This window comes from Pseudomonas sp. LBUM1678 (assembly GCF_059695575.1).
Genome location: NZ_CP166775.1, coordinates 2,463,426 through 2,521,096, shown reverse-complemented (window position 1 = coordinate 2,521,096; position 57,671 = coordinate 2,463,426). Strand labels below are relative to the sequence as shown.

At 55.0% G+C, this 57,671-nt stretch carries 47 protein-coding genes and 3 pseudogenes (2 of these 50 cut by a window edge); 22 read left to right on the top strand and 28 right to left on the bottom strand.

What is annotated here, in order from left to right; all coding sequences use genetic code 11:
• Window positions 1-2,931, top strand: partial view of an RHS repeat-associated core domain-containing protein gene (locus tag ACA070_RS11525; RefSeq protein WP_497451212.1) — the 3' portion only. It extends 1,728 nt beyond the left edge of the window; the window shows 2,931 of its 4,659 coding nt (coding positions 1,729-4,659); its start codon lies off the left edge, out of view; it ends in the stop codon at window positions 2,929-2,931.
• Entirely contained in the window at window positions 2,932-3,237 is a 306-nt protein-coding gene (locus tag ACA070_RS11520; RefSeq protein WP_497451211.1) for a hypothetical protein, read from the top strand.
• A 567-nt stretch (window positions 3,238-3,804) separates the two neighbouring features.
• On the opposite strand, the gene ACA070_RS11515 is transcribed toward ACA070_RS11520, so the two are convergent.
• The 9 genes from ACA070_RS11515 to ACA070_RS11475 all read right to left on the bottom strand — a co-directional run bounded on the left by ACA070_RS11515 (window position 3,805) and on the right by ACA070_RS11475 (window position 12,946).
• Window positions 3,805-4,455, bottom strand: coding sequence for a hypothetical protein (locus ACA070_RS11515; RefSeq protein ID WP_497451210.1), 651 nt, complete (start codon window positions 4,453-4,455; stop codon window positions 3,805-3,807).
• Between the two features lie 92 nt (window positions 4,456-4,547).
• Complete coding sequence (locus ACA070_RS11510) at window positions 4,548-5,378, bottom strand: VanW family protein (protein ID WP_497451209.1); 831 nt, start codon at window positions 5,376-5,378, stop codon at window positions 4,548-4,550.
• A 351-nt stretch (window positions 5,379-5,729) separates the two neighbouring features.
• Window positions 5,730-6,314: a hypothetical protein gene (locus tag ACA070_RS11505; protein ID WP_497451208.1), complete on the bottom strand. Its 585-nt coding sequence runs from the start codon at window positions 6,312-6,314 to the stop codon at window positions 5,730-5,732.
• 88 nt (window positions 6,315-6,402) lie between these two features.
• A complete protein-coding gene (locus tag ACA070_RS11500; protein WP_497451207.1) occupies window positions 6,403-6,576 on the bottom strand; it encodes a hypothetical protein in 174 nt (57 codons plus the stop codon).
• A gap of 11 nt (window positions 6,577-6,587) precedes the next feature.
• Window positions 6,588-6,830 (bottom strand): hypothetical protein, encoded by a 243-nt coding sequence (locus ACA070_RS11495; RefSeq protein WP_438661202.1) that lies wholly within the window; start codon window positions 6,828-6,830, stop codon window positions 6,588-6,590.
• Window positions 6,831-6,892: 62 nt separating this feature from the next.
• Window positions 6,893-7,948 carry a lipocalin-like domain-containing protein gene (locus tag ACA070_RS11490; RefSeq protein WP_497451206.1) on the bottom strand — a complete coding sequence of 352 codons (1,056 nt, stop codon included), beginning with the start codon at window positions 7,946-7,948 and terminating at the stop codon, window positions 6,893-6,895.
• On the bottom strand, window positions 7,938-10,409 hold the full coding sequence (locus tag ACA070_RS11485) for an ABC transporter permease (protein ID WP_497451205.1): 2,472 nt from the start codon (window positions 10,407-10,409) through the stop codon (window positions 7,938-7,940). Before ACA070_RS11485 ends, ACA070_RS11490 begins: the two co-directional genes overlap by 11 nt.
• A 1-nt stretch (window position 10,410) precedes the next feature.
• A complete protein-coding gene (locus ACA070_RS11480) occupies window positions 10,411-11,079 on the bottom strand; it encodes an ABC transporter ATP-binding protein (protein ID WP_497451204.1) in 669 nt (222 codons plus the stop codon).
• 169 nt (window positions 11,080-11,248) lie between these two features.
• A complete protein-coding gene (locus tag ACA070_RS11475; protein WP_497451203.1) occupies window positions 11,249-12,946 on the bottom strand; it encodes a sulfatase-like hydrolase/transferase in 1,698 nt (565 codons plus the stop codon).
• A gap of 388 nt (window positions 12,947-13,334) precedes the next feature.
• On the opposite strand from ACA070_RS11475, the gene ACA070_RS11470 reads away from it, so the two are divergent.
• The 17 genes from ACA070_RS11470 to ACA070_RS11390 all read left to right on the top strand — a co-directional run bounded on the left by ACA070_RS11470 (window position 13,335) and on the right by ACA070_RS11390 (window position 32,134).
• The gene (locus tag ACA070_RS11470; RefSeq protein WP_497451202.1) at window positions 13,335-14,687 is read left to right on the top strand and encodes a UDP-glucose dehydrogenase family protein; all 1,353 of its coding nucleotides are present in this window, start codon (window positions 13,335-13,337) and stop codon (window positions 14,685-14,687) included.
• Entirely contained in the window at window positions 14,684-15,742 is a 1,059-nt protein-coding gene (locus tag ACA070_RS11465; RefSeq protein ID WP_497451201.1) for an NAD-dependent epimerase, read from the top strand. The genes ACA070_RS11470 and ACA070_RS11465 overlap by 4 nt, the downstream gene beginning before the upstream one ends.
• Complete coding sequence (locus ACA070_RS11460) at window positions 15,739-16,485, top strand: sugar transferase (RefSeq protein ID WP_497451200.1); 747 nt, start codon at window positions 15,739-15,741, stop codon at window positions 16,483-16,485. Before ACA070_RS11465 ends, ACA070_RS11460 begins: the two co-directional genes overlap by 4 nt.
• Window positions 16,486-17,133 (top strand): CpsD/CapB family tyrosine-protein kinase, encoded by a 648-nt coding sequence (locus ACA070_RS11455; protein ID WP_497451199.1) that lies wholly within the window; start codon window positions 16,486-16,488, stop codon window positions 17,131-17,133. It begins immediately after the preceding gene.
• Between the two features lie 22 nt (window positions 17,134-17,155).
• A complete protein-coding gene (locus ACA070_RS11450) occupies window positions 17,156-18,181 on the top strand; it encodes a polysaccharide biosynthesis/export family protein (protein ID WP_497451198.1) in 1,026 nt (341 codons plus the stop codon).
• A gap of 17 nt (window positions 18,182-18,198) precedes the next feature.
• The gene (locus ACA070_RS11445) at window positions 18,199-19,791 is read left to right on the top strand and encodes a GumC family protein (RefSeq protein ID WP_497451197.1); all 1,593 of its coding nucleotides are present in this window, start codon (window positions 18,199-18,201) and stop codon (window positions 19,789-19,791) included.
• A complete protein-coding gene (locus ACA070_RS11440; protein WP_497451196.1) occupies window positions 19,788-20,876 on the top strand; it encodes a glycosyltransferase family 4 protein in 1,089 nt (362 codons plus the stop codon). The genes ACA070_RS11445 and ACA070_RS11440 overlap by 4 nt, the downstream gene beginning before the upstream one ends.
• Window positions 20,873-22,240 (top strand): O-antigen ligase family protein, encoded by a 1,368-nt coding sequence (locus ACA070_RS11435; RefSeq protein ID WP_497451195.1) that lies wholly within the window; start codon window positions 20,873-20,875, stop codon window positions 22,238-22,240. Before ACA070_RS11440 ends, ACA070_RS11435 begins: the two co-directional genes overlap by 4 nt.
• Window positions 22,237-23,205 (top strand): glycosyltransferase family 2 protein, encoded by a 969-nt coding sequence (locus ACA070_RS11430; protein ID WP_497451194.1) that lies wholly within the window; start codon window positions 22,237-22,239, stop codon window positions 23,203-23,205. Before ACA070_RS11435 ends, ACA070_RS11430 begins: the two co-directional genes overlap by 4 nt.
• Window positions 23,198-24,334, top strand: a complete 1,137-nt coding sequence (locus ACA070_RS11425; protein ID WP_497451193.1) for a glycosyltransferase — start codon at window positions 23,198-23,200, stop codon at window positions 24,332-24,334. Before ACA070_RS11430 ends, ACA070_RS11425 begins: the two co-directional genes overlap by 8 nt.
• 12 nt (window positions 24,335-24,346) lie before the next feature.
• Window positions 24,347-25,348, top strand: coding sequence for a polysaccharide deacetylase family protein (locus ACA070_RS11420; RefSeq protein WP_497451192.1), 1,002 nt, complete (start codon window positions 24,347-24,349; stop codon window positions 25,346-25,348).
• Window positions 25,345-26,649 carry a lipopolysaccharide biosynthesis protein gene (locus tag ACA070_RS11415; RefSeq protein WP_497451191.1) on the top strand — a complete coding sequence of 435 codons (1,305 nt, stop codon included), beginning with the start codon at window positions 25,345-25,347 and terminating at the stop codon, window positions 26,647-26,649. Before ACA070_RS11420 ends, ACA070_RS11415 begins: the two co-directional genes overlap by 4 nt.
• The gene (locus ACA070_RS11410; protein ID WP_497451190.1) at window positions 26,646-28,565 is read left to right on the top strand and encodes a hypothetical protein; all 1,920 of its coding nucleotides are present in this window, start codon (window positions 26,646-26,648) and stop codon (window positions 28,563-28,565) included. The genes ACA070_RS11415 and ACA070_RS11410 overlap by 4 nt, the downstream gene beginning before the upstream one ends.
• Before the next feature lie 86 nt (window positions 28,566-28,651).
• A complete protein-coding gene (locus tag ACA070_RS11405) occupies window positions 28,652-29,341 on the top strand; it encodes an N-acetyltransferase (protein WP_497451189.1) in 690 nt (229 codons plus the stop codon).
• Window positions 29,342-29,345: 4 nt separating this feature from the next.
• Entirely contained in the window at window positions 29,346-30,563 is a 1,218-nt protein-coding gene (locus ACA070_RS11400; protein WP_497451188.1) for a GNAT family N-acetyltransferase, read from the top strand.
• Window positions 30,535-31,326: a ChbG/HpnK family deacetylase gene (locus ACA070_RS11395; RefSeq protein WP_497451187.1), complete on the top strand. Its 792-nt coding sequence runs from the start codon at window positions 30,535-30,537 to the stop codon at window positions 31,324-31,326. The genes ACA070_RS11400 and ACA070_RS11395 overlap by 29 nt, the downstream gene beginning before the upstream one ends.
• 115 nt (window positions 31,327-31,441) lie before the next feature.
• Window positions 31,442-32,134 (top strand): GNAT family N-acetyltransferase, encoded by a 693-nt coding sequence (locus tag ACA070_RS11390; RefSeq protein WP_497451186.1) that lies wholly within the window; start codon window positions 31,442-31,444, stop codon window positions 32,132-32,134.
• A gap of 695 nt (window positions 32,135-32,829) precedes the next feature.
• On the opposite strand, the pseudogene ACA070_RS11385 reads toward ACA070_RS11390, so the two are convergent.
• The 7 genes and pseudogenes from ACA070_RS11385 to ACA070_RS11355 all read right to left on the bottom strand — a co-directional run.
• Window positions 32,830-33,075, bottom strand: a pseudogene (locus tag ACA070_RS11385) (SAM-dependent methyltransferase); the annotation flags it as partial.
• Between the two features lie 50 nt (window positions 33,076-33,125).
• Window positions 33,126-34,508 (bottom strand): tyrosine-type recombinase/integrase, encoded by a 1,383-nt coding sequence (locus ACA070_RS11380; protein ID WP_497451185.1) that lies wholly within the window; start codon window positions 34,506-34,508, stop codon window positions 33,126-33,128.
• Between the two features lie 107 nt (window positions 34,509-34,615).
• Window positions 34,616-35,221 carry a hypothetical protein gene (locus ACA070_RS11375; RefSeq protein WP_497451184.1) on the bottom strand — a complete coding sequence of 202 codons (606 nt, stop codon included), beginning with the start codon at window positions 35,219-35,221 and terminating at the stop codon, window positions 34,616-34,618.
• The gene (locus tag ACA070_RS11370) at window positions 35,218-37,422 is read right to left on the bottom strand and encodes a hypothetical protein (protein ID WP_497451183.1); all 2,205 of its coding nucleotides are present in this window, start codon (window positions 37,420-37,422) and stop codon (window positions 35,218-35,220) included. The genes ACA070_RS11375 and ACA070_RS11370 overlap by 4 nt, the downstream gene beginning before the upstream one ends.
• Entirely contained in the window at window positions 37,422-39,527 is a 2,106-nt protein-coding gene (locus ACA070_RS11365; RefSeq protein WP_497451182.1) for a hypothetical protein, read from the bottom strand. The genes ACA070_RS11370 and ACA070_RS11365 overlap by 1 nt, the downstream gene beginning before the upstream one ends.
• Window positions 39,528-40,365: 838 nt before the next feature.
• Window positions 40,366-41,751 carry a DEAD/DEAH box helicase gene (locus ACA070_RS11360; protein ID WP_497451181.1) on the bottom strand — a complete coding sequence of 462 codons (1,386 nt, stop codon included), beginning with the start codon at window positions 41,749-41,751 and terminating at the stop codon, window positions 40,366-40,368.
• Entirely contained in the window at window positions 41,748-42,329 is a 582-nt protein-coding gene (locus ACA070_RS11355; RefSeq protein WP_497451180.1) for a VspR family transcription factor, read from the bottom strand. Before ACA070_RS11355 ends, ACA070_RS11360 begins: the two co-directional genes overlap by 4 nt.
• Before the next feature lie 111 nt (window positions 42,330-42,440).
• On the opposite strand from ACA070_RS11355, the gene ACA070_RS11350 reads away from it, so the two are divergent.
• Window positions 42,441-42,695 carry a helix-turn-helix domain-containing protein gene (locus ACA070_RS11350; protein ID WP_497451179.1) on the top strand — a complete coding sequence of 85 codons (255 nt, stop codon included), beginning with the start codon at window positions 42,441-42,443 and terminating at the stop codon, window positions 42,693-42,695.
• 272 nt (window positions 42,696-42,967) lie between these two features.
• On the opposite strand, the pseudogene ACA070_RS11345 reads toward ACA070_RS11350, so the two are convergent.
• Window positions 42,968-43,109 (bottom strand): annotated as a pseudogene (locus ACA070_RS11345) (LysR family transcriptional regulator); the annotation flags it as partial.
• Window positions 43,110-43,645: 536 nt separating this feature from the next.
• Between ACA070_RS11345 and ACA070_RS11340 the strand changes: the two are divergent.
• Both ACA070_RS11340 and ACA070_RS11335 read left to right on the top strand, forming a co-directional pair.
• A complete protein-coding gene (locus ACA070_RS11340; RefSeq protein WP_497451178.1) occupies window positions 43,646-44,152 on the top strand; it encodes an SDR family NAD(P)-dependent oxidoreductase in 507 nt (168 codons plus the stop codon).
• A 368-nt stretch (window positions 44,153-44,520) separates the two neighbouring features.
• Window positions 44,521-44,848, top strand: a pseudogene (locus tag ACA070_RS11335) (IS66 family transposase).
• Here ACA070_RS11335 and ACA070_RS11330 read toward each other — a convergent pair.
• The 11 genes from ACA070_RS11330 to pobA all read right to left on the bottom strand — a co-directional run.
• A complete protein-coding gene (locus ACA070_RS11330; RefSeq protein WP_497451177.1) occupies window positions 44,770-46,395 on the bottom strand; it encodes a methyl-accepting chemotaxis protein in 1,626 nt (541 codons plus the stop codon). The pseudogene ACA070_RS11335 and the gene ACA070_RS11330 overlap by 79 nt on opposite strands.
• Before the next feature lie 463 nt (window positions 46,396-46,858).
• Entirely contained in the window at window positions 46,859-47,674 is an 816-nt protein-coding gene (locus ACA070_RS11325) for a LysR substrate-binding domain-containing protein (protein ID WP_497451176.1), read from the bottom strand.
• Window positions 47,671-48,939, bottom strand: a complete 1,269-nt coding sequence (locus ACA070_RS11320; protein ID WP_497451175.1) for a malic enzyme-like NAD(P)-binding protein — start codon at window positions 48,937-48,939, stop codon at window positions 47,671-47,673. The genes ACA070_RS11325 and ACA070_RS11320 overlap by 4 nt, the downstream gene beginning before the upstream one ends.
• 332 nt (window positions 48,940-49,271) lie before the next feature.
• Complete coding sequence (gene fdhA, locus ACA070_RS11315; protein WP_497451174.1) at window positions 49,272-50,471, bottom strand: formaldehyde dehydrogenase, glutathione-independent; 1,200 nt, start codon at window positions 50,469-50,471, stop codon at window positions 49,272-49,274.
• Window positions 50,472-50,649: 178 nt separating this feature from the next.
• Window positions 50,650-52,035, bottom strand: a complete 1,386-nt coding sequence (locus tag ACA070_RS11310; protein ID WP_497451173.1) for an MFS transporter — start codon at window positions 52,033-52,035, stop codon at window positions 50,650-50,652.
• Window positions 52,036-52,065: 30 nt separating this feature from the next.
• Window positions 52,066-53,082, bottom strand: coding sequence for a Gfo/Idh/MocA family oxidoreductase (locus ACA070_RS11305; RefSeq protein WP_497451172.1), 1,017 nt, complete (start codon window positions 53,080-53,082; stop codon window positions 52,066-52,068).
• On the bottom strand, window positions 53,075-53,914 hold the full coding sequence (locus ACA070_RS11300; protein ID WP_497451171.1) for a class III extradiol dioxygenase subunit beta: 840 nt from the start codon (window positions 53,912-53,914) through the stop codon (window positions 53,075-53,077). The genes ACA070_RS11305 and ACA070_RS11300 overlap by 8 nt, the downstream gene beginning before the upstream one ends.
• Window positions 53,907-54,308, bottom strand: a complete 402-nt coding sequence (gene ligA / locus ACA070_RS11295; protein WP_497451170.1) for a protocatechuate 4,5-dioxygenase subunit alpha — start codon at window positions 54,306-54,308, stop codon at window positions 53,907-53,909. Before ligA ends, ACA070_RS11300 begins: the two co-directional genes overlap by 8 nt.
• A gap of 51 nt (window positions 54,309-54,359) precedes the next feature.
• Complete coding sequence (locus ACA070_RS11290; protein WP_497451169.1) at window positions 54,360-55,265, bottom strand: amidohydrolase family protein; 906 nt, start codon at window positions 55,263-55,265, stop codon at window positions 54,360-54,362.
• A gap of 32 nt (window positions 55,266-55,297) precedes the next feature.
• A complete protein-coding gene (locus ACA070_RS11285; protein ID WP_497451939.1) occupies window positions 55,298-56,440 on the bottom strand; it encodes a 4-oxalomesaconate tautomerase in 1,143 nt (380 codons plus the stop codon).
• Between the two features lie 302 nt (window positions 56,441-56,742).
• A protein-coding gene (gene pobA, locus ACA070_RS11280) for a 4-hydroxybenzoate 3-monooxygenase (RefSeq protein WP_497451168.1) crosses the window boundary here: on the bottom strand, window positions 56,743-57,671 show its 3' portion. 238 nt of this gene lie beyond the right edge of the window; 929 of the gene's 1,167 nt are visible here — the last part of the coding sequence; its start codon lies beyond the right edge, outside the window; the stop codon is at window positions 56,743-56,745.

Here is a 57,671-nt window from a genome sequence, read left to right as displayed (position 1 = left end):
CAGTTTATTCCGGCAGACAATCTGGAAGACGCCTGGAATACCGTACAGACGCTGGTCACGTACAGCTATGACGCACAGCATCGCCTGATCGAAGCGAAGAACGCTGCCGGTGAAGCCGAGCACTATCGCTACGACGATCAACACGTGATTCTTGAACGACAGCTGGCGGGTGGCGCCAGTTTCTTCTGGGAATGGGAAAACGAAGGCAAGCTGGCTCGTTGCATCCATCACTGGGCGAGTTTCTCGCAGATGGAAGCGCATTACGCCTGGGACGATAAAGGTAGCGTGACCGTTACCAACGCCGATGGCAGCGAAGAGGTCTACACCCACGACGATAAAGCGCGATTGATCAGCAAGGTCGATCCCGACGGCGCTGAACACCTCAAGGCCTATGACGAAAAGGGCCAATTGATTGCAGAAAAAGATCCACTGGGCGCCGTGACCGAATACCGGTACGACGAAGACGGCCTGATGACGGCTGTCATTCCCCCAGAAGATGAACCCGTTACTTACGAATACAGCAATGGATTCGTCAGCGATGTTCATCACGGCAAAGCCACGTGGAAGTATCAACGCAACAACCAGGGCGACATCACTCAACAGATCGACCCGGATGGCAACGCCACCCTTTACAACTACGATCGCCAAGGCCGTCTGCTGGAAATCCGCCACCCTGATGGCAGCCGCCATCAACTGGGTTGGAACAACCTCGGTCAACTGCTGGAAGAAAGCCTACCCGACGGCGGGCAACGTAAATACCGCTACGACGCCTTGGGCCGGCAGATCACCCGTCAGGAAGAAACCGGCGCGATCACCCACTACCAATGGGACGCCGCCAACCGCCTTGCACAAATCACACTGCCCGGTGGTGCAACTCGCGCATTCACCTACAACGCTTACGGCAAAGTCACCGCCGAACGCGATGAACTCGGCCGCATCACCCGCTACGAATACGCCGATGGCCTGCATCTGGTCAGCCGCCGCCTCAATCCGGATGGCAGCCAGTTGCGCTACCGCTACGACAACTCGCGCCTGTTGCTGACCGAGATCGAAAACGAACGTGGCGAGCAATACCACCTCGACTATTTCCCTAACGGCCTGATCCAGCAGGAAACTGGTTTCGACGGACGTCGCACCGCCTACGAGTACGACCTGAACGGCCAGTTGCTGAAGAAAACCGAATTCGGTGATGACGGCAGCGAACTGACCACAGAGTACCAACGCGATGCCGCTGGCCGCTTGCTGGTAAAAACCCTGGCCGATGGCGAAGAAATTCACTACAGCTACGACGCCTTTGGGCGACTCGTAAACGTCGATGACGGTCACTGGCCGCTCGCCTACGAATATGACCTGCAAGATCGCCTGATCACCGAACACCAAGGTTGGGGCACGCTCCGTTACGAGTACGACAAGCTCGGTCAACTCAGCCACTGCCGCCTGCCTGACGGCAGCAAACTCGACTACCGCCACCAATCCGGCGGCCGACTGAACAGCATCGACCTCAACGGCTCGCGCCTGACCACGCACCAATTCAGCGCCGGTCGCGAACTGCAGCGCCAACAAGGCTTGTTGCTTAGCCAATACCAGTACGACGAACAAGGCCGGTTGCAGGCGCATACCGTCAGCCAGCAGGAACGCAACCTGTTCCGCCGTCGATATGCCTACGACGCCAATGGCAACCTTGCCGGCATTGATGACAGCCGCAAAGGCAATCGCAGTTTCCATTACGATCCGCTCGACCGACTGATCAACGTCCGTGGCAGCACGCCGGAAAGCTTCGCCCACGATCCGGCCGGCAACTTGCTGGGCCAAGGCGACCAAGTCAGTGCGAACCTGGCCAACGTCAAAGGCAACCGCCTGCTGATGCAGGGCGACCGCCACTACGACTACGACGCCTACGGCAACCTGACCCGCGAACGTCGCGGCACCGGGCAAAAACTTGTCACCGAATACCGATACGACTGCCAGCACCGCTTGATCGGCGCCAGCCTGCCAGGTGGCAGCGTCGCAACCTACAAGTACGACGCCTTCGGCCGACGCATCGAAAAAACCGTCAACGGCAGCACCACCGAATTCCTATGGCAAGGCGAACGCCTGATCGCGGAAAGTGCCGACGACCGTTATCGCACTTACCTCTATGAGCCTGGCAGCTTCCGGCCGCTGGCGATGCTCGACGGTGAAGGCCCGCTGAAGGCCACTCCGTATTACTACCAACTCGACCACCTTGGCACTCCGCAGGAACTCACCGATTACAGCGGCGAGATCATGTGGTCGGCCAAGTACCGCGCTTACGGCAACCTCGCCGCCCTCGACGTAGCTGAAATCGACAACCCGCTGCGCTTTCAGGGACAGTACTTCGATGCGGAGACAGGCTTACATTACAACCGGCATCGCTACTACAATCCGGGGACCGGGCGGTTTCTGACGCCAGATCCGATCAAGCTTGCGGGTGGGTTGAACAGCTACCAGTACGTGCCTAACCCTACGGGGTGGGTGGATCCGTTGGGGTTGAATCGCAATTGTCCGGGGGCAGCGAATAGCAATTCTGATAACGTTGAAGACCCGACTAGCAAGGCCAAGGTTAATGAAGGAACCCCAGGAACACCTGATGTTCAATGGACGAATCATGGCAACAAGCACGTAGCCCCCAAGGCACCCTGGCCAAACGTAGTTAAATCAACGGCAAATGGAGGTGCCGCAAAATATTTGCCCGGAACGGATATCGAAGCACTAGAACGTCATGCATTCAAAAATGGCCAAGATGTCAATAATGGAAAGCCATGGAAAGTCATTGATATGGGCAAGACCATAGGCGCCAACGATGGCAAGGAAACACAATTTATGAGGGTCGAGTTAAGTGCAAACACTATCCACGGCCACCCTATTTCCGAAGATGCATTTAAAAAGCTCACAAAAGCGAAGAAAAACTAAATGGACACAAAAAAAATAATTGAACTCGGCGGAACAATCACACTTGATGATATTTCCCACCTAAATCAACTTGTTGGCACATCCGGAATTATTGATGATTTAAAGGAGGACCTATTTCAGGCGGTTTTTTCTAAAGATCAAATCATTGATATCGGCTGGTATCCGGAATTCTGTGAAAATGGAACATTTAGAGTTTCTTTGATTAAAGCCTGCGACTGGGAGCACCCTATTTTCAGCGATAAAGCAAAAAACTGGGAAGAACTTTACAGCGCGATATCCCACGCATTGGAGAAACTTGAAATCTGAAACCAATCGAGAGTTAATCAACGGGGACAGAAAAAGGGGACGGATTTATTTTTCTGATAAAAATAAATCCGCCCCTTTTTTCTAAACAATATGAATTCCACACTAAAATATAATTTACAGCCAATCCGGGTACCTAGCGGGTGGACAATTACAATAAATAATTTATTTGAAGTAGAGCTCACTAAAGACACTACAGAATGGTTCAGCAGTTCAGTTCTTCTCGGAGGAGTTAGAAAAAGCACTGGTAATTGCTTTGATGCCAGAGTTGAACCCGAGGGGGATCCAGACGGGGAATTTGTTATTGATTTTCTTACAATTAAATATGATAACAAAGGTTTACCAGTAAAAAATTCTGAGGTTTTTTTAGGCGATTTCAAAACAAAGAACAAATCGGAATTTATTGACAAGATCGAATCCTACATGCTCGAGACTTAACACCACAAAAATCATATCTCCAATAGCACAAATGAGACGAGAACAATTTCAAAAAGAAGACGAATTTATTTTCTCTGATGAAAATAAATCCGTCCCGTTTTGGTGTTCAATTCGGCGCCTCTTTGCTCCGAATCATCTTGGTTTCGGATATTCAAACGTAGATGTCGCTGCAGCTGGCTTGGGAGCAGGTTGAATTCTCACTGTTTTTTCAATGAATTCCTGTGGATTCATTACCATACTTTTTCCATTTAACTTGGCGACGACCATGGAGCCTGACCAACCTCCTCCTCGTGTTCGTTTTTCCAACAGGCGTTGCATGTACTCCAGGAGCGCTTTAGGTTTCACGTAACCTAGTTGTGCATCATCCTCAATCTTGAATGCTTTTGCGTCAGCAGGGCCGTACTGTCGACTGATCAACACAAACAGTCCGTTCGCCTTTAGCTGAGCACCGAAAACGAACCAGTGCCCAAGACTGCCAGCACATGGCCGGTTATCCATAGCCTCAAGCCAGGCCCCATGAAAGGTCTGGTTATCGGGCACTTGATCTTTTGGGTAGTACTTGACCACTTCATGCTTGATATCACCGTCCTCACGTTTGAACTCAATAAGGCGAGCCTGCCCATCGTTATCTTCGCTCATTAGGTCACCGAAGAATTTCTCCGCATCACCCGCCAAAGGAGCTGCTAGAGAATCCAAAGGCAAAATATGGCGAACAAAAGCATATTCGACAGTTTTCTCCCACCAAAGCATCGCCGGCACTGTAGATTCGTTTCCTTGGGACATATTTACCTCGCGGTTACATTAAAAACAATGAACACCTTAGCGAAAAAGCCATCATAAGGCCATTAACTGAAATTGAAAGTTAGCCACCGTTATCATCGGTAAACCTGCTGGAAGGAAAGCAGGCTCTCATCTACCGGGTATTTCACCATCACCCGATTCCTATAAAGCCGTTCATCCTCCAACACCTCACTCCCCTGCCCCTTGCTCCTCACCTCCCGCCAAATCTCATTCTCCCGAAACACCCGCCCGCCCTCGCGCAAAAACCGATGCCCAACCTGATAAACGTGATACCGAACCTCCCTCACCCGATCACACAACAACTCCCCTTCCAACTGCTGCTCCCCAACCTTCAACTTCAACTGAAAATGCCGATCCGTCGGGTTATGCAGCACCAAATCAATATAGTTATAAAAAATCGCCGCCCCGGAGCCGAACGGCAACACTCGACCTTCATCAGGAAACGGATCGAAGCTGTGGTTCGACCGCTCGACCACCACCAGCGGTGAGTGAATGGCCATCCAGTGAATGAGGTTGCTCAATTGGCAGATGCCGCCGCCGATGCCGCTGCGTGCTTCACCAAATGACAGCTCCATGCCTTCGACGTAACCGCGTTTGCGGGTCGGTCGGCCCACCAGTCGGCAGAAGGAAAAGTACTCGCCGGGCGCGATGACTATGCCGTTTATCGATGACACGGCCAGTTTGAGGTTGATGACTTTGTTATGTTGCAGCGCAAGGTCGGAGTTGCCGAGCTTTCGGATTAGCTTGGAGGTGTGTTTGAGGTAGCGAAAGGGCAAGCGGGATTCGGGGTTGATGGAAACGGCGTATTGCCGACTGGAGAAGCGCCAGGCTATTTGTCGAAACAGTCTTTTTTGCCACACGCGCAGCCAGTAGAGAGCCGGGTGATAGAGGGAGAGTGGTTTCATCCGTGTCAGAACGGCGGCGGCCGTTTTCATCCTTGATGTGAAAAGTGCCGCGCATCTTAACGTATTGCTGCAGGTGCGTATCGAACTCGGGAGGTGTTCGCCCAGTGTAATGGCCTCGGCAATCCCTGCACTGGTAAAGAGCCCTGCCACTGGGCGAACGGGAAGTATTTTAATTGAAGTCGGTAAAGTTGTCCGTATACATAATCATGAAATTTATCGATACAACATTAATTAAATGTCATTTTAAATATGATTTGTACGACAACAAAAAACTCACCGGTTAGACCATTAAAACTGATTGTTCTTATACAAAAAAGTTGTACAAGAACAATCAATATATAGAGTTAATACTCAGCTTTTGTGTTTACTGGTCACTGTCAGTATGTCGGTGTAGGTCACTACGACACTCTGTCCAACTTTCAGCTCTTTCAGTTTTGCTTGAACTTCGGGCCGTACGACGTCGATGGTTTTGGACTGGCCGGCTGGGTTTTCGAAGGTCACCTGGTTTTTCTTCAGGTCGATTTTGGTGATTTTCAGCTGAACCTGTACTTGGCGGTAGGCTTCGCCGCCCGGGTTGTCGCTGCCGGGGGCGGCACGGACTTCGCCGGTGCGCTCGACAGTGCCTGGCAGGCCTTTGTCGATATCAGTGTCGAGGTACGCGGCGACGGCGCTGGTGACCTTCACGTCGACTTGATCGCCGACTTTCAGGTTGGCGAGGTTTTTCGCCTTGTCGGTCAGTTGCACATGAACCTGGCGACCTTCCGGCCCTTCAAGGACGACCTGGTGATTCGCCGCATCGACCGAGACAACTTTGGTCGTGACCTGATCCGCTTCCACAACGGCAGACAGCGGAATGTCCGCAGCCATGGCGCCAAGGCTGGTGGCAGACAGCAAGGTAGCGAGGGTGATGGCTTTAGTCAGTGCGTGGAGTTTCATAAGCAATACTTTCCCTGTGATTTTGGTGGCAGCAGACGGCTCTGGCCCGTGGGTCAGCGCCGACTGTGCAAATCAGCATAGACACAGTTCAGGGAGTTTTTGCAGTTTCTTGCGCGGTGGATTCGCCGCTTTTCGTGCCCTTGCCGCTGTCTTTGCGCCGGGTCGGGTCGGTGGGGCGCAGGGCGTCGTTGTCGCGCTCGACTTCGCCGGGTGGTCGCGGTTCGTCGGGGTGTTCAGCGGTGTCGGGGGATTGGGATTTCATGATTATTCTCCTCAGGCTTCGGGATCATCGACTTCCTGGGCGACGTTCACCGCGGGCGAGTCTTTGTGGGATTGCTCGGCCTTGGCCTTTAAGGCCTGCCATTGCTCCAGATCGATGGCGCCCTGCCCCAGCAAGTCGTCGGCCACCCGCAGCAGTTCGCTGTAATGGGCGTCGGGGGATTGCTGCCAGTAGGCCTTGTCTTCGAACAAACGCTGCCACGCGGCAAGGTCAGGCGGTTTGAGATCGTCGCTCATGGCGGGCTCCTGTGAACGGGCTTCATAACGTAGGAGGACGTCGTTTAGTCGAGAGTTCCGACTTAATACCCGGTCATTTCGAGGTAGCCCGTGCCGCCGTTGAATTGCACCGGGCCTTCCCAGTAAGGAATGCGCAGATCCATCCAGGCATTGGGGTTGAGCGCGGTGATGGTGATGTCGAGGTGTTTGGCGGGGATTTTGATCGACCAGCGCACCGGCATGTCACGACCGGCGACATTGGCGGTGTCCTGCGGTGTGAGGCTGATGTCGTCGGCGTGCAGCAATTGCGTCTGACCTTGGGCGTCGATCCAGGTGCCTGTAAGGTAAGGCGCGCCGTCCTTTTGCCGCATGCGGTAAAGCATGACCTGTTCGCCGCTGTCCAGGTGCAGCGAAAACCAGTCCCAGCCTGTTTGATTGACGGTCAGTGGCTGGCTGCTCCACTCGCGGTCGAGCCAGGCCGGACCGTTCACCTGATACGTTTTGCCATCGATTTCCAGCGCACCACTGGCCTGGAAAAAAGGTTGGCTGTAGTAATACGACGCCTGCCCTTGTTCGGATTTCTGACTGAAACCCTTGTCACCCTGAAGCACCAGCGGACGTGTGGACGTCAGCCGCAATTGGTAGCTGAAGCCCTTGTCCCGAGCGCTGAGTTGAAGATCCGCCAAGGCATCGGTTCCCTGACTGCTGAAGCGCCAATCGTCGATCCAGGCATTGAACGGTGCGAGATTCACACCCGCCTGACCAACGCCGCCACGGGCGTAGCGTTCGGCCGCGTGATGGGCCGTTGCCGATGTCACGGCCGCGTGCCCCAGCCAAATGGTCTGATTGCCCCAACCCGACTGCTCTGAAACAGCCTTCAACGCACTGCGAAACAGCGTCCATTGCACGCCAAACTCGCGGCCCTGATCGTCCTTGAGATTGGCTGTAACGTACCACCATTCGATGCGAAAACCGTCATGCGGCCCATGATCGGCCGGGAAGCTGAAGACCCGACCGGGCACCACCGGGGTAAACGCGGAGGCCTCACCGCCGAGCCCGGCGAAGCCTTTATCGTCAGGCGCCGAGTTGTCGCAGCCGCTCAACAACGCCAATAGCAACATCGCGACCTTAATCCTCATGCGCAAACGTCCTCAGCAGGTCCGCCGGTTGCGTGCGATACAGCGAATACAGCGGCCACGCCGACGCCAGCAAGGTTGCGAGCAACGCCAGCCCCATCAACTGCAACAGCTGCAGCGGAAACACCCGCAACGGCAATCGCCAGCCAAACGCCTGCACGTTGATCACCGTGTCCAGGCACCACGCCAAGGCGATTCCCAACGGCAACGCCAGCACCAGCGTCAGCACCGCCAGCAGCCAGGTCTGCCCCAGGTTGAGCAGCATCAATTGCCGCCGCGTCACGCCCAGCGCCCACAGCGGGGCGAGTTGCCCGAGACGGCTCTGGCTCTGGGTCAGCAGGCTGATGAACAGCGCCACACCGGCAACGGCCAGGGTCAGGCTGTTAAGCGCGGCGGTGGCGGCGAAGGTGCGTTCGAACACTTGCGTGGACCACCCCTTGAGCCGCGCCTGATCGACGATTCGGCTGTCGTCCAAGTTGAAGCGTGCTTGCAGCGTTTTGAGGAATGCCGGAATCAACGCCGGCTCGATGCGCAGGTTGAAACGATTGGGCGTGAGCTGCGGCCACCCGCGCAGCAGATGGTTGGCGTTGACCAGAAGGTGACCCTTGGGGTTGCCGTAGTCGGCGTAGATCCCGACGATCCGTGGCGACCACGGGCCGCCCGGCGTGGGGAGCGTCAAGTGATCGCCGAGCCGCACGTTCAAGCGCCGGGCCAGTTGTTCGCTGAGCATCAGGGCATCGTCCTTGGCCAAGCGGTCCCAGGGACTGTCGCCCAAGGCTTCCAGCAGCGGCCAATGCTGGCGATAGGTCGGGTGATCGATCACGCCGAAGACATCCGCCGGCCAGCCCTGCAACTGGATCGACACTTGCCAGTTGGGCAGCACGGCGGTCAACGAAGGCTGCTGTTTCAGCCAAGTGTGCAGTTCTCGGGACTGGGCGGGGTTTTGCGGATTGACGTAGAGTTCGGCGGTCAGGCGTTGTTCGAGCCAGTCACTGAAGGTCTCGCGAAAACCGGCGGTCATGCTGCCGGCGCCGATGTTCGCCGCCAGTGCCAACAGCAACGCCATCAGCGCCAGGCTGAGCGCCGGCAATTGCTGGCGGCAGTCGGCGAGAAACCATTGGCCGAGCACCGAATGACTGCGGCTCAACGCCAGGTTCAAGACGGTATTGAGCACCACCGGCAAGGCCAGTGCGGCGCCGATCAACAGCGCCGCCATCAGCACAAAACCACTGGCCAGGCTGTCCCCCCAGAACAAGGCGATGAGCGCGATGACCGCGGCCAGTGCCGCGACCCAACCCTGGCGCCGTAACCACCGCGCGTGCGCCTGATGCCAGGCTTGCGGATCGGCCAGGGCCAGCAAGGGCAAACGCGCCGCCCGCAACAAACTGCTGGCTCCGGCCAGCAGCGCGCCGAACAGACTCAGGCCCACACCGCTGAACCACCACCACGGACTGAGGCTCAACTGCCCCGCCACTTCGGCGCCGTACAACCCGCGCAGACTGGCGGCCACATCCGGCAACAGCACGCTGGCCAGGAGGTAGCCGCTGGCAACACCGGCAATGCCGCCAATCAGCGCCAGCGCACCGAGTTCAACCACCAGACACGTAATCAGCATGCGTGCACTGACCCCGCAAGCGCGCAGGGTTCTGAGCAATCCTCGGCGTTGTTCCAGCGCCAGCCCGATCGCGGCGTGAACGATGAACAGGCCGACCACGAAAGACAGAAACCCCAAGGCATCGAGGTTCAAGTGAAAGCTTTCGGTCAGTCGCGACAGATTGTTTTCTTCACCGCTGGTCTTGAGCTGCAACTGGCCTATGTATTGATCGGGTAATGCAGCGCTGAAATCCTTGGGCAGCAGCAGGCGCGACAGTTGCTCCGGCAGACCGAGAATCTGCTGGGCGAAGCCGATGTCCACCAGCAACATGCCGGGGGCCATGTCGGTTTGGACCTGCAGCGGCGGCAATGCCACGCCGCTCGCGCTCTGCGGTTGTTCACCTTCATGCAGCCCCAACGTCTGCAGGGTCTGCGGTGAAATCCAGGTGCGGCCCGGCGGGGTGAAAAACTCGACAATCTGCTCGATCGCCAATGATCGCCCCGCCACCGCCGAGCCGGCCGGCAGCGACACCGGCTCAATGCCCATCAGCTGCAAACGCTGGTCTTCATGGCCCTTGAGCGTCACCCGACCTTGCAGCACGGGCGAGACCGGCCAGCCGGCGCGGCGCAGGTCGACAAACAACTGCTGGGAGAAGGTCGCGCCACTGGGTGCACTGAGGCTGGCCTGTGGTTCACCGCCGATCAACTGACTGGCCCGGGCATAGCTTTCCCGCGCCTGGCTGTTCAATGCCTCCACGCCGGTCAGCAGGCTGGTGGCGAGCCAGAGCCCGGTCAGCACACTGAAAAATTGCACCGGGTGCTGCCGCCAATGGCTGAGCAGCGCCCGCAGTGTTTCGCGAAAGACTCGCACCTCAGCGCTCGCCCGCACCAGCCAGACGGCCGCGGTGCAGCACCACTTTTTCCGCCAGGCGTGCTGCCACATGGGGGCTGTGAGTGACCATCAACAAGGTGGTCGGGCTGTCGTCGAGCAATTCCAGCAGCAACTTCAATACCTCATCGCTGGTGGCTTCATCGAGGCTGCCGGTGGGCTCGTCGGCCAGCAGCAATTTCGGCTGCGACGCCAGGGCGCGACCCAACGCGACGCGCTGCTGTTGCCCGCCGGAGAGCTGCTCCGGATAACGCCGCAGCAAATCACCCAACCCCAATCGCCGCACCAGATGCGCCTGCCAGCGCGGATCATGTCGCCCGGCCAGCCGCGCCTGAAATGCCAGATTGTCTTCGACCCGCAGGCTGCCGATCAGGTTGAACTGCTGGAACACCAGGCCGATTTCGGTCCGGCGCCAGGTGGCGAGTTGTCCTTCGTTCATCTGGTCCAGCCGATGCTCGCCGCTTTGAATGCTGCCGCGATCAACCTTGTCCAGCCCCGCAATCAAGTGCAGCAAGGTGCTCTTGCCGCTGCCCGACTCGCCCATCAGCGCCAAGCTGCTGCCAGGTTTCAATGTCAGGTCGACACCTTGCAGCACCGGCAGTGGACCTTGCGGAGTGGCGTAGCTTTTGAAGACGCCTTGGACTTGAAGCATGAGGGAAGGCTCGCTGAAGTCAGTGCGCCTAGGATAGCGGACGGCAGCGGCACCGCGTTATCGTTCATCGCGGGCAAGCCACGCTCCCACAAAGGTTTTGTGAACACCAAAAAAACACTGTAGGAGCGAGGCTTGCCCGCGAAGAGGCCGTATCAGACAACCAAAATCCTCACTGCCCCGCCGCCACACTCGTAGCCGCCTGCCCCGGCGTCACAATGCTCTTCAGATCAATGTGCTTCCACTCAGGCTTGGCCCCCAGCCGCGCATTGAACCGGTAGTTGAACGTAAAGTCGTCCGCCGTCGGCACGCTCAACGGCTTGCCATAAACCGCCTCGATCCCCGCCAGGTCATACCCCATCAACTGCAACAACGTCGGGAAGATGTTGTAGTGGCTCGACCGATCCTTGTTCCCGGCCAGCGCCTTCTGCCAATCCAGTGTGCGCAACTGATCCCCTTGAATCACCACCAGCGGCACCAGGCCCTCCTCCTGCACCGGATCACCACCACAGTGCAAATTCAACCCGGGGTTGCCCCGCTCATGCAGGTCCTGCCCATGGTCCGAGGTGTAGATCAGCAGCGCATTGCTCATGTCTGCCTTGGCAAAAACACGTGAGAAAAACTCCCCGACGTTCCACAGCAACGTGTTTTTGTAGGCATTGCGGTACAGCACCCAGTCATCGGGCTGACCGTTGAAGCCATCCCGCGTGCCGGTGTCCGCGATCTCCACAAATTGGCCACGAGGCAAGGTCGGACGATAGGCCATGAACGCATCCGGGTATTTGTCGTGCACCGGGAAATGCGCGCCGACCTTGTTAATCACTACCAACTCGGGTTTACCGTCATTGAGCAAGTCGATCAGTTTCGCCGCTGTCGCCATGTCACGGTCGCGCACGCTGGTCTGGTCGAATTGCACAAACTCGTCGATGTCCTTTTTCTCGGCCTCGTTCATCAGGTTCTGCAAGTTGCCGCCGGTGCGCTGGGCATCGATGTAGACGGTGCGCAGGCCGGCCTTCTTGGCGTACTGCCAGATCGACGGCATCGTGCTGTTGATGCGCATGTAGTCGGCACGGGTGCCGCCGTAGCGCAAGGTGATGTTGGTGTCGGCGCTGCAATTGGCAATGGACGCGGCGTAACCGTAATTGAAGATCTCGACGCCCGGGCGCGGTTCCTTGAGGTTGCTGTGCACACCGAACGGCGCGTTGATGTCCAGGTAGTTGCCGGAAATGCTTTCGTCGATGATCAGCACGATGTCGTGCCCCGGCGCTGAGTCGTTGCGCGCCAGGCTCACTGATTCCCGCGGACCAACGGTGTTGTGCAGGGCTTCATAGGTGAACAGGTTCAGATAGGCCAGCGGCGTGTACATGATCGGCAGGCCACGAGCGCCTTCGCCGGCTCGCACAAACAGCACCGCGCTGAGCAACAGCACCCCGAGCACCGGCGCCGCCACCAGCAGCGCACCGGGCAACGGCATGCGCCGACGCGGCTTGAGCCCGATGCCAAACAGCAGCAGCAAGCCGCCAACCACCCCACTGATGATCGCGTCGCGGTACTGGTACGCCGCTTCCTGGATAAACCCGCCGGAATACACCAGCGACACGAAGCTGCTGTACGTCAGGTAATCGGCCGTGACGCGGGTATAGACATCAAAAAACACCGCCGAGGCGAACATCGCCAGGGCGAACACGTGACGGATCAATGTCTGGCGAATGTAGGCGGTCATGAAAAGCGCCACTGTCAGCGCGATAAACATCCCGCCAAACAGCAGCACCGGGAAGCCGATGCCCATCGCGCTCAGGCGTTCCAGGTAATAGTCGTAGTTCTTAACTAAATAGAGAACTAAGAGCAGTTCTTTGAGGTATCGAATCATAGTATTTCCGATGCTCGCGGCCGTTCGTTGGCCAATAGATTGTCGGCCATTTTTTGACACTAGCACCGGGCCATCAAAGCGCAAGAAATGTCGGTTTTTTCAACAAAGCGTCAAAAAAACGTTGACTCAAATCTGACACACTCGATCGTCTACAACCCTTGTGTTTCAAGCCCTACGACCGTTTATCGTTTTCTTCGAAATGTGAAAAACCCGTCAAAACCGCGGCAAATCCAGCTGCGGCAAGCACTTGATGGCAAATCGCCCCAAAAATGGGCCTGTTATAGCAACGCAACATGTCATTTTGCTGACACGTTTTCCCAGCGCTGGGCTATACCCCTTTTGACAGTCTTATTTCAGTTCTTTCAACCGTCTTACGAGGCACGCCAATATGGACGTGAGCGTATTTGGTACGGGCTACGTCGGCCTGATACAAGCAGCGGCACTGGCCGATGTCGGACATCGTGTCTTATGTGTCGACATTGATCCGAACAAGATCAAACAACTGCAACAGGCCGTACCGCCAATCAGCGAACCGGGGTTATCCGGCACGCTGGAAGAGAACATCAAGGCCGGCCGTTTGCTGTTCACGACCCAGGCCAGCGATGCGGTCGAACACGCCGAGCTGATTTTCATCGCCGTCGGCACGCCCGCCGATGAAGACGGTTCGGCCGACCTCAGCCACGTCCTGAATGTGGCCCGCCAGATCGCCAGTTACATGGAGGCCGATCGCACCCTGATCATCAAGTCCACCGTGCCGGTCGGCACCGCGGACCAGGTGGCCGCCACCGCCAACGAAGAACTGCATCGCCGTGGCAAGAGCGCCCTGAATGTGCGGGTGGTGTCCAACCCCGAGTTTCTCAAGGAAGGCAGCGCCCTCGCCGACTGCATGCGCCCGGACCGGATCATCGTCGGCACCGACGACGACGAAGCCCGTGGCCAGCTGAGCGAGCTCTACGCACCGTTCTGCCGCAACCGTGAAAAGCTCATGTTCATGGACAATCGCAGCGCCGAGCTGACCAAGTATGCGGCCAACGCGATGCTCGCCACGCGCATCAGTTTCATGAACGAACTGGCCAACCTCACCGAGCTGCTGGGGGCCGACATCGAAGCGGTGCGCAAAGGCATCGGTTCGGACCCGCGCATCGGTTACCACTTCATCTACCCGGGTTGCGGTTTTGGTGGTTCGTGCTTCCCCAAGGATCTGCGCGCCCTGCTGCACACCGCCGAACACAACGGCATGCCGTTGCGTCTACTGCGCAGCGTCACCGACGTCAACGACAGTCAGCGCCACATCCTCTTCAGCAAACTGAAAGCGCAATTCCCCAACGGGCTGGCCGGCAAATCCATCGCGATCTGGGGCCTGGCGTTCAAACCCAACACCGATGACATGCGCGAAGCTCCCAGCCGTTACCTGATGGAAGCGCTGTGGGCCGAAGGCGCGAGCGTGCAGGCTTATGACCCGGAAGCCATGTCCGAATGCCGGCGCATTTACGGCTACCGCAATAACTTGCACCTGTGCGCCACCCGCGACGACACCCTGGAAGACGCCGACGCCTTGGTGATCTGCACCGAGTGGAAGAACTTCCGCGTGGTCGACTTTGACCTCCTGGCGAGCAAATTGCGCTCACGGGTGATCGTCGACGGTCGCAACCTCTACAACCCGGAACAAGTGGCAGCGGCAGGGTTGCACTACAGCGGCATCGGCCTGCGGCACATCGTTCCGGAGGCGCCGCGACCATGAAGATTCTCGTCACCGGAGCGGCCGGTTTCATTGGTGCCCATTGCGTATTGCGGCTGATACGCGACGGGCACGATGTGTGCGGGCTGGATAATTTCAACGACTACTACGACCCGCAACTCAAACACGACCGCGTGGATTGGGTGCAGGAGCAGGTTGGCGCTTTCCAGCTCGCGACGGTTGACCTGGCCGACGGTCCGGCCATCGAGGCACTGTTTGTCCGTGAAAAACCCGAGGTGGTGATTCACCTCGCGGCGCAGGCCGGGGTGCGTTACTCCCTGGAAAACCCTCGGGCTTACCTCGACAGCAATTTGAACGGGTTCCTCAACATCCTCGAAAGCTGCCGCAACCACCCGGTCAAGCACCTGATCTACGCCTCATCCAGTTCGGTGTACGGCGCCAACCAGCACACGCCGTACTCGGTGAAGGACGGCGTCAACCACCCGCTGTCGCTGTACGCCGCGACCAAGAAAGCCAACGAGCTGATGGCCCACAGCTACAGCCATCTGTTCGGCATTCCCTGCACCGGCCTGCGTTTTTTCACCGTGTACGGGCCTTGGGGTCGGCCCGACATGTCGCCGATCCAGTTTGCCCGGGCGATTGCCGAAGGTCAGCCGTTGAAGTTGTTCAACTACGGCGAGCACCAGCGCGACTTCACCTACATCGACGACATCATCGAAAGCATCACGCGTCTGATCGAACGTCCACCGCAAGCCAACGCCGAATGGGACCGTGAACAACCGGACCCGGCCAGCAGCATGGCGCCGTGGCGGATCTTCAACATCGGCGGCCAGCACCCGGTGGAACTCAAGGATTACCTGGCGCTGCTGGAAAAACACCTCGGACAAAAAGCCCTCGTCGAGTTGCTGCCTCTGCAGCCGGGCGATGTGCTCAACACCTGCGCCGATGCCAGTGACCTGGCTCGGGCAACCGGATTTCAGCCTTGTATCGAGCTGGATGAAGGACTCGGGCGCTTCATCGCCTGGTTCCGCGATTACTACCCACTGCCTATCGCCCACGCGCCGCTCGCGGCTGAACTTCAGCGGAGGATTCTATGACTGGACATGAAAAAACGGTGCCCGTGCAACAGATGCGCCGAGACAAGCGCCTGGACCCGGAGCACCGAATGCGCCTCGATACTGCGATCCATATGCAGGGTCGTGGCTGGATGACCGGCCGTGATGGCGGTCGGCCGTGGACGCTGTCACGCACCAACCGCGTGGTCGCCTGCTTCGGTGCGCTGGTGATTCTGCTGCTGATCTCGCCCATCCTGATGGGCCTGGCACTGGCGATCAAATTCAGCAGCCCGGGACCGGTGATGTTCGTGCAGAAACGCACGGGCTACCGCGGTCGCAAGTTCGGCATGTACAAGTTCCGCACCATGGTGGCCAACGCCGAGGAGCTCAAGGAGTCCCTGCGTCACCTGAACAAGCACGGTGCCGACGCGATTGATTTCAAGATCGACAAGGATCCGCGCATCACCGGCATCGGTGGATTCCTGCGGCGAAGCAGCCTGGATGAGCTGCCGAACCTGATCAATGTGGTACTCGGCGACATGCGCCTGGTGGGCCCGCGCCCAACCTCGTTCAACGCCTACCGCTACAAGGACAATCACCTTGCACGCCTGAGCATCTACCCCGGCATGACCGGCCTGTGGCAGATCTCCGGGCGCAGCAATATCGACTTCGACCAGCGCGTTGAGTTGGACCTCAGCTATATCGCCGAGCAGAGCCTCTTGCTTGATCTGAAGATCCTGTTGAAAACCCCCTTCAAAGTATTCAGCGGCCACGGAGCGAGTTAAATGGACGGTTCATCAGCCAAAAGCCTAAGCATTGCCAACCCGAGCGAGTCCAACCTGACCTCGACCGTGCTCGATCAAGATCTGCGGATCCTATTTCTGACCGCCGCCAACCCCGGCGCAGGTACAACCACCAGTGCCCTGGCGCTGGCCAGCCAACTGGCGCAAATGAGCAGCGGCGAGGTGCTGCTGGTCGATGCCAGCCAGTCGTCGACCAACCTCACCCAGCAGATGGGGCTGACCAAGGAGCGCGGTTTTCGCGACCTGCTGTTCAACACCCAGAACCCGCCACTGCTGCAGGACTGCGTGGTGAACGTTTCCAGCCTGCCCTTCCACATCCTGCCTAACGGCCGGTTTGTGCGCGGCAACGAACACCTGACACCCGAACTCTTGGGCCCGTTGCTCGATCAGCTCGGCAGTCAGTATCGCTTTGTGGTGATCGACGGCGACGCGGTGTACTCCGCCGCCGACACCATGATCATCAGCACCCAGGTGGACGGCGTGATCATGGTCGTGCGCTCCGAAGACACGCGCTGGGAAGTGGCCCAGGCGGCGGTTCAGCGCCTGACCCAGGCCGGCGCGAAACTGGTCGGCAGCGTGTTCAACCGGCGCAAGTACTACATGCCGAAGTGGCTCTACAAAAACCTGTAAGCAATCGCCAAAGGATGACGACATGAACGCCAAAATGCTTGTCCTGCTGTTGCTGCCGCTTGCAGGTTGCTCCAGCACTTCCGAAACCCAGCACATGCCGGTGAATATCCTCACGGCCTCACCGGCCAACGCCCAGGCCACCGACATGCCCAAGGTCGAACAGACCCTGCGGCCACAGGATGTGCTGGACGTGATCTTCCGCATCAGCACCAGCGGCTCGGACGCCTACCGCATCCAGTCCGGTGACCAGATCGGCCTGAACTTCACCGCCGCCAGCCAGCTCAACGGCAGCCAACTGGTGCTGCCCGACGGCACCATTGAACTGCCGGGCGCCAACACCTCGGTGAAAATCGCCGGGCTGACGTCCGAACAGGCGCGTGAGGAAATCCAGCGGGCATACCAGCGCAAACAGCTGTTCCAGCCTAACCGCAACCAGCTGTCCGTGCAGGTCATCAGCCCGCTGAGCAACGAAGCGAACCTCAAAAGTGCCCTGAACCACCCGGGTACCGGCATGAGCCGGGAGATCACCGTGGGCACCGACGGCTACGCAAGCTTTCCGGAAATTGGCTCCGTGCCGCTGCAAGGCATGACCGTCAATCAACTGGAAACCTTCCTCAACAAACGCTACGCACAACTGCCGGGGCGGATGACCGTCGACGTGCTGCTCAAATCCACCGCCGGCAATGAAATCTACGTGCTGGGCGAAGTCGGCCAACCGGGCTCCTACCCGATCCGCCGGCCGGTCTCGGTGCTTGAAGCACTGACCCTGGCCCGTGGCAGCAACACTAAGGCACGGCTCGATTCGGTAATGATCATGCGCCGCAATGGCAACCAGGTGCAGGCCGTGCGCTACGACGTTGAAAAAGCCTTGGCCGGCGATGCGTCGCAGATTGCGTACCTGCAACCGGACGACATGCTCTATGTGCCCAAGACCAAACTGGCCAGCGCCGGTGAACTCGCGCGGCAATTGGCAGACGTGGTGTTGTTCCAGGGCGTGGGCTTCAGCTTCGGCTACCGCGTCGACAACAAAGACAGTGACAGTAACTAACTCTCAGGTGACCGACCATGAATCCAAAGGAAAACTACCTGCACGAGTTCTTCAGGATCTTCTTCGCCAACAAGCAGTTGGTGAAGCGAGTCTTCCTGATCTTTGCAGTGATCGCGCTGGTCTTGCCGCTGATGCTCAAACAGAGCTTCGATATCACCGCCCAGGTGATCGTGCAGTCCAAAAAACTCTCCCAGGGAGACGCCACGACATCCCTCAATCAGGAGAACGCCTCGTTCATTCCACCGTCCCTGGCGGACATGGAAACCGAGAGCAATATCCTGCGCTCGCCGGCGTTGATCCGGCAGACCATCAGCGAGTTGCGCGACAAGGGTGAGTACACGCCCACCCCTGGCGTCTTCAACAAACTGGTGACTCAGCCGTTCAAACAGTACGTGACCACCCCGCTGCGCGAATACGTGATCAACCCGGTAAAAGCCACCCTGGGCCTGGAAACCGATCCGGTGCGCGACACGGTGCTGGATGCACTGACCCAAGAGGCGATGGACAGTCTGAAAATCGAGACCCTGCCAGGCTCCAACGTGATCTCCATCATCTACAGCTTTGACAATCCGGCCCAAGGCACCAATTTTGTCGCCACCTTGCTGCAGAACTACCTGACCAGCCGTCAGGAACTGCAATCCATCGACTTGCCACAATCGTTCTACGAAACCAAAAAGAAGCAGTACCAGGTTCGGCTCGATGGCCTGGAAGGCACTCGGCTGGCCTTGCTTGAAGAAGTCGGCTCGTCCGATCCAAAGGAAGAGATCACCTTCCGCCTCAATGCCATCAACACCGAGGAGCAAGCGCTCAACCTGTACCGCGACCGCCTGCTGCAAAGCCAACGCTGGCTCGATTACCTGAAAACCAGCCTGGCCGCTGCCAGCAACTCCAAACTCAACGACTACACCTTCCCCTACACCTTCACCACCACCGTGGACAACGTGGCGTTCGAAGATCGCGAGATCAAACAGATGGGTGAGGCCCTGACCACTCAGGTCAGCCGCTACATGAACGACCTGGCGATCTTCCAGCCAAGCAGCGAACCGATGTTGCTGACCCGCGAGCAAATCGCCCGCACCCGTCAGCAGTTTCTGAAAGTGGTCAGCAACCGGATTCAGGAGCGCACCACCGACCTGGCCGTTGTCAGTTCAGTGATCAACCAGAAAACCGCGCGCATTGCCGAGTTCAAGGAACGCATCCACCAGTTGCAGAAAACCCAGAGCAAGCTGCGGCAGATGGACACCGAGATCAACGGCTTGCACGCGGCGTTCGCGACTTACGCCCAGCGCTTCGCCGAAAGCAGCACGTCTCGCTCGCTGGACAACGACCTGTCCAACGCACGGGTGCTCAGCCCGCCGTATGAGCCGACCGAAGCCGCGTTCCCGAAACCGATACTGATCATTCCGTTCGGGTTGTTCACCGGTCTCTTGCTGGCGATTGCCCTGGTCTACGTGCGTGAGTTCTTCGATCACCGTTTCAAACACCCAGCGCAAATCACCCACGAACTGGGCTTGCCGGTGCTGTTGGTGATCAACGATCAAAACGTGGAACCGACCAATCCGCACAGCAACTGGTCCGTGCCTGGCCTCGTGCATTGGGTGCGCAATTGAACGCGCCGCTCAGCCCTTCCCTGCCGATCATTCATTTGCTCAGCAGCGGCGGCTTCTACGGGGCTGAGCGGATGCTGCTGGACCATTGCCTGGCGACGCCGGGGCAGCACCAGGTGCTGTTTCTCGATGCGCCGCCAGAGTTGATCGCGCGGTTTCGCCAGGCGGGGGTCGACTGCCGGGGTTGCGCGGGGCTGGGGGAATTACTGGCGCATTTGCGCCAGCGCCGGGCGGAACGGCCGTTGATCAATACGCATAACTTCAAGGGCCTGTTGTTTGGCTGGGTGGGCGCAACGTTGTTGCGCCTGCCGCTGGTGATTACGCAACACGGTTTTACCCCGCGCAGCCGCAAACAGAAGTTCTACACCTGGCTGAGCCTGCAACTGTGCCGCACCGCGTCGGTGACTCGCGTGGTCTGCGTCGCCGAAAGCATTGCCGTGTTGTGCCGCCAGGCCAGTGTCCGTGCGGAAAAACTGCAAGTGATCCCCAATGGTTTACCGGCGGCTACCGGACTGCTGCCGCACCGCGTGGATCGCCAGCGTTGGCTGGCCGGTTACGTCGGGCGGCTGAGCAGTGAAAAGGGCCCGGACTTTTTTCTCGATGCGCTGATTCCACTCTGTCAGCAACACCCGCAACTGGACGCCGTGATGCTCGGCGACGGCCCGGAACGGGAAACGCTGCTGGCGCGGATCAACGAAGCCGGTTTGCAAGACCGCATCACCCTGCCCGGTTACCAGACCGACATGGGTCAGTGGTGGCAGCAACTCGATGCGCTGGTGATCAGCTCGCGCACCGAAGGCACACCGATGATTCTGCTCGAAGCGATGCAAGCCGGCGTGCCGGTGGTGGCGTTTGGAGTCGGCGGGATTCCCGATGTGCTGCAAGACCGGCACAACGGCCTGCTGGCGACACCCGCCGACAGCGCCGCGCTCGCCCGCCAGATCGGCTCGTTGTTGACTGAACCGGCCATGGCTCGCGAACTGATCGACAACGCAAAACGTACGCAATTGGACCGTTACGACCTCAAGGCCCTGGCCGAACGCTGGTCGCAACTTTATCTCCGTACTGCACGGGAGGCACGCGCGTGATCTTTCCGCTCTCGATCGTCAGTTTGTTTGGCCTGGTCTGCCTCGGTTTGCTGGCCAGCCCGTATCCGTATCTGGCACCGGGGGCGGTGCTTGGCCTGGTCGGTGTCGCGCTGCTTTACCGCAAACCCACCTGGGGCTTGCTCGGGATCGCGGCGCTGATACCGTTCGAAGGTTTCTTCAAGGACAGTTCAGTCTCGGGCACCAAGTTCCTCGGCGCGTCACTGGCCGTGATCCTGATGCTGCAACTGGCCATCCACCAGATTCCTTCCGAACGCCTGCGCAGCAACATCTGGCGCTTCCTGATCTGGTTCATGGTCTTGTACATGCTGAGCGTGATCAACACCGATAACATGGCCATGTCGATGGGGCATCTGCGGGAACTGAGCGTCGGCCTGGTGCTGTTTGTGATCACCCTGCTGATAGGCCGCGAGCTGAACATGGACCTGTTCGCCAAATTGGTCACCCTCAGTGTCACGGCGACCTGCGTGCTGGCGGTGTTCTCCAGCAAGTATCAGGACCAGGGTCGCGCTGCCGGCCTGCTGGAAGACCCGAACGCCTTTGCCATGCTGATCGCCTTCGCCGTGCCACTCGCCTTGCTGCTGGTGGTCCGCAGTCCGCACTTTTTGCATCGGGTGTTCTGGGTCGGCTGCTGCATTTTGCTGCTGGGCGGCATGACCAAGACCGAATCCCGTTCGGGGCTGGTGGTGCTGTTCCTCAGCCTGATGATTGGCGCCTGGCACTACCGCGCCGAGCTGAAACGCATCCGTCCACGGCATCTGGGGTTCGCGATGCTGGGTCTGGTGATCGTGATTCCGCTGGCCATTTATGCGATGCCGAAGGGTTACATCGAGCGCATACAGTCCTTGAGCATTTTGAGCGCCGGCGCCAAGAGTCAGGACCAATCCCTCGGCCGTCGCGCCTCGTACATTGTGGTCGGCAGCCAGATGATCCGCGAGAACCCGCTGCTGGGCACCGGCCCCGGTACGTTCCCGCTGCACTACGCCACCACCGGGTATGCCAAGGCGTTTTCGGCCAACCGCAAAATCGGCGACTTGTACCGCCGTGCCCACAACACCTACCTGGAAATCTTCAGTGAACTGGGGATTCCTGCCGGCCTGCTGTTCGTCGGCATGCTCACCCTCGGCTTCTACAACCTGGTCCGCGCCCGCCGTGCGTGGATGCAGCGACGCAACCGCGAGCAGGCGGATTTGCTGACGCACCTGGGCATGAGCTTCCTGGCGCTGAGCCTGTTTTTGATGTTCCTCAGCGCGCCCAACCAGAAGTACGTGTGGATCATGCTCGCCCTGACCAGCGTGCTGCGTTTGAAAGCCGAAGAAAGCCCACTCGTGGAGGCCAAGGCATGACCCGCATCAGCATTGTCATTCCGATGTACAACGAAGCCCCTCACATCGCACGGACCCTGCTGGCTGCGCAACGCGCCGCCATCGCCGCCGGAGTGCAATGCGAACTGATCGTGGCCGACAACGGCTCCGATGATCAGGGCCCGCACATTGCCCGGCAAATGGGCGCGCAAGTGCTGGTGCTGCCGGGCTTGCTGATCGGCGCATTGCGCAATCGCGGCGCTGCCGTCGCCACCGGTAAATGGCTGGCCTTTCTCGATGCCGATATCGAAGTGCCCGAGGACTGGCTCACGCTGTTATTGAGAATCGAGCCCGCGGTTCAAGTCGACGTCCTCGGACTGGATTTGCACACCCCGGCGCAAGCCCCCTGGTATGCCGATGCCTGGCAACGCCGGCTGTTGCGCCCCAGCGCGGAAACAGTGCAAACCGTGCGCTGGTTGCCCAGCGCCAACCTGCTGATGCGTCGCCATTGGTTCGACAAGATCGGTGGCTTCAATGAAAGCCTGCGTACCGGCGAGGACAAGGACTTCACCATGCGCCTTTCCCACGCGGGTGCGCGCTTGCTGTCGGTGAACCATAGCGTCGCCCTGCACTGGGGTTATGAAGCCAGCTGGCGCGAATGGATGGGCAAGGAATTCTGGCGTCAGGGCAGTCACCTGCAGTTACTGCGCAGCAACGGGATGAGCCTGCGCTTGCTGCGGTTCCCGATGCTGTCGATCGCCGCCTGGGTGCTGGATATTGCGGCGTTTTTTGCCCTGCTCAACGGCCAGGTTCATCTGACGCTGTTCTTCTTGCTGGTGACCAGTCTGCCCGCGCTCGCCCTGAGCATGCGCCAGAGCATGAAACACCGCGACCTGGGCCTGACGCTGCAACTCTGGGGCCTGCATTGGGTGCGTCTGCAACTGGCCGGTGCCGCGTTCATCCTCAGTCTTTGTCATTGGAATGCCAGGAGGCCCGCTCGTGGCTGAATTCATTTTCTGGTTGTGCCTGTTGCTGCCGGTTTACGCCTATATCGGTTATCCGCTGCTGTTGACGCTGCTGGCGCCGTTGTTTGCTTCGCGACGCCATGCGCCGCCGGAACCGATGAACATCAGCATCGTGATTGCCGCGCACAACGAAGCGCGGCACATCGAACACAAGCTGCGCACCTTGCTCGCTCAGGATTATCAGCCGGCCTCGCTGCAGATCATTCTCGCCAGCGACGGTTCGACCGATGACACCGTGGCCTGTGCACGCAAGGTCATCGACCCGCGCATCACCATTCTCGACCTGCCCCGCCAGGGGAAGGCCGCGACCCTGAATGCCGGCGTTGCGTTGAGCACCTGCGATATTCTGGTGTTCACCGATGCCGACAACCAATGGTCCCGCGACACCCTCGGTCACCTGCTTGCGCCCCTGTGCGATCCACAGGTCGGCGCTTGCGCCGGGCACATGGTGATCCCGGTCACCGGCGGTGGCCTGAGCATCGGCGACAGCCTCTATCGGCATTACGAAGGCTGGCTGCGCAGGGTGGAAAACCGCACCGGCTGCATGGTCTCCGCCGACGGCGCCCTGCTCGCCCTGCGCCGTGAGTTGTTCCAGGACATCCCGGCCGAGGTCAACGATGACTTCTTCATCAGCACCTGCGCACCGGTGGCGTTCAAGCGAATTGTCTATGTGCCCGAGGCGCAGGTGATCGACCAGGGCGTCGATGAAGCGGACAAACAATTCCGCCGTCGCCAGCGAGTCACCGTCGGGGGTTTGCAAAGCCTGGCCCAACGCAGTGAGCTGCTCAATCCGTTGAAGCATGGCCTGTATTCGATTGCCTTGATCAGCCACAAGTTGATCCGCCGACTGGCGCCGATCCTGTTGCTGCCGCTATTGCTGAGCAATTTCTGGCTGTGGGAAGAACACGGTTTCTATCGCCTGAGCCTGGTTGCGCAACTGCTCGGTTACGCCGTGGCCATCGCCGGTCTGCTGGATTCGCAACACCGTCTGCCCAAACCCTTTCGCCTCGCCGCGTTCCTTCTGGTGACCCTGGCCGGGATGAGTATCGGTCTGTGGCAGTTCCTGCGGGGGCAGCGGTACGCCCAGTGGAACCCTGAGCAAAACCGTTGAGAGGACTGTGCCATGGCGATCAAACAATTATTAAAACGCACCAGTGGCTGGCTTTACCTCAACTCGTCGGTGGGCCGCACTCAGCTGCAAGGCGCCGGTGTGATCCTGATGTTGCACCGGGTGCTGGCCAGCGACCAGGCCGCCGACCTGCCCCACCGCAATGAATTGTGCGTCGGTCCGAAAGCCTTCGAACACTTGCTGGTGTGGCTGAAAAAACACTTCGACTGCGTGTCGTTGATGGACATCCTGCAACCCGGCAAAGTGAGATCGGATCGTCCGAAGATCACCCTGACCTTCGACGACGGCTGGCGCGACAATGCGCTGAATGCCTTCCCGCTGCTGCAAAAGTATCAGGTGCCGGCAAGCATTTTTCTCTCCACCGATTTCATCGGCAGCCGCCAGCGGTTCTGGTGGGAAAGCATCGGCGAAACCCTCTGGGGCAGCCACGGTGAACGGGCCCGGATGCAATTGATCGATTGCCTTGAACAGGTCAGTCGGCCGTTGCCGGTGCCCTTCGACGAACTGGATGTGGAGCGTCGCAGCCTGGCCTTGCTGCATTTTCTGCACAGCCTGAAAACCCTGAGCCCTGCCGACCTGAATCGACTCACCGATGAGTGCCCGGACGAGTCATTGCCCCAGGCGCTGGACTGGCATCAGGTGCGCGCGCTGGAAGCCTCGGGGCTCGTGCGGTTCGGCCCGCACGGCGCCAGCCATTCGATTCTCACCGGCCTTGATGATCAGCGTTTGCACGAGGAGCTGAGCCGCAGCCGCAATGCCTTGCAAAATGGCTGCAACCGGCCACTGCCGGTCTACTGCTACCCCAACGGCGACAACGATGCGCGGGTGCGCGAACAGGTGGCCGACCATGACTTCCCGTTTGCACTGGGCACGGGCACCGGGATTTATCGGGGCACCGATGACCCCTTGAACTTGCCACGCTTCGGCGTTAGCCAACGGGTGGCGCGCAATCCACAGCTGCTGTCCTGGCGCCTGTACCGCGGGGCACGCGCATGAGCCGCAGCCAATACCTCAAGCATCTCGCCCTGAGCATGGGCACCAAACTGGCGATGATCGGTTTGCGGCTGATGCGCAACGTGTTGCTCGCCCGAATCCTCGGGCCGAGCGAACGAGGCTTGTTTGCCCTGCTCAGCACCCTGCCCGACCTGATCAGCGCCGCCACCAGTGGCGGGCTGAATTCGGCGGTGGGTTTTCAGGCGGCCAAGCAGCGGCCCATGGGTTTGCTGCTGAGTCAGGTGCTGGTGTTCGGTTGCGTGTTGGCCGGTCTTTTGACCTTGCTGGTGGTCGCCCTGGTGCGCGAGTTCGGCAACGAACTCGACATCACCACGCAATTGGGCCTGCTCGCCTGGCTGTTGCTGCTGGCGGTGCCGCTGACGGTGCTCAAGAGCGGACTGCTGACGTTGCACAACGCCTCCGGCGGCGTGGTGGCATTCAATGCGTTGCGCCTGTTGGAATCCCTGGCGCCGCTGTTGTTGTTTCTCGCCTTGTTCTGGATGTGGAAAGACTCCGCGCTGGAAGCGGCGCTGATCAGTTGGCTGTCCGGCATTAGCCTGGTGGTGTTGGCGGGCTGGTTCTGGCTCAAACGCGATCAGCCGTTGAAATTGCAGTGGGACCGCGCCAGCCAGAACGAGCTGTTGCGCTACAGCGCCCGCAGCCATCCGGACCTGCTGTTCCAGCAAGTGATCCTGCGCTCCGATTACCTGTTCATCGGCGCGCTGCTCGGCAGCACCGCGCTCGGTCATTACGCCATGGCCAGCGCCGCTGCCGAGTTACTGCTGATCGTCCCGGAAGCGGTGACCACGCCACTAATGAAACGCCTGCTGCAACAGGAAGAGGGCATCGACAAAGTCACACCGCTGGCCCTGCGCCTGACCGCCACCGTGATGCTCGGCGCCTGCGTGACCATGGCCGTGATCGGCGAATGGCTGATCGTGACGCTGTTCGGCGTGGCCTATCAGCCCGCCTATCCCGCCTTGTTGGCGCTGCTGCCGGGCCTGTTGGGCCTGTGCTACGCGAGCATCCTGCGCCTGGACTTGCTGGGCAAAAACCGCCCCGGCACGATTTCGCTGTTGATGGGGCTCGGCGCCTTGCTCAACCTGGCGCTGAACCTGGTGTTGATTCCGGCTTACGGGATCGTCGGCGCGGCGGCGGCATCGTCCATCGCCTACGTCGCGGTAACCCTCGCGCTGCTGGTGATGTACTGCCGGTTGAGCGGCGTGCCGGTCTGGCAAACCCTGATCATCCTGCCCAGCGATGTAGCGCCGATGCTGCAAATGCTGCAACGGAAGTCGGCATGAAGCGCCTGGCCCTGCTGTTGAGTCTGGGCCTCTCACTGAGCGCCCACGCGGCGCCCATGCGTTGGGCCGATATTCGCGACGGCAGCCTGTACCTGCAACCGGATCGCCCCGACACCTTGACCATCCGATGGGCGCCGGCATGGCAGGCGGATGCCAACGAAGAGCGCCTGTACCTGCTCGATGGCCAAGGCAAACTTCAAGGCGAGCGCCTGATCGCCGCCAGTGAATCACGCGGCAGTCAGAGCTGGCCGCTGACGCCGAGTGCCTCCAGCTATCAACTGGAAATTCCGGGCTACAGCTTCCGTCGCTACCGGGTTGAACACGACGAAAGTACGGTGGCGCTGTTCGCCCCCGCCAAGGTGCATTTCAGCGCCGAAACCCACAATAACGATGAGCTGTACTTCAAAGTCGCGCCGGGTGAACACGCGGTGCTGGCCGGCAAATTCCACGGCGGTGTCAGCGCCCTGCAAGCGCAGCGCGTGGGCGACGGCAAACAAGTGGCGCTGGCGCTGAAACCGTATCGGGGCTACTGGCAGTTCGACAAGGTCGAGTTGCCCGTCGCCACCGAGCCACAGGTTTGGCGCCTGCGCCTGCAAGGCAGCGGCAAAGTGGCGTTCTGGCTCGACGGCACCGCCAACCTCTTCGCCCAGAACCCGCAGCAGCTCAAGCCCCTGCGCGAGGACGACGGTCAGGTCCGATTGACGTTGCACAACAAAGTGCTGGGGCCGACCCCGAACCTCGGCATCGCCCTGCCCTACGTCAAGGTGCCGGAATCGAGTTATGCGGTGCTCGATGCACTCAAGCCACAGGCGGGGACTTATTACAGTTTCGTCGACATCATGGCGAAGAACCCGCACTACGAAGACGCTTTCCGCCAGCTGTATCAGGACCGCTTCGGCATCACCCAGGACATTACGCTGTTGGCCGGGAGCCAGCGCCAGGCTGACCTGCGCGCCGACACCATGAGCAACGCCGGGCTCGACGCCTGGCTCGCCGCGACCCGTGCCCTGGGCGGCAAAGGCACGCATTACATCGGTTTTGCCGACGAGCCGAACCTTAACTACCCGGACTACGCCAACTACCAAAGCATCTTTAACAGCATGGCCCGGCAAGTGCGCAGCAACCCTGCCAATGCCAAGGCCGGCGTGCGCATTGCCATGCCCGCCAGTTCGCGGCTGGTCAACGGCCCGTTTGCCGACAACGCCGCCGACAAGCGCGGCATCGATTGGGCCAAGCGCTTACTGGCGGAATCCGGCGACAACATCGATGCCTTGGCCTGGCACGAATGGATGATTCGCGACCTGCTGGCGACACGGGTCTACCGTGACAGCGTGCGCCGCGCCGCCGAGCTGGTCGGCCTCGACGCCCAGGGTCGGCCGCGCAAAGCCTTGCTGCTGGACCAGACCAACATGTCCAGCGGTTCCAGCCTCAGTCCTTACGATCAGGAAACCGATTTCGCGTCGTTGTGGTGGGCTTCGGTCGTCATCAATTCGTCCCAGGACGGCTTGCTGGAGATGCTGAGCTGGTTCCAGGCCGCCGACGAACCGAACTACCCCAAAGGCATGTTGCGCGTGCTCGGCGAGAATTCCTTCGAGCTCAAGCCCGTAGGCATGGCCCATCAGTTCATCCGCGAGCAGTGGCTGCACGACGTGATGAGCCTGGACAATGACGCTTTCGAGGTCGACGTGCTGGCCATGGCCGAAGACCTCAAACGCAGTTTGCTGGGGGTCAACAAAGCAACGCGCTTGCAGCGTGTAGCCCTGACCGGAGTCCAGTGTCCTCTGGCCAACGGTTCATTACGTTACTTCGGCGCCGACAACCGTGCCCGCGACGCGCCATTCAAATGTCAGGACGGTCGCGTCAGCTTCGAGCTGCCAGGACGGACCCTGTTTAATCTAAGCTGGAGCGCCTCATGAATTGCCACGAATTGAATAGCGACGCCGGTCATTGGCCGCGCCCCGCATCACTCCACTTACGGCCCAGACCGTCAGGAGTCAATAACATGAGCGTTTTGCAGAGACTCAGCCGCCACATCAGACAAAAAGGCTTGCGCGCCACCCTCAAGAAAATCTGGAAGCACTACGTGTTTTCCCACGAAGAACTGTTGTGGATGGAGCGCGACCTGGTCAGTCCGGTGCCGCCGTACAAACTCAGGCCCTATCCACCGCTGGAGGTGGTCAGCATCACCCCGGAGAACGCCGTGGCCTTCACCCGTTACTTTGGCGACCGCGTGGACACCATGGCCGAACTGGCCCGAGAAGGTTACACCGGGCAGATGCACCTGGACGATCAGGGCAACGCCGTGGCCTTCATCTGGGGCGCGACACGCAACTACCACGACAAGCACTATTACGGCTGCTGGTTCCCGGTGAAAGAAGGCGAGTTCTTCGAATTCGGCGGCGAGCTGACCCGTGCTTATTGGGGCACTGCGCTCTCGATGGACCTGCAGACGGATTTGTGGAAAGCCATGCTGGCCCAGGGTTGCCACACGGTGGTGGATGTCTGTGAGTACCGCAATGTCCCGGCCCTCAAACTGCACATACGCACCGGCTACAAGGAACAAGGGCGGATCATGAACGTCTACGAGCTGTTTGGTCGTTGGCGCTTCTTCCGCGAAACCCATTACAGCGGCTCACGCCTGGATGCCTTTCGCAAACCGACGCGTGAACCTGCCCCGGCAGCGGTGACCTGACCCTATGGCAGCACGATTCGAATGGCGCACTTCACTGTGCGCCGCTGACTTCCCGGCAACGGCTTATGAAGCGTTGCGTCTGCGAGTGACGGACCACACGCCGTTCAACACCCTGGCCTGGATGCGCGCGTCCGAACAGGCACTGACCACCGGGCAACGCTTGCACGTGTTGCTCGGCTGGCATGGCAACGAACTGGTCTTGTGCCTGCCGTTGGTGGCCAGCGTCGAACGTTTCGGCCGGCTGCCGTTTCGCGTGCTGCATCACCTTGGCTATCCCCTCGCCGACCGTCTCGCGTTCCTCGCGAAAACGGACTCGGAGAATATCCGCAAAGCACTGATCGAAATCCGTCGACAGCTGCCCCATGCCCTGCTGCAACTCAACGAAATGTCGGAACCGGTCGGCGAAGAAAGCGCACTGACCGAGTGGATGACCCACAGTTCGACCGGTGAACGACGCCTTAGCTGTCGGGTGCCGGTGCACGTGATCAGCGACGCGGACCACCAGGAAATCTCCGGCGACCCGCGCTACAAACTGCGCCGCGCACGCAAACGCATCGCGGCGTGTGGCGCCCAGGTTCGGCGGATCACCCCCGACGCGTCGACCATGGGCCCGTTGTTGCAGGCCATCAGTGAAGTCGAAGCGGTCAGCTGGAAAGGTGATGAAGGCGTCGGGATTTTCGCCGACGAACGCCACCGACAATGGATGGACCGTGCCTTCACCGCTCTCGCCGAACAGGGTCTGGTGCGGGTCGTGGTGCTGGAACTGGACGGACGCTGTATCAGCTACCGCCTCGGGTTGCTGGAGCAGGGTCGACTGTACGATTACAACCTGGCGTTCCTGCCGCAATATGCCGATCTGGGCAGTGGTCGCGTGCTGCTCGAAGAGTGGATTCGCTGGGGCCTGGACGAGCACTGGCGCTGGATCGACGCCTCGCGGGTGAGCCTGGAAAACTCCAGCCATCAACTGCACGAACGCATGACCGGGCAACTGGAACACTGGCGCTGGAGTTTCTATTCCTGGCGCCCCAGCGGCCTTGCGTTGGGCCTGGCCCTGAGACTTTGGCAGTGGCTCAAACCCGGGCTGCAAAAACGGCGAGCCAAACGTGCAGCAGCGGCCGTTGCCGCCGCACCTGCCCCCGTCGCCGCGGTGGTTAAAGCTGTGGAGCCAACCGACAACAACAGGGAGAGCGGACATGCCTCGCCAAGTCATAGTCAACGCTGACGATTTCGGTCTTAGCCCGTGCGAAAACGCGGTGATCCTCGGTGCGTTCCAGGCCGGCGTGATCAGCTCCGCCACGGCCATGGCCAATATGCCGGCCTTCGAGGCGGCGTGCGTCATGGCCCAGCACCCGTTGCTCAAGGATCGGATCGGCCTGCATTTCAACCTCACCTACGGTCGCCCCTTGAGTCAGTCGATTTTGGCTCGATCGAACTTCTGCGACCGCAACGGGGTATTCGATCTCAACCTGCCCCGCCATCGCTTCTGGCTCAGTCGCCGGGACCGCGACGCGGTGCTGGAAGAGCTCAAGGCCCAATGGCAACGCTGCGTGGACAACGGCGTACGGCCCAGCCACATCGATTCCCATCAACACGTCCACAACATCTGGCCCATCGGCGAAATCGTCGCCCGCTTCGCCGCCAGCCAAGGGGTGGCGGTGCGCCTTGCGCGCAATCTGGGGCAAAACCTGAGTGTGCCCAAGCGCGTGTTCAAGACGTTGCTCAATAATCGTTTGCAGAGTCTGGCCGGTGTGACCGCGGATTATGTGTGCACCCCGGTGGACTTGCGCAATGAAGAAATGCCGACCGACGGACTGCTGGAAATCGTGGCTCATCCGACTCAGTTGGGCGCGGATTTCGGCGATGCCTACTTGCCGGCAGAAGAGTCGCTAACCCTTGTTCTAGAGCGGCGCCTTCACGGTGTACCGCGGGTTTCCTATGGCGCTGCCAGCAGCCATTTGATGACAGGCGAAGCAGCGCTCGAATGAGTTACATAAGTTGCAACATATTCTGAGCTGGCGCTTTGATATGAACTTTCAAGCTTGATCTATACACAACAAAAGCGTTTCCACCCACACCCTGGCTTAGGCTAAGGAGAGCGTCATGAGCATCATCGAAAAGCTTCGCGAACGCATAAAACAAAAGGGCCTGAGCCGCACGTTCAACACGCTGTGGAAACGCTACGTGTTCTTCCACTGGGAGCTTTTATGGATGGAACGCGACCTGATCAGCCCGGTAGCACCGCACAAACTGCGCCCCTATTCGGGTTTGCGCCAGGTGACCATTACCCCGGAAAACGCCATCGCTTTCAGCAAGCATTTTGGTGACCGCGTCCAGACCATGGCCGAACTCGCCACCGAGGGTCACACCGGGCACATGTATCTGGACGAAGAAGGCCACGCTATTGCGTTCATCTGGGGCAGCACCCGCGACTACCACGACCGTCACTATTACGGCTGCTGGTTCCCGGTCAAACCTGGTGAGTTCTTCGAGTTCGGCGGCGAAATGACCCGCGCCTACTTCGGCACCAGCCTGTCGGTGGATGCTCAGGTAGACCTCTGGGCGGCAATGGCGGCCCAGGGCTGCCACAAGGTGGTGGACGTCTGCGAAACCCACAACGTCCCTGCCCTGAAGCTGCACATCCGCATGGGCTATCACGAACAGGGTCGCGTCACCCACGTCTACGGCCTGTTCGGCCGCTGGCGGTTCTACCGCGAAACCCGCTACACCGGCTCAAGGCTTGATCCGCTGCGCAAACCCGGACGGCCGGTGGTGACGGGGGCGGCGAACGCCTGATTACTGATAGAGGACCGAGTTGCGGCCTTCGCGAGCAGGCTCGCTCCTACAGGAGATCTCCAGCGCACACAGCATTTGTGTTCGACGGGATTCAAATGTAGGAGTGAGCCTGCTCGCGATGGCGGTGGGACATTCAGCGTTGATGTGACTGACAGATAGCTATCGCGAGCAGGCTCACTCCCACAGGGGATCTTCAGCGCACACAGCATTTGTGTTCGACGGGAATCAAATGTGGGAGCGGGCTTGCTCGCGAAGACGGTGGCACATTCAGCATTAATGTGACTGACAGATCGCTTTCGCGAGCAAGCCCGCTCCCACAGTAGATCTTCAGCGCACACGGCATTTGTGTTCGACGACGATCAAATGTAGGAGTGAGCCTGCTCGCGATGGCGGTGTTACATCCAACATCGATGTGACTGATAAATCGCTTTCGCGAGCAAGCCCGCTCCCACAGGAGATCTTCAGCGCACACGGGATTTGTGTTCGACGGGATTCAAATGTAGGAGTGAGCCTGCTCGCGATAGCGGTGGGACATTCAGCATCGATGTGCCTGATAAATTGCTATCGCGAGCAGGCTCGCTCCCACAGTAGATCTTCAGCGCACACGGGATTTGTGTTCGACGACGATCAAATGTGGGAGCAAGCTTGCTCCGGGCGGCGTTCCGACGATGGCGTCAGTGGGAGCGACACTTTTCTTAGCGCTTCTCCACCACCAACGTAAAACACATCGGCAACTGCGCCGTCTGCTTCTCATACCGGTCGTAGAGTTCCTCGCGGTTGGAATGCGGGTACTCCTTGAAGTGGCTGATCTGCAGCCCCGCCTCGATGGCGGCGGTGAAGATTGCGCCCAGGGTGTGGACGAACCAGTAGGACGACGCGGCCTGCTGGTCGACTTTGCCTTCGTAGACGATCGGCTGATCCTGCACGAACGGCTCGCGGCGAATTTTGTGGGCAGACCGCAACACGTGTCATTTGATGACCAAATCACTCTTTAAACCGTCTCGTCTGTATCAATGTCTTGCTTTGCTGATCGCAGAATGGTCTGAAGCTTATTGACGACGTCTTTTAGAGTTTTTTCTACGTCCGGAGATTCTTCACGTGTTCTAAGTTCGAGCATGAGAGCCAATAATTCATCATGTAAGCGATCAGCTGCATGCAATCGCGCAATGGCGCGGTCAACACCTCCCCATACGTCAATTTCACCCCACACAATATCAATATAATGCCACAAACTTTGAACACTCTTATGACCAGTTTTAACAGCGACACGTTTGAGTATGGACTCATAATCGCTATCAGTCATTAAGCGTCTTGACTTACCCGCCCCCTTCATAAACTCCTTAAGATGAACCATCACCTCCAATGTAATGAATCGGTGTCGAAACATACTAAAACAGGCTTGATGATCCTGATACCCTGCAGCTATTACTAGCCGTTTAAAGTCACTTTCTAGCGAAACTTTTTGAATGGGCCGCCCATCAGTTGTTAAAAACAATGCATCATTGCTGGAACCCTCATAGTTGTGCTGCAACAAAACGCCCAAATACTTATCCCTGGCTGTGAGATATCGCTGAAAGGTTGCAGCATCTTTTAAGGTAATTGGAAAGCTGCGCAGTGGCGCAATCTCTCTACGCCGTTTCTTCGTTGGAATATATATTGCTTTAGCGTGTAAAATCTTCAGATGCAATTCAACACTGATTTCAATCATTTCGCTAGGGCGTAAACCGGTCCTTTTCATCAACCAAATCATAAAGTGTCTGCGAGATTTTATATACTCCAATCTAGCAAGCTTTAGAGGAGAAAGCGCAGAGGAAATGTGAAGCGACGTATGAAATTGCCGATTTGGCAAACTCATAGTATCAACCAAACTTTCAATACCTTCAATCAGTTCAATTGAAATTGGACGCTTTGGCTCCCGACTCTCACTAACGGGCATTGCGCGATGCCAATAGCCACACCCACCAAATATCACTTTACTGCGCTTACTTATGGCGCCACTTCTAATTAATTCAACAATTATTCGTGGTGACTGCTCGATTGTTCCGATAAGCGGTTGAGCCGACACTAATACAAAATTCTTCTGACACCAAAAAAGAAAATGAATAACTCTCCTAAAAATCGATATTACGGTATTCTTATTTCTAACACTCCTATTTTTATCAGACTTACACTTCTCCTTCTGTAGCAGCTCCGAAAAATCGAAAAAGTGACCATCCGAAAGATCAAAAATACTGACATTATTCTTAAAACAGTAACGAACCAAGTGAGAAAGCAGCGAAGCATATGTCTTTAATGAGTCCCCCGTAGTCGAATAAGCCACGGACAACAAATACATATTTACCAATTCACAAGGACGGCCATCAGGCCAGTACATAAAAGGAAAACGATCTACGTGCTCATATATTATTCGACCGCTATCAAATGCAGGAGAACTGCTAAAAGGAACACGCACAGATAACAAATTAAACAACTGCCCCCGTATCATTCATTTCGCCCCCCAGCCAACATTACAAGCACACCTAAATCGGTGTTATTGGAAGAAGCTGGTGGATCAAAGAGCTTGCCAAATTTAGCATTATGACCATGTAGGATTTTAAGAAGCCGTATTTTTGCCATTTCATCTATCTCACCATCTTTCAGCAGATTATTGACCTTACCTAGCAAATCAATATATGCCTTTGAGCGAAATATACTTTGCAACTGAACCCCGCGCAACTTCTCCGTCTGCTCTTTAATAACATCAGCCTGACGCGAAGATTCACTATCAGTACTCCTCGAACAGGAACGTTGCTTTATTGATTTATATAACTGTAGCCGAAGACTATCAAAATACGCAAACCCATCAGAATAACCTTTTTGACTGGAGAACAGTTCGTTTGCGAGCTTCTTCATAGTATTCAATGCAATTGAAGTTATTGACTTATTCGGTATTGCAAGAGCCGCAAACCCTCTCTGGCTCGAGATCTTTTCTTGGACACATAACTCCAACATCTCTGGATTATCAATACCTGCCAACAACCACTCACGTCTAGCCCGAACGTTCTCCATATTTTTTAATTTTTTTCGATACGCTCCCTTTTTATTCATCTCGTAGTCTCTCTAAGTACAAAGGAGACATTAACCCCAACTACCTCGTTATCATCATCAAATACGGAATGAGGTTCAAGAAGGAATCCACCATCATTACGAAGAGTAGATATATAATCAATCCACTCAAACTCGGAAATCATCGAAAGTGAGGCAATATTAAAATGTGACAAAACAATTTCATAAAGTTCATGAAGCCCATGTTCCACTTCACAACCTTGACCCTTGCAGGACTCCAATACACGAAGGCGCTCAATAGCATACTCAGCTTCTAAAGCAGGTAGCTCCTCACCTGGAAACTCACGTTCTATGTAAGCGTAAATATGATTAATGTTAGCATGTCCTGCAATCCAGCGTGCAGCGTCTAACACATCAAAGCGACCAGACCAAAACAACAGCAAAAGAAACCATTTACGCATCTCATGGATACGTACGTACCAACGACGTCCAAGGCCATCTGGGTCCAGTGCGACATAGTCACAGAAAATGTCAATATGCATATTTAGTAGATATGTATCGGCTTTTTTTGCACCCTGCCCATGCAGCTTCGGCAAGTAAAACAAATTGTTTGCGATTTTCCGTTTTTCATTGAACAACTCAACTAAAGCGGAACCCAACTTTTGCAGCAATTTTACTGCTTTAGCAGCAATCACCGGAATTGGCATACAGGACTCTAGATGAGTAGCCCCTACATTTCTTTTACCCAATGAAAAATTCAAATGATACCCATCACTATTATGATGCAAGCAGTTTCTCTTGAGATGTTTAAGTTCATCCGCTCTAGAAGGCTTCATCATCGCGATGCATATGATGCAAGCACCAATCAACACACGAAGCATTTGAGTTAAAGTTGGTTGTTTTCGAAACAAATCGAAGTCGATTACACTCATTATCTGAAAATCTTTAATTCCTAGAGCTTCAGCAATTGGCTTAACATCCCCCCTATCCTTTATAACAAACCGCTTCGCAAGCTTATTGCATTTTTTGTTCAGCATTTCAACGTTTTTATCAAACCTGCCTTTAGGCCTGGTGGGACCCATTGCAAGATAATAATCAACGATTGACTCTCCATACACATGCACAAAACGAAATGCCTCGTTTAAGTAATTGAAACCCACATCCATCGGAATGAACGAATGATGGCTCCCAAGTTTGGTGGATTTTAATACCGAATTTTCAGCCTCTCTGACGGAAACTATACATGGATCTGGTAATAAATCAGGCGAATGGCGATGGGTTGCAAAAATCACGTTGAGATTTGTGCATACTGAATGTAGCGCTGACTCGGAACTGGGCTCAATAGGCGCTCGAATGGGCCTAACCTTTTGACTTGGAAACTCTGTCTTTTGATGTATTTTTAATAATAATGGTCCATCATTTAAATCAGGCTCAAACTGTCTGCAAAAAACGCTGAACTTTAGAGATCCACTTGAAATTACAGAGACACTCTCTCCAAGTATTTCGGCAAGCAGTCCTCGCTTCAAATATCGCTTGCCAGAATTAGGGCCACTCACAGGCTTAGAGTAAAATTTATTATCCTCCAGCCATTTAACTATTTCCTCACGTAGAGAAATAGGTAAATCATATAATGTTTCATTCAATTCATCAGGGCATGCTTTTCCAAAAACACGCACATATAGATATGCAAGCAATCGTTCAGGCACTTTTCGAGCAACAACCCAACCGCCTTCAGAAAAGCTGGAAAGCAGTACATTGATGTCTTCCTGCTCCAGTAATTTAAATCCATATTCCGACGGTCTAAAAAGCTCCTCATGCAATACAAGCCAACTAGTCAATTGTAATAGAACCGCAACAACCGCTCTCCAGGGCTTTACGGCATATTCACCATTGACAAATCCAGAACGAACCAAATAAGCGATCCGACGATTCAAATCCAATAACTTGGAGAACTTTGGATCTGACAACCTCTCTCCATTAGGCAACACTACATCCCAGTTTACTACCACTACGTTTTTCCACGTGCCATTCACTTTTTCCTCTCGCCCGTGATTTGTTGTTATCCACACTAAATCAGTAAACTCAGAAAGTAACCAAGCAGCCTTGTAACTACCTTCATACGGGCGGGCCAACTGTTTTGCAGTATCTAGCGACCTCAGAATAATTTCTCTATCTTCATCACTAAAAATGTCATCTACCGAAGGAGTTGGCAATCGACTAAACCCAGAAAAAAAACTTCTCATTACATTGCCCACTCAGAAAAAATGGAAAGCTTAATTTTTTCACCAATCTCTTTCTGCATGTCAAACGCTTCCATATGAACTCGCCTCAACATCGATAAATCCATTAATTCACTTAAATCAGCTGACACCTTCTCATTTTCGCATGCATGCCTTAGTAGCCTAGCCAAATCCACAAACTGAAGAGGAGCTAACCCTGATACAGGATCAATTTCCGCCATTTCACTTTCATTCATGTTCCTCGATACAAGCTCGCTAAACGCGTATAAGTAACCCAAACTAGTTGCCGACAAACGAATATTTAAGACACTAGCACCTACCTCTATTTTTTTCTCGACAGCTGGTTTAGAAGTTGAATTTATCCTGAAATTCAACTCTGCAGCCAGAGGGCTACTATTTGGTGGATACTCAAAAATCAATTGAGATACAAAATTTTGCAGATCTGCAATTTTCGAAAAATCAGTAATTTCAAGTAAATAGTCCTCGCCATATGCGGCAACAACAATCAACGTATTCTGAAACCTTCTAATAATTCGCCTATTCCAGGCCTGTAGGAGAGCAGCGGGAAGATAATTTTCGATTACAACCTTATAACTATTCCCTAACCTTCGACTCATTTCCATGACCGACCCAGTCTCGAACCAACGAATAACACCCATGGTGGTTCTTATACGACGAAAGTCAAATGCACCTGAAATAAGCCCTGCAGAAGCAAGGTCAGGATATAGGTTCTTCAAACTATAGCTGACTTTTGATGCTAGAAAATGTGTGACTTTATCAATCACACCTAACTTACCTTCTCCTAACTGCCCCAAAAAAAGGTAACGCCATCCCTTGTCGCCACTTTGCTCCATGATCTTTCTAATAGGTGCTGTCCACCTTACTATTTGCTTTAGTAACTTTTGCGATAACGGTGTAAGTACCACATATTTTCGCTGTCCCGCCCTAGGCTTATCAACACTAAAAACGGAAGAACCATCAACATCAGTCATTAAAATATGGTACTTCCCTCTAGTATTTAATAATTTGGCGCTTTGTAACGATGTTGAAGTGAATTCTGGGTGCTCAATTGTTAAGAGACAGCAAACTGCAGCAACATCTACTGGAGTAAGAATCCCAATGAACCTAGTGTACTGTGCGCGCAGTGATAGTTTTTTGAATGCGTCGATCGGCATAGCCGTGCATTGCGTCAAAGCTTCGAAGTCAACACTATCAAGTACTTTTTCCGTAAAAAAACTATAAGACTTTAGAATTTTACTTGAGATGCATTCTTTATTCTCACCAACTTTAAGTAACTGTCTAATAAAAGAAATTTTCCAATAACAACTTTTCTCACAAAGAGAATTTTGAGACAACAGTTCTATTCGCCCCACTTCCATACTCTCAGTAAAATATGGCTGCACTAGAATGCCACTCAATGGGCCAGATTTTTTTTTCATTTCAAGCTCAGCACATACCTCTCCGTCTACCATGAGGTTGTTCCAATGCTCGAGACAAACCTGCTTTATAAGGTCAATTGATTTTTTGCAATCCCTATGCACTGAATCTAAGTACTCGTCGTCGGCTTGCGCAAAATTTACATTTACCGTTAGTTTTTGTATCTGTTTCGATGCTGGCAACGGCTCTGCTTGTGTTTCCCCCAACAGAAATTTATTGCTCTCATCGTTAGTCTTTTTTCTGTCGATGGATGGAATTAACAATCCGATGGGGATGGCCCCCTCAGTAGTCCAAAACAAAAACGTATTTCGTATCACACCAGTCCAACACTGAAATCGAGTTTTTGGCGAAGATTGAGAACAAGTAGTATCTGTTAAATAAAATTTGAAAAAATCCAACACAAATGACTGCCACTCGTTTGAGTTTTTTGGAAACCTGACACCAGTCGTAACGAAATAATCCAACAACGGCTTTAGAAAAAAACTGAGGTATGTGGCATTGGAACTATCTAATCGCCCAATCCTGGATTTACATATCAACTCGCAAACCATGCTTATTTCATCCAACGCAAGTACAGAGCCGGCAAATGAAAATTTCCTATATACTAGACTGTCTTTAGCTGGGTGCTCTATATAAAAAACTATGCAACAATCTAAAATCTTATAATTCATTTCAAGACTCCTGAAATACCAGACAAACAATAAAGAATTTTATTCTTATCAGCAGGACAATCCGTCTAGCAAAGCCTTCATGCGCGCTGAAATATTTCACGCCAATTAAAATTATAAAAAATATATACTCGTATTTCATCAACCGATGTTTGGAGGTTAATGGCACATTAACCTCACCTTTTGAATAAACCCTGTACCGTGAGGAGGATTGGCAAACGATTGATCTGCTCTTGAAAAAAACTTTTCGTGTGATTTTCTTCAATGCGGAACAAATCACGTAGACACAAACAATGGCATCGGACACGCGAAGTTCAATTGCGGCCGATGATGAAAAAAAGATATGGGCGGTTAAGTTGAGATTTTTCACATGCATAGTCGTGCTCCCGACAATATTAGTCGTTTGCACAGCTATGGTCGCTTCACGCGTTATGCTGATAGACGAGTCATTAACTGTGATCCATGAGGCTACGCTGGCCCAATTGCAGGCTAGTCAACATAGGGATAAATTTCAACATGAGCTGCAGGTTGTATCTATTACGTAGCGAAATATTCGACTGATCTATTTTTTATTCTTTATTTTTCAGTCAGTTGCAAAAGCCAGGTTTCAATTTCGGACCAGCAATGTACGACAAGCGGTTTGTGATCCACCGAAGCAACGTTTCAATCAATGAAAAACCACTCAAACCAAGGTGCCAAGGGCCAAGGGCCAAGTGCCAAGGTAGTTTTTTGCATGAATGTTTTGAACCTAACGGTCGATCGGGAGCGAATTTGCTGGATGGCTGAGCCTCTCGGTGGTTTCGCCAACGCTGTTAGGGCTTGGGAATGGATAAACAACACATCAGAAAACGGCCAGCAGTTGCTGGCGATAATTTTTCGAGAAGCTTATTTGATAAGTAGATACATAGGCCAGATTCCCCGGCGGTACAAACTTCTGCGCTGTAGTGGTAGGCACCGAGTTGAATGGCTCTTTCAGCTCACCTTGCATCGAACTGTCCAATTCCCCCTCTGTTGACCAAGCCTCAATTGCAGTTGCACCTACAGCGCACACTACAGCCAAATCGTCCGGTAGATCATCGGCGATACGCTGAGAAAATCGCTTCAGTGTCGGCTCCGCCAAGACGAACAACCAAGCTTGATCGTCAATCTCGCCCACGCGTCGAAGGACTCTTCCCAAGACCTGACGGTAATGCAGTTCAGTACGAATTCGACTGAGATAGCAGCATATCTGGAGCCGAGGGATATCAGTCCCCTCGCTGATCATTCCCACCGCAACAATCCATCGGCAGTCGCTATTTTTAAACCCGTTGATGACCTTCTGTGCGTCTGGCGTCCTGGTAGTCACGACTTGAAAACTTTCGCCCTTGCCCTTTAGCGCCAAAGCAACCTGGTGAGCATGTTCAATATTTGTAGCAACAACCAATCCCGCGGCATTCGGTTTGAGTATTCGTACTTCATCGAGTTTCTTGCTTCCCAGATCAAGCAATTGGTTCAGCGCGTCCTCATGACGAATTAAGTCCTCATATGAAACCGGAGATTCGCGCAATAGCTTAGCGATGCTGGGAAAAAGTTTAACTGTACTGTCGTTTACAAAATTTTCCTTGAGTCTCAGCATCTGGTTATCTAAGAGAACGATGCGAGGTGACCGGCAAACGCCGTCGGAAATGGCTTCTTTAAGGCCATAGCGATAGTCGCAAATCAATCGCCCCTCCGGATTGGAGTAACGAGCCAGAGCAATGCCTCTATCATCCGAGCGCCATGGTGTGCCCGATAGCGCCAAGGTAAAGGCAGCGCGATCCTGCATTTTTAAAAGAATTTTTTGACCCCAAGCATTGCTCAACAGCGGATCGTATCCTGAGCAGTGATGGATCTCGTCGAATACTGCGAACACGCGGTAGTCATCGAAAAGCCTCCAGAAGGCTTCATCCTGGTGTTCCATCGCTTGATAGGTACTCGCGGCTCCTACGGCACCGATAAGCCCATCCAGACGTTTCCCAAGTACAGCCGAGAAAGTCGAGCGAAAGCCGTCGACGACTTGGCAAGACGGAGCGAAACACAGCACGAGATCAATCTTGCCTTGCTCCAACAGTTGTCGAGCCAGCTCTGCGGCCATTCGTGTCTTCCCGGCCCCGGGAGTGGCTTGACAGAAGAAGTGCGGCGTTGTGGTGTAGTGCTCCAGCGCTATTTCAACGCATTGGCTCTGCCATTTTCTCGGCGATGCTTTCATCGTGCGGACATGACTGTCTTGAGCGTCTTTTCGACCGCTCGGAGATGCCCTAGAAGACGAGAGCTTCGGTCTCGAGCTTCGAGATAATCACCTTCGACTTGGTCCTTCAGGTGCGGCATTTCGTCGAGCAGTTGCTTATAGCGCTCCGTTTCTCCCATGGAAGAAAGGAAGTCGAGCCGAATCTCTTTGAGTATGGATTCCAGGTGTTTGACCACATCTGGCCCAGGCTTCTCTGAGTCGATGCTTTGTGCGGGTTGATGCAGCGGTTTATTCACCGATTTGACACTGTTCTCGTACCCATTATCGATGAGCTCCACCTGTAGATTCGCTGGAATACCCTGCCAGTGATAGATCTGACCCCGCTTTTGTCGTTTTTCATCCTGAATAACCCATCCGGTACGCAGCATCCGTCTGATCTGCTCATAGACATATCTGCGCAGGTCGCTGCTGTTGAACGTAATACCCGCTAGGCGAGTAGCGTAAGCATTACGTAAGTCGTTGGTCGTAAATTGGCGTAGGTGCCCCTGCTGAAACAGGTCGTAGAGACGCCTGTCGAAGATGAATGAATCGGGTTTCATGCAGGCACCTGGAAGGGAAATTCGCGGAACGGTCAAAATGCGGATTATAGTCCGTGGCCGATTCATCCGCAAACGCAAGATAGTGCCGCCTCAGTGGAGACCGAGGCGGATATGCATCAGCTTGCAAAGGCGTTGGGCGAAAGAATACGGACACAACGGAAAGCCAAAGGCTTTTCCCAAGATGCGTTGGCGCACTCCTGCACTGTCGATCGTAGCTATATGGGGCGTATTGAGCGCGGCGAAGTGAATATCACCGTAGAGAAGCTATATCGCATAGCCAACGTCCTGGAATGCGAGCCTCAGTACCTCTTGCCTGAAACGCTTTCTCTCCACGAGTTGGATTCTGATCTGGCGGCAAGAGACTGACCCGAATTAGCCGGCACTAATTGACCAGAATTGACAAATTACTGATTGAAATGCGCAGCGTCACTTAACAAGCGCCGGCATGGTCCCTATCCAGCTCGCAAACCGGCCATGAGTTTTCACTACGATTGGAATTCTTTTCATTAAGAATGGAACCAGCCAACCATAGCCAGCCGTGTCGCGAAAACCTTAAACACCAACGTGGGCGTCGTTTGTGAAAGGTTTTATGTCGTGAAGCCGGGCAGTTGCTAGAAGAGTTTCCACGGAGTGGCGCTGAACAGCCGCACTCCGAAGCAAACCTCCGGCTTGGCAACACTTTTGCCCTGCAGTTAGCATCGCTCAAGCATCAAGCGTATTGGCGAAGCTACCGGCCTCGGCACTGCGCACAAAGCATTCGATACACCTGAAGGTTTCCATAGACGTCACTATAAACTTTTGGTTTACGCAGCCTATTGCAATTAGTACCACCCTACCCTTCAGTGGTCATTAGAAAATAAAATGGAGCCATTAGATCTTACACCGAACCTTCGTTAGCATTTTCCACGGTGCCGCTTAGAATGAAAAACACCTCAGTGGTAACGGCACTGAATTCGATGCGTGTAGGTCACTTAGTGTGTTAACAACTCACTTCGATTGAGATATATTTTTGCTCGCTCGTGATCTGGGCCCACCAAAATTTTCTTCATTGATAGCCCAATTACCTCGCTTGGGTGATTTATTAAGCTTTCGCACAATAATGCCTCCCCAGATAAACAAATCATTCATCTTCCACGAGTCCGATAGCAAACTACGTCCAGGACATTAGTGGGTATTCACTCACGTTAACTTCTTCGTCTCACACCGTCCACAAAACAAGGCGATCGTCTTTTTAAAGAAAGCCCCTGACTAGTTCAGGCCATAAATTCCAGTCGCATTATGCCAGACGCCAAGGTCGGCCTATTTGAGTTGGCGTCATGGACGTCACCAGGCAAATTCTGCCGCATATGCGCCAGCGTGGAGCGGGAGTCATTATTAATGTGAGCTCCGGCGCTGGAGTGTTCGGTCTACCGATGATTTCGATCTACACCGCCAGCAAATTCGCCTTGGAAGGATTCTCCGAATCGTTGTCATATGAACTGGCGTCACAAGGCATCGTGGTGAAAATAGTCGAGCCCGGTGGAGTCATCAGCACTGAATTTGGCACCCGTTCGGCAAACGAAGTAGCACAACTGACTACGCCAACTGATTACGACGGTTTTATCAGCCATACATCAAAGGTATTCGAAGGCCTGCGTGGACAGCGCCTGGCAACGTCAGAAGACGTGGCGCAGGTGATTGTCGACGCTGCAAGCGATGGCAGCGATCGTTTGCGTTATCTCGCGACGCAGGACATCGAACCGCTGGTGCTGGCGCGCCGTGAAACCTCAGAAGAGTCTTACATGACCCTGATGCGCGGGAAGTTTGGGTTGGGGTTTCGCTGAACCAAATACCACTTCGCCTTCGCAGGCGGGAACAATCCGTTTTATCACTGGCTATCATTGAATACCTGCCCCACTAGCAGTTTCAAGCGAGCTGTCGCCCTGCCTTGTAAAAGAGCTAAAAATATCGAATCCACCAGCTCAGGTCCTGAAGGAAGTCGCAGGTGTTATCACAAAGCTCTAATTCGTCTGCCATGGCGCGCTTGCCAGCTCAATTGGTCCATCCGTCTATCATCGCCATGAGCCCTCTCTGGCAAAATCGGAGGCGTGACTTCGCATCCAGATCTCGATCAATTAAACCCTGAAGGGTGGCCAAGTTCGCCGACCATCTCCCGCTGTATTAGCAAGAGAAAGTCTTTGGTCGCGCCGGGTTGCCCATCTCCCGTTCGACGTTGGTACGGTGGGCGGGCAACTTCGGCGTGCAATTACAGCCGCTGGTTAATGCGCTCCGTGCTCACGCACGGCGTCGTCCACGCCGACGTAACTCCGGTCCAGATACTGACGCTTGGCGCGAAGAAGACTCATCGTGCGTACCTCTGGCCGTATTCCACCAGCCAGTTCTCCTATTTGGCGCCGGTCGTTTACGACTTCAGCCCTAGTCGTGTCAGCGTCCGACTTTGCTACAACGTGAACCTTACCACCATGTCATTCAGATCCACCGTCAGTTTCGATAACCCCGCGCTGGCTTTAGATGTTTGAACCGCGCCCCCCGTGGATTGGTGGGACAGGTCACGAATGTTCACAAGACTGCGGTCGACCTCCCGCGCGACCAATGCTTGTTGCTCGGTAGCGCTGGCTATCATCAGGTTACGCGCAGTGATTTGTGCCGTGGCGTGGGTAATCTGATTCAGTACTTCGCCGGCGGCGCGTGCGCGGATCAGTGTTTGATCGGCCTGCTGTGTGCTTCTCGCTAACGCCTCCACCGTTTCACGAGTGGCGGTATGGACACTGGCAATGATGTCTTCAATTTCTTGAGTGGAAGATTGTGTCCGTTGTGCCAAAGAGCGTACCTCGTCGGCCACCACAGCGAATCCTCGGCCGGCGTCTCCGGCGCGCGCAGCCTCAATGGCGGCATTCAGCGCGAGCAGATTAGTCTGTTCTGCAACCCCGCGAATCACGTCCAGCACTTTGCTGATGCTTTGAGTGTGATTCGATAGGCTATCGGCCCGCTTAGTTGCATTCAATAGCCCACTGACAAGGTTTTGCGTCAAGGTTACTGTTTCAGCGACCTGCTGGTGTCCCTTGATGGTTTCCTGGCTCGACGCTTCGGATAGCTCTGAGGTGCTAACCGCATTATTAGCTACCTCGTCCACTGCGCTACTCATTTGCGTGACTGCGGTGGCCGCCAGCTCAATCTCATCACGCTGACGTTGCAAACTGCGCGTGCTTTTATCCACTACGCAGTTCATTTCTGCGGTAGCAGCGGCCAATTGGGTAGACGAATCAGCGATGCCCTGAATCGTCGAACGCAAAATTCCTTGCATCTTGGCCATGGCTTTGAGCAGTGATGCCGGCTCATCATTTCCGACGACTGTAATGGGAGTCCCCAAATCGCCTCCGGCAATAGTATTGGCCACGGCTAGTGCTTGTTTAATCGGCGTAGTAATGCTTCTGCTTAATTGCCAAGCAATAAACACTAATAGCATCATCGTAATAACAAGAGACACTATGACTATTGAGGAAACTTGACTGTAGCCCCTCGACGCCTCGAGGGCTGCCATATCTGCGCCCTTTTGATTTTGCTCTCGGAGAGCAGTAAGCTTAGCATCTAGTTGATCACCGAAATTTCGCGATATTTTTGCAGTTTCGTTAGTATCTTCGTCAACCGAGACTGTTTGAATCAACGCTGAAAGCTGGCTTACAATAACCAAATACTTAGTAAATGACACACGTATATCTTCGATTAACGTATCTTGCTCCGCCGACGCGTACGCAGACTTGAGTTTAGGGAATATCTCTTCGGCACGCTGCTGTTCTTCAGCAATAATACGCCTACTCTCCTCGTGTAATTTTTCATCATTAGTACTGCGCATGCGTTGGTTCTGAATACGAATATTGGCGATGCTGGCGCTTAAGTTTTGAGCATCAACCAAAGCGGGGATCCAGTGTTCATTAAATTTTTCTGACGTGCTATACAGAATATGCATTTGTGCCAAGCTGAAAACCCCATTAAATAACAACAGGACTGCAACAATACCAAATCCGATAGCTGCCCTTGGGGCAATTCCTATATTTCTAATATTCAATGGATAGCTCCTGAAAAATTGACGCCCTTTTCTATTAAGGACAGTCATTAACTGTTTTTCATGGTGTACAAATCATACAGCCGACCAGTCGGGCAAAGTGTATTGAGCCGGAGCAGATTTTCGCAATTTAACCTAAAACGATTTAGTGCCGATTGATTTTGCGCAAGCCTCCTTAAACTTCACAACGCCCCCTAATAAAAGCTTTGATAGCCTTTTGCGAATCCACACCTTACCTTTCCCAATACCTGTTTTAATTATTAGGCAAATCCAAACGGCACTCCAACGTAATCGGAATGACCTTTAGCACCTCAAATTAAACACAGAATTCGCTGACGCAGAGATGGTGATAAAGGTCGTCGCCGCGATTTCAAATTTGACTCGCCAGTAATCAAAAACAGTTGAGTGAGTAAGCCAACAATCAAGCTATGCGCCTCCATCGCAAGGTGTGTTTGCTGCTTACGCATCAAATCCCTGCCTTCTGAGAAGACCTACTCACACAGCTCGTCAGCACGGATGACAACGCCGCATCCATGCTGGAACGCCGAGATGGAACATGGGTTAGCATTACAATTTCCCGATCGTAGTCACGATCGCCAACAGGCGTCATTGCACAGCAGTAGGCGAAATGCTCAAGGCCATGCCAGCGAGGTACGAGGCTTACGCCGACACCTTGTGCGACCAGCATCGCAATGGTCTCTAGACCGTCTAGCTCTAGCAACGAACTCAGGGGGAGGCCTCTGTCTTTCAAATACTGCTCACCTCTCATGCCTCCCCAAGACAGCGGGTCATAATGTATGTAAGGATTGGTCCGTGGGCATTCTTCAATACCCTGTAATGGCTCATCCTCAGAAAGCAGGATCAGCTCTTCCCGGAGCAGGGACTGGCTGTGCACTGTTTTCGGAAGCACAAATGATGGGGCAACCAGGATGGCAGCGTCCAACTCATCGGCCAACAGCTGTTGAAAGACGCCTGTGAAAGTACCGGGGTGAAAAATAGGTTTGATGCGTGCGGCCTCTTGAGTTAGCGAGCGCAATACCCCCGGCAGGACTCCAGTCAGGACCGTTGAATTGGCGCCTATACGATAGGGGCCAGTCAATCCCGAAGCATCGGCATCTCCCGCCAGTGCATTGACCTCCAACAGAATTTTTTTCGCGCGTGGCAGCAGGGCCAGGCATGCCTCTGTCGGGGTCGACAGATTGCCAACTCTTAATAGCAGGGGCACACCCAACTGACGTCCCAGTGCTTTGATGCGCTGGCTAGTGCCTTTGCCTGCCCTCACTCACCAAAAACCTGCGAAACCGAAAGCAGCGGATAGTGCGCTGGATAGGGCAACGTCGCCACGCCACTCTCAACTGCGGCTTTGGCAACGGCTGCGGACACTTCAGTGATCAGACGTGCATCCATGGGCTTAGGCAAAATGTAGTCACGGCCGAACGAAAACTGCGTGCCGCCATAAGCTTCACTAACATCAGCGGGCACCGGTTGCTTCGCCAGCTCCCGCAGCGCATGGGTGGCGGCAACCTTCATCTCCTCATTGATGATGCGCGCCCTGACGTCTAGTGCTCCACGAAATATGAAAGGGAAACCCAATACATTGTTGACCTGATTCGGGTAGTCGGAACGACCGGTCGCGATGATCAGATCAGGCCGGGCGGCGCGGGCCAGTTGAGGGTCTATCTCCGGATCAGGATTGGAGCAGGCAAAAACAATTGGGTCCCGAGCCATTCGTTTGAGTGCCTCGACGGATAACAGATTTGCACCAGACAAACCGACAAACACGTCGGCCCCTTCTAGCGCTTGCTCCAGAGTACGAATATCGCCTCCTTGAGCGAACATCGCCTTGTATTCGCTCAAGCCATCACGCCCGGTATGGATCACACCTTGGCGATCAACCATAAAAATGTTCTCTAGAGCTGCGCCCAGACTTAGCAAGAGCTTCATGCAGGATATAGCGGCAGCACCCGCGCCCAGGCAGACAATCCTCGCATCCGCGATGGATTTGCCAACGATTTCCAGCGCGTTAAGGATGGCAGCGGCAGTAACAATGGCCGTGCCATGCTGATCGTCATGGAATATTGGGATGTCGCACTGGTCGATTAGAGCTCGTTCGATTTCAAAGCACTCTGGTGCTTTGATGTCTTCAAGATTGATACCGCCGAACGTGATGGAGATCCGTTTGACCGTATCGATAAAAGCTTGAGTACTTTCAGCCTCGATTTCGATATCGAATACATCAATTCCAGCAAAGCGTTTGAATAGCACGCCCTTCCCTTCCATCACAGGCTTGGAGGCCAGCGGGCCAAGGTTCCCGAGGCCCAGTATCGCAGTACCGTCACTGATGACCGCCACCAGATTGCCCTTTCCCGTATAGCGGTATGCGTTTTGCGGGTCACGGGCGATTTCCCGCACGGGTTCCGCAACGCCTGGGCTGTACGCCAAGGCCAAATCTCGAGCCGTGGTAGTTGATTTCGTCAGCTCGACGCTGAGTTTCCCCGGCCGTGGATGTTCGTGATAGTGCAATGCAGCCGTTTTCAGATCAGTCATTTCACAAATTCCAGTAAATAAAGTGCATCTCAGACCAGGCCGCGACTGCTGGCATAAGCCACAACCACCTCATTCAGGGTGCAACTGAGCCCCTGTCACCATCTATCAGCGCTGACTCGAGAATATCCATGCATCCCACCAGTTGAGCTTGAACCTGTAGCGCGAGCCCAGGACTAACTTCCTGCTCTTCATAAAACAATACAGAGGCACGACAAAAACTCACCGATGTCTAGGCACATTGCATAGGAGCAGAAACTCAAAAAAGAATATCTTTCCAACGGCCGGTAAAAAAAGGCGACAACTCGCCGCCCTTTTCTCTCAACTAAAAATAGCTAAGCCGCACTAAATAACCTATGCGGATCAATCACGAATTTTTTCGGCACGCCCGCATCGAACTCGCCATATCCACGTGGCGCATCATCGAGGCTAATAACCTCAACGCCAACAATGTCGGCTATGTGGATTCGGTCCCACATGATCGCCTGCATCAACTGGCGGTTATATTTCATCACCGGCGTCTGGCCGGTGTGGAAGCTGTGGGATTTGGCCCAGCCCAAACCAAAACGAATGCTCAAGCTGCCCATTTTCGCGGCGGCGTCCATTGCACCCGGGTCTTCAGTCACATACAGCCCAGGTATTCCGATTTTACCGGCTACGCGGACCACCCCCATCAACGAGTTGAGCACGGTGGCCGGAGCCTCGTGTTTCACGCCATCATGGCCGTGACCGCGCGCTTCAAAGCCTACGGCGTCGACGGCGCAATCCACTTCTGGCTCGCCCAGCAATGCGGCAATTTGCTCGTGGAGCGGAGTGTCGAGGGACAGGTCGGCGGTTTCGAAACCCTGGGCCTTGGCGTGAGCCAGGCGGACGGTATTGACGTCGCCGATAATCACCACCGCCGCACCCAGAAGACGAGCGGAAGCGGCGGCCGCCAGGCCGACCGGGCCGGCGCCTGCGATATACACGGTGCTGCCTGGGCCAACGCCGGCGGTCACTGCGCCATGGTAGCCGGTAGGCAGGATGTCGGAGAGGCAGGTCAGGTCGCGGATTTTTTCCATCGCGCGGTCGCGATCAGGCAGTTTCAGCAGGTTGAAATCGGCGTACGGCACCATCGCGTATTCGGTCTGGCCGCCGGTCCAGTCACCCATATCAACATAGCCATAGGCGCCGCCCGGGCGCGCCGGGTTTACACTCAGGCAGACACCGGTGTGCATTTCCTTACAGGAACGGCAGCGCCCGCAGGCAACGTTGAACGGTACAGACACCAGATCGCCAATCTGCAGGTTCTCGACGTCGCTGCCCTTTTCGATCACTTCCCCCGTGATCTCGTGACCCAGCACCAGGCCGGTTTGAGCCGTGGTACGGCCACGCACCATGTGCTGATCGGAACCACAGATGTTGGTGGACACAACGCGCAGGATGACAGCATGGTTAATCTTCCTGCCGCGCGGGTCCTGCATTTTCGGATAGTCGATTTTCTGTATTTCAACTTTGCCATTGCCGAGATATACCACACCACGATTTCCAGACATGCTTTCCCCTCGCTGTTGTTTTTATGTGGCTACCGTATCGCCATGGAACGGCGACACGTTGATTATTCTGATTACAGGCACCGCCGTTATCCAAAAAGGAATTCGGCGTGCCATCCCATAGAACCAGGAGATCGCCATGTATCGTATGACGAACACCCCGTGTATATGCCTGGGCAGACTAGTGGCTATTGCCACCCATTGAACTGCTGCTCATATTCATTGGGTTTAACGAGCTCTCAACGCTTTCTTTGGCTGAACGCTCGAAAGGTTTAAGCTTAATCAACACGATCGCTGCAATTATCATAGGTGCCGAGAGGATGGCGATGTACACGACTTTATCCAGACCCATTGCGATCAAATAGCCGGCTAAGAGCGGTCCTGTTACTGCACCCAGCCTTCCAGCGCCCATTGCTATGCCCGTGCCGGTACTGCGCAGGTGCACAGGAAAAACACCTGGGATCAGCACATAAAGTGAATTGACCGCGGAGAACAAACAGAAGCCTACCGCAATGGCTGCCAACAATAACGTCACACTCGCGTCCGGTGCGGCGGCAAATGACACCGCCGTTATAATCAGTCCCACCATAAACCCTGCAGCCATCAGTCTAGGTCCGAGCTTTTGTGCCCAAAAACCATAGACCAGACAGCCTACAATTCCACCCAGGTTCATCAACAACGACCCGGAGATCCCCATAGTTTGTGTCATACCACTACGCGTAAGAATTTGTGGTGTCCAGCTGAGCAGGAAGTAACAAGTCATCATCACTGAAAAATAAACGACACTTGTGAAGAACAATCTACTGACCATATCACCGTTTTTCAGCAGCGCAAATATCCCAGGTTTTGAGGCTGTTACATCGTGCTGGATTGGAAGTTGATCAAGTTGAAGCATTCCCATTTTTCTTAAAACTTGATTACAGCGCGTTAAAGCGTTGCTCGGTCTTTTAGCAATCAGGTAATCAACCGACTCGGGCATAGAGACCCAAACGATGGGAAGTAACACAGCCGCGACACCGGCACCAAAAAGATACACTGCCCGCCACCCATAGTCTTCAATGAGGATGACAGAGAAAATCCCGCCCAATGTAGCGCCAATTGGATATCCCAGCGCCATGAGCGAAACGCACAAAGCTTTACGGCGGGTCGAGGAGTACTCAGTCACCATAATGTTTACATTGGCCAGAATCGCGCCAATGCCGATTCCGGTGATGAAGCGCATTACAGTGAGTTCTCCGAGGCCGCTGGTAAACGCGGACAACCCCATGCCAACCAGCAATAGAACCATGCAAAAGATGATCGTCGGCTTTCGCCCGACAATGTCGCCAATTGGCGCAACGGTAACGGCGCCAAGCCCCATCCCCGCTAAACCAGCACTGAACAAAAGCCCCAGCGCAGTGGGTGCAAGCGCCCACTCCAATGATATGGCGGGTCCGGTGTAAGCCACCACCAGCACGTCGAAGCCATCCAGGGCGGCAATTAGAGTACAGAGCGCTACGATCAGAATCTGGTAGCGGCTCATTTTCCCTTTTTTTATAGCGTCCAAGATATCAGCAGCATTATTCATTATTGTTCTGCCTTAATAGCTGGTGATGTATCAATCACAGACCGGTAAGAGGTCAGTGGGAGGGGTCAAACTTTCACTGGTAAACAGAGAAGCGTGTATAGCACCCAGCAAGCGGTAGCAGCTCATGACGCTGCTGACGCTAGAGCGCGGCGCGCGATCGCTGCGTATGGCATCGATGAATTCACGGTCCTGCAACTCTACGCCGTCGGTTTGGGGTCCAATGCTCGAGAGGTCAACTGGCACACCATTCCCATCAGTTAAATCGTCATAGCGGGCGATGTAGGTACCTCGGTCGCCAATAAAACGAAAGTCACTGCCAAAAGGCCCTTCATTGTTGAAACTTAAGCTCAAGCTGCACAACGCACCGCTGTCGCTCTTGAGTTGCAGTGACATGTCCATTGCCGTCCCCAGATGGGTATCTATTGGGCCCAGCAACGCATTCCAGGCAACGATTTGACTGCCGGTTTGATATTGAAAAAGATCGACCGTATGCGCCGCGTGATGCCACAACAAGCTATCAGTCCATTCGCGCGGCTGACCTTGCGCGTTTAGATTTTCACGGCGCATGAAGTGCGTGGTAACTACCAACTGCTGGAGGCGTAAACGGTCCTCACGGACCTCCCGATTCAGCCACTGGTGAGGCGGGTTGAAACGCCGCGTATGTCCCACCATGGCAACGCAACGGCTTGCCAGACTGGCCCGCAGCAGGAGCTCGGCATCGACAAGATTGTCCGCCATCGGGATTTCTACCAGCACGTGCTTGCCGGCCGCCAGACATCTCATGGCTTGAGAAGCATGCAGGGGTGTTGGCGTGCACAGGATCAACGCGTCTACATTCGGATCAGCCAGCGCCTGATCGAGATCGCTGTAAGTGCTGCCAACTCCATAGTGTGCAGCGAGTAACTGGTTCTGCTGGGTATCAATACCCACTAGCGCTGTGACCACGGCTGTTTCGATCTTTGTCAGCACATCCAGATGTTTACGACCAAACGCACCCAGACCAACCAGCGCAATTCGCACTCGGGAGCTTTCGTCTGAATTAGTCATTTTCCAGTACCAGCAGTCCATAGGCTGTATTGGAGACTGGAATGTGGTGGAAGCGATGCACCTCGCTCACTCGCTCGTCCATGGCGCCACGCATGATCAGCCACATCACCAGCTCGATGCCTTCGGAGCCGGTTTCACGCAAGTATTCGGTATGGCCAATATTGAGGAGCTTCACTGGATCGCTGACGAATTGATCCATCCACTGAAGGTCGTAGTCGCGGTTGGTCAGCCCTGCCCGCTCACCCTGTAGCTGATGAGACATTCCACCGGTACCGAAGATGGCGACTTTGATGTCTTTATCGTAACTGTCGATGGCGCGGCGCAGCGCCTTGCCCAATTGGTAGCAGCGGTTGCCTGTAGGGGGCGGGTATTGAATAACGTTGACGCACAACGGGATCACTTTGCATGGCCACGCATCAGGCTGTCCGTAGGCCAAAGATAAGGGCACGGTCAAACCGTGATCGACGGTCATGTCTGTCACCAGGGTCATGTCAAACTCGTCAAGAATCAGTGACTCCGCGAGGTGCCAGGCGAAGTCAGGATCACCTTGAACCTGGGGCACAGGCCGTGGCCCATAGCCTTCATCATGAATGTCGAATGTCGCGCCCATGCCCAGCGCGAAGGTTGGAATCAGCGACAGATCGAACTGTGAAGCATGGTCGTTATAGACGACGATACAAAGGTCCGGCTTGTGTTCGGCGATCCACGCACGTGCAGGAGCGACGCCGTCAAACAGGGGTTTCCAATAGGGTTCACCGGTCTTGCCGTGGTCGATTGCCGCGCCAATTGCCGGCACATGTGATGTGCCTATCCCACCAATTAAGTCAGCCATGAAGTTGCTCCTTCTTGCTACGGTTGCCGACGATGGAGCGACCTCCATCGATCATCATTTTCTGGAACGCTTCGAGAGACATCCCATTGCCGGACATGGCTGCCCCTGCTTGTTGCATGCTTAAACCATCGAAGATGGCCAATTTGAAGGTGTAATAAATATTCCCACCCAACTTCAACATTTCCAGCCAGTCACGTGCCAGCACTGCCGAATGTTGCTGCTCGGTCATTGGGTGGTGCGCCAAATATCCGAGTGGGTCCAGGCGAAAAGCCTCACGGTTTTCAATCAGGTCCAGGGATTTGCAAAACATGTTCAGTGCATAGCCCTTACGATGGTGGCTACCGTCGAACACATAAGTGCCAGGTATGTCGTCGTAGTCTTTTGGCCGGTTCATAGCGGCTCCGTTATGAAAGATCGGGGTTAAACAGACTGGTTCGCCGTTGAATCAAGCCCAATACAAACGTGTCGGGTTGTCGACCAACAGCTTTTGCTGTAATTCGGGAGTGATAGCTATACGTGGGATGACGTCCACAAGGAGTCCATCGTCAGGCATGTGATCCTTGAGGTTGGGATGGGGCCAATCAGTCCCCCAAAGTACTCGGTCGGGGAATGTCTCGACGACCTTTCGCGCAAACGGAATCGCGTCACGGTACGGATGTGATTCGCCATTCAGCGCCGCCGGCCCGATAACACTTAAACGCTCTGGGCAACTGACTTTGGTCCAGATATTGGAATGCTCGCCGAGCAAGCGCAGAAACAGCTCGAATGACGCCCCGTCAACGCCTTCACTGACGTCCGGACGCCCCATATGGTCGACCACTACCGGCAGCGGCAGACCCACGAAGAAGTCCCAGAGTTCGGGCAAATCCTGCGCCTCGAAATACACCACTACATGCCAGCCCAGCGGCGCAATACGCTTCGCAATGGCCTGCAATTCTTCACGTGGTGTGAAATCCACCAGACGCTTTACGAAGTTGAACCGCACACCCCTGACTCCAGCGTTATGGAGCGCTTGCAACTCTTCGTCGGTTACGCTGTTCTTCAGCGTCACAACGCCTCGCGCCTTATTGCCGGCATGTAGCAAAGCATCTACCAATGCTCGATTGTCACTGCCGTGGCAGGTAGCTTGCACAATCACGCTTCGGTCGAAACCCAACCGTCGGTGTAACGCGAATAACTGCTCTTTGGAGGCGTCACACGGGGTGTACTTTCGTTCAGGAGCGTAGGGAAAACTGGCGCCTGGACCAAACACATGGCAGTGGGCATCCACCGCACCGGGTGGTAATTGAAAGATCGGCTTACTGGGGTCGGGATGAAAATTAAGCCAGCCAGGGGTGAGATAGCTCGTCATGATTGCTCTCGATTTGGGTGAAGCGGCAATGTTTAAATGCTGGAATCAGCAGAGAATCCAGGCCAGACGACACGTGGAATCAAGACTTCGCCCCGCATCAATAGGCGAGCAGTACGCAACAGGGTTGCACTCGTCACATTCGGTTCGCTTGAATCCGGGGCACTCTCAAGGCCCAGTTCCAGGGTGAACTCGCCCGTCGGGTGCTCCACGCTGACGGTCTGTTGAAGCCCACCCGGCACCACGGCCAGCCCATCAGCCACCGTGCCGCTTAGTACGCAAGCGGTGGCTACGGTAACGGCTGCCAGGACACCGATAGCGTCGTGACAAACATGCGGAATAAAACAGCGCGTAACGATGCTGCCGCCGTGCAACGGGGCGGCAAGCAAACACATTTTCGGGTAGTTGCGCGTACTGACGTCACCGAGTCCCATTAATTCGCCGCAAATCAGGCGCAGGGATTCAAGCCGAGTTTTAAGCTCATCATCGGAGTTGAGCATCGAAGTCGATTCATATCCCGTGCGACCCAACGCACTCGCAGGGAACAGGACCATGGGCATGCCGTTATCGATGCACGTCACGTCGAGCGAGAGGCCATCGGTCAACATGATCCTATCTCGCCGATTGCCCGTGGGCAGTAGATCTGCGCAGACCGATCCGGCAGTGTCCAGAAAATTGATGCCAATAGCCGCAGCCTGTCCCGGCACGCCATCGATGCGGGTATCGCCGGCATATTCGACGTGGCGTACACCGTTGAACTTCGGTGTCTGGACACTGATGTCACACTGCATGCTGGTGTTAAGCGTCAGCACACGCAATGTCGTCACATCGTCTTGGGCATCAATCAATCCACGCTCCAGGGCAAATGGCACCACGGCCGCCAGCATATTTCCGCAATTGGCTGTGGTGTCAACTTGATCGCTGTCAGGCTGAAGTTGTGCGAAGAGAAACTCTAGATCCACACCTGGTAGATCGCTGAGTGCAACAATACCCACTTTGCTAGTTAGCGGATGTGCGCCGCCCAAACCATCGATCTGTCGAAGATCTGGAGAGCCCATAACAGCGAGCAATACACGATCACGAGTAACAAGATCGCTGGGAAGGTCTGCGCGATCAAAGAACGGTCCACGTGAGGTACCGCCGCGCATGAATAGGCAAGGGATCGAAGTCTGAGTCATCATAGTGTGCTCGCAATCGTCGCTTTTTATTAGTCAGAGGTGGGCGTATTTTTCGCCGCCTTTACATTAGGGTGATGATAGGGAGCACCACCGAGGCCAGCAACGCGATCCATTGCATGACTGTTATCGAATATAAGCATTGCTCAAAGAATTCCACGAAAGAAAACACCGCCATGGGCACTCAGCTGACGACCCGAAAAAAACAATCGCGAGACGATCTGCCCATGGTTTATAGCGTCAAGTTCCCTTGATCACGGCCGCCAGCATTCGCGACATTTGCACAGCCCAAAAGATTTATTCAGTTAATCCAGGCCAACAAAGTTCTCGGCAATTACCGTCTGCGCAGCGCTTGAGCTCATGGTGTATTCCAATTCTGCGAGTTGTACCTTGCGATGAAATGGGTTATCAGAGAGTTTATGAAACAGCGTCGTCATCCACCACGAAAAGCGTGCAGCTTTCCACACTCGGTCCAAACAAACCTCCGAATACGCGTTAAGTTTTACTCGGTCATCGTTTTGGTAAAAATCTATTAACGCATCAGATAGATCTTTAGCATCGCAGACTGCGAGATTTAAACCTTTAGCACCCGTTGGCGGTACAATGTGCGCCGCGTCCCCAGCAAGAAACATCGATCCAAACTGCATCGGTTCGCAAACAAAGCTGCGTAATGGGGCGATGCTCATTTCGAGGGCCGGCCCTGTGACCAACCTATTGGCTGCTTCGGCAGGAAGGCGGCGTTTCAACTCAGTCCAGAAACGATCTTCAGACCAATTTTCAATATTTTCATCAATCGGAACCTGAATATAGTAACGACTTCTGGTTTTTGAACGCATTGAGCAAAGTGCATAACCATCTTCATGATGGCAATAGATGATTTCGTTGGAGACGGGCGGCACATCCGCCAGTACACCTAGCCAGCCAAACGGATAGGTATATTCGTATTCAGTGATCTCTCCCGGTGCGATGGATTTACGGCAAACACCATGAAAACCATCACACCCAGCGATGAAGTCACATTCGACCGTATGCGTTTCGCCATCTTTTTCATAGGTAACAAATGGTTTCCCACTATTGAAGCCGTGGGGCGTTACATTTGCAGCTTCATAGACAGTAACCGCGCCACTCGCTTCGCGAGCATCCATCAAGTCTCTCGTAACTTCAGTCTGGCCGTACACCATCAATATCTTGCCCCCCGTCAACTCCGTGAGGGGGATGCGTTCACTTCGACCAT

Excerpts from the sequence above, each read along its gene's own strand:
- ACA070_RS11300 (WP_497451171.1), bottom strand. The coding sequence starts at position 53,914 with ATGGCTGACTTAATTGGTGGGATAGGCACATCACATGTGCCGGCAATT.
- fdhA (WP_497451174.1), bottom strand. The coding sequence starts at position 50,471 with ATGTCTGGAAATCGTGGTGTGGTATATCTCGGCAATGGCAAAGTTGAA.
- ligA (WP_497451170.1), bottom strand. The coding sequence starts at position 54,308 with ATGAACCGGCCAAAAGACTACGACGACATACCTGGCACTTATGTGTTC.
- ACA070_RS11500 (WP_497451207.1), bottom strand. The coding sequence starts at position 6,576 with ATGAAATCCCAATCCCCCGACACCGCTGAACACCCCGACGAACCGCGA.
- ACA070_RS11290 (WP_497451169.1), bottom strand. The coding sequence starts at position 55,265 with ATGACGAGCTATCTCACCCCTGGCTGGCTTAATTTTCATCCCGACCCC.
- ACA070_RS11310 (WP_497451173.1), bottom strand. The coding sequence starts at position 52,035 with ATGAATAATGCTGCTGATATCTTGGACGCTATAAAAAAAGGGAAAATG.
- ACA070_RS11340 (WP_497451178.1), top strand. The coding sequence starts at position 43,646 with ATGGACGTCACCAGGCAAATTCTGCCGCATATGCGCCAGCGTGGAGCG.
- ACA070_RS11410 (WP_497451190.1), top strand. The coding sequence starts at position 26,646 with ATGAAGCGCCTGGCCCTGCTGTTGAGTCTGGGCCTCTCACTGAGCGCC.
- ACA070_RS11470 (WP_497451202.1), top strand. The coding sequence starts at position 13,335 with ATGGACGTGAGCGTATTTGGTACGGGCTACGTCGGCCTGATACAAGCA.
- ACA070_RS11455 (WP_497451199.1), top strand. The coding sequence starts at position 16,486 with ATGGACGGTTCATCAGCCAAAAGCCTAAGCATTGCCAACCCGAGCGAG.
- ACA070_RS11380 (WP_497451185.1), bottom strand. The coding sequence starts at position 34,508 with ATGTACTGGCCTGATGGCCGTCCTTGTGAATTGGTAAATATGTATTTG.
- ACA070_RS11480 (WP_497451204.1), bottom strand. The coding sequence starts at position 11,079 with ATGCTTCAAGTCCAAGGCGTCTTCAAAAGCTACGCCACTCCGCAAGGT.
- ACA070_RS11420 (WP_497451192.1), top strand. The coding sequence starts at position 24,347 with ATGGCGATCAAACAATTATTAAAACGCACCAGTGGCTGGCTTTACCTC.
- ACA070_RS11465 (WP_497451201.1), top strand. The coding sequence starts at position 14,684 with ATGAAGATTCTCGTCACCGGAGCGGCCGGTTTCATTGGTGCCCATTGC.
- ACA070_RS11355 (WP_497451180.1), bottom strand. The coding sequence starts at position 42,329 with ATGAAACCCGATTCATTCATCTTCGACAGGCGTCTCTACGACCTGTTT.
- ACA070_RS11430 (WP_497451194.1), top strand. The coding sequence starts at position 22,237 with ATGACCCGCATCAGCATTGTCATTCCGATGTACAACGAAGCCCCTCAC.
- ACA070_RS11490 (WP_497451206.1), bottom strand. The coding sequence starts at position 7,948 with ATGAGGATTAAGGTCGCGATGTTGCTATTGGCGTTGTTGAGCGGCTGC.
- ACA070_RS11350 (WP_497451179.1), top strand. The coding sequence starts at position 42,441 with ATGCATCAGCTTGCAAAGGCGTTGGGCGAAAGAATACGGACACAACGG.
- ACA070_RS11415 (WP_497451191.1), top strand. The coding sequence starts at position 25,345 with ATGAGCCGCAGCCAATACCTCAAGCATCTCGCCCTGAGCATGGGCACC.
- ACA070_RS11460 (WP_497451200.1), top strand. The coding sequence starts at position 15,739 with ATGACTGGACATGAAAAAACGGTGCCCGTGCAACAGATGCGCCGAGAC.
- ACA070_RS11515 (WP_497451210.1), bottom strand. The coding sequence starts at position 4,455 with ATGTCCCAAGGAAACGAATCTACAGTGCCGGCGATGCTTTGGTGGGAG.
- ACA070_RS11475 (WP_497451203.1), bottom strand. The coding sequence starts at position 12,946 with ATGATTCGATACCTCAAAGAACTGCTCTTAGTTCTCTATTTAGTTAAG.
- ACA070_RS11400 (WP_497451188.1), top strand. The coding sequence starts at position 29,346 with ATGGCAGCACGATTCGAATGGCGCACTTCACTGTGCGCCGCTGACTTC.
- ACA070_RS11405 (WP_497451189.1), top strand. The coding sequence starts at position 28,652 with ATGAGCGTTTTGCAGAGACTCAGCCGCCACATCAGACAAAAAGGCTTG.
- ACA070_RS11320 (WP_497451175.1), bottom strand. The coding sequence starts at position 48,939 with ATGACTGATCTGAAAACGGCTGCATTGCACTATCACGAACATCCACGG.
- ACA070_RS11445 (WP_497451197.1), top strand. The coding sequence starts at position 18,199 with ATGAATCCAAAGGAAAACTACCTGCACGAGTTCTTCAGGATCTTCTTC.
- ACA070_RS11505 (WP_497451208.1), bottom strand. The coding sequence starts at position 6,314 with ATGAAACTCCACGCACTGACTAAAGCCATCACCCTCGCTACCTTGCTG.
- ACA070_RS11305 (WP_497451172.1), bottom strand. The coding sequence starts at position 53,082 with ATGACTAATTCAGACGAAAGCTCCCGAGTGCGAATTGCGCTGGTTGGT.
- ACA070_RS11495 (WP_438661202.1), bottom strand. The coding sequence starts at position 6,830 with ATGAGCGACGATCTCAAACCGCCTGACCTTGCCGCGTGGCAGCGTTTG.
- ACA070_RS11450 (WP_497451198.1), top strand. The coding sequence starts at position 17,156 with ATGAACGCCAAAATGCTTGTCCTGCTGTTGCTGCCGCTTGCAGGTTGC.
- ACA070_RS11285 (WP_497451939.1), bottom strand. The coding sequence starts at position 56,440 with ATGACTCAGACTTCGATCCCTTGCCTATTCATGCGCGGCGGTACCTCA.
- ACA070_RS11375 (WP_497451184.1), bottom strand. The coding sequence starts at position 35,221 with ATGAATAAAAAGGGAGCGTATCGAAAAAAATTAAAAAATATGGAGAAC.
- ACA070_RS11395 (WP_497451187.1), top strand. The coding sequence starts at position 30,535 with ATGCCTCGCCAAGTCATAGTCAACGCTGACGATTTCGGTCTTAGCCCG.
- ACA070_RS11390 (WP_497451186.1), top strand. The coding sequence starts at position 31,442 with ATGAGCATCATCGAAAAGCTTCGCGAACGCATAAAACAAAAGGGCCTG.
- ACA070_RS11510 (WP_497451209.1), bottom strand. The coding sequence starts at position 5,378 with ATGAAACCACTCTCCCTCTATCACCCGGCTCTCTACTGGCTGCGCGTG.
- ACA070_RS11370 (WP_497451183.1), bottom strand. The coding sequence starts at position 37,422 with ATGAGAAGTTTTTTTTCTGGGTTTAGTCGATTGCCAACTCCTTCGGTA.
- ACA070_RS11360 (WP_497451181.1), bottom strand. The coding sequence starts at position 41,751 with ATGAAAGCATCGCCGAGAAAATGGCAGAGCCAATGCGTTGAAATAGCG.
- ACA070_RS11365 (WP_497451182.1), bottom strand. The coding sequence starts at position 39,527 with ATGAATTATAAGATTTTAGATTGTTGCATAGTTTTTTATATAGAGCAC.
- ACA070_RS11520 (WP_497451211.1), top strand. The coding sequence starts at position 2,932 with ATGGACACAAAAAAAATAATTGAACTCGGCGGAACAATCACACTTGAT.